Annotated in this window: 47 protein-coding genes, 6 rRNA genes and 1 riboswitch (1 of these 54 running past the window's edge); of the genes, 49 read left to right on the forward strand and 4 right to left on the reverse strand. The window is 45.7% G+C overall.

What is annotated here, in order from left to right:
• From dnaA to gyrB, 6 genes are all read left to right on the forward strand, one after another.
• Entirely contained in the window at positions 1-1,347 is a 1,347-nt protein-coding gene (dnaA, locus tag MKZ16_RS00005) for a chromosomal replication initiator protein DnaA (protein WP_036677741.1), read from the forward strand.
• A 197-nt stretch (positions 1,348-1,544) separates the two neighbouring features.
• Positions 1,545-2,687: a DNA polymerase III subunit beta gene (dnaN, locus tag MKZ16_RS00010; RefSeq protein WP_036677739.1), complete on the forward strand. Its 1,143-nt coding sequence runs from the start codon at positions 1,545-1,547 to the stop codon at positions 2,685-2,687.
• A gap of 48 nt (positions 2,688-2,735) precedes the next feature.
• A complete protein-coding gene (yaaA, locus tag MKZ16_RS00015; RefSeq protein ID WP_036677736.1) occupies positions 2,736-2,963 on the forward strand; it encodes a S4 domain-containing protein YaaA in 228 nt (75 codons plus the stop codon).
• Between the two features lie 23 nt (positions 2,964-2,986).
• Positions 2,987-4,105, forward strand: a complete 1,119-nt coding sequence (gene recF / locus MKZ16_RS00020; protein ID WP_036677733.1) for a DNA replication/repair protein RecF — start codon at positions 2,987-2,989, stop codon at positions 4,103-4,105.
• 17 nt (positions 4,106-4,122) lie between these two features.
• Positions 4,123-4,371: an extracellular matrix/biofilm biosynthesis regulator RemA family protein gene (locus MKZ16_RS00025; RefSeq protein ID WP_036677731.1), complete on the forward strand. Its 249-nt coding sequence runs from the start codon at positions 4,123-4,125 to the stop codon at positions 4,369-4,371.
• Positions 4,372-4,418: 47 nt separating this feature from the next.
• Complete coding sequence (gyrB, locus tag MKZ16_RS00030; protein WP_036677726.1) at positions 4,419-6,329, forward strand: DNA topoisomerase (ATP-hydrolyzing) subunit B; 1,911 nt, start codon at positions 4,419-4,421, stop codon at positions 6,327-6,329.
• Positions 6,330-6,409: 80 nt separating this feature from the next.
• Here the strand turns inward: gyrB and MKZ16_RS00035 are convergent, their stop codons facing one another.
• A complete protein-coding gene (locus MKZ16_RS00035; RefSeq protein WP_052096700.1) occupies positions 6,410-7,285 on the reverse strand; it encodes a YheC/YheD family protein in 876 nt (291 codons plus the stop codon).
• Between the two features lie 356 nt (positions 7,286-7,641).
• Here MKZ16_RS00035 and gyrA point away from each other — a divergent pair, with 356 nt between their 5' ends.
• From gyrA to MKZ16_RS00115, 16 genes are all read left to right on the forward strand, one after another.
• Entirely contained in the window at positions 7,642-10,206 is a 2,565-nt protein-coding gene (gene gyrA / locus MKZ16_RS00040) for a DNA gyrase subunit A (RefSeq protein WP_036677722.1), read from the forward strand.
• Positions 10,207-10,462: 256 nt separating this feature from the next.
• A complete protein-coding gene (locus tag MKZ16_RS00045) occupies positions 10,463-11,560 on the forward strand; it encodes an HD-GYP domain-containing protein (RefSeq protein WP_038567989.1) in 1,098 nt (365 codons plus the stop codon).
• 380 nt (positions 11,561-11,940) lie between these two features.
• Positions 11,941-13,498 (forward strand): 16S ribosomal RNA (locus MKZ16_RS00050).
• A 263-nt stretch (positions 13,499-13,761) separates the two neighbouring features.
• Positions 13,762-16,688: ribosomal RNA gene (locus tag MKZ16_RS00055) — 23S ribosomal RNA — on the forward strand.
• Positions 16,689-16,816: 128 nt separating this feature from the next.
• Positions 16,817-16,933: ribosomal RNA gene (rrf, locus tag MKZ16_RS00060) — 5S ribosomal RNA — on the forward strand.
• The 16S, 23S and 5S rRNA genes sit together here, the layout of an rRNA operon.
• A gap of 154 nt (positions 16,934-17,087) precedes the next feature.
• A complete protein-coding gene (locus tag MKZ16_RS00065) occupies positions 17,088-18,704 on the forward strand; it encodes an ABC transporter substrate-binding protein (RefSeq protein WP_076101044.1) in 1,617 nt (538 codons plus the stop codon).
• On the forward strand, positions 18,701-19,690 hold the full coding sequence (locus tag MKZ16_RS00070; protein WP_063829812.1) for an ABC transporter permease: 990 nt from the start codon (positions 18,701-18,703) through the stop codon (positions 19,688-19,690). The genes MKZ16_RS00065 and MKZ16_RS00070 overlap by 4 nt, the downstream gene beginning before the upstream one ends.
• A complete protein-coding gene (locus MKZ16_RS00075) occupies positions 19,687-20,553 on the forward strand; it encodes an ABC transporter permease (RefSeq protein ID WP_139329994.1) in 867 nt (288 codons plus the stop codon). Before MKZ16_RS00070 ends, MKZ16_RS00075 begins: the two co-directional genes overlap by 4 nt.
• Positions 20,553-21,317, forward strand: a complete 765-nt coding sequence (locus MKZ16_RS00080; protein ID WP_076106945.1) for an ABC transporter ATP-binding protein — start codon at positions 20,553-20,555, stop codon at positions 21,315-21,317. Before MKZ16_RS00075 ends, MKZ16_RS00080 begins: the two co-directional genes overlap by 1 nt.
• Positions 21,308-22,057, forward strand: a complete 750-nt coding sequence (locus MKZ16_RS00085; RefSeq protein WP_076106943.1) for an ATP-binding cassette domain-containing protein — start codon at positions 21,308-21,310, stop codon at positions 22,055-22,057. The genes MKZ16_RS00080 and MKZ16_RS00085 overlap by 10 nt, the downstream gene beginning before the upstream one ends.
• A 21-nt stretch (positions 22,058-22,078) precedes the next feature.
• Positions 22,079-23,137 (forward strand): aminotransferase class V-fold PLP-dependent enzyme, encoded by a 1,059-nt coding sequence (locus tag MKZ16_RS00090; RefSeq protein WP_076106941.1) that lies wholly within the window; start codon positions 22,079-22,081, stop codon positions 23,135-23,137.
• Between the two features lie 2 nt (positions 23,138-23,139).
• Positions 23,140-24,291: an amidohydrolase family protein gene (locus tag MKZ16_RS00095; RefSeq protein ID WP_076106939.1), complete on the forward strand. Its 1,152-nt coding sequence runs from the start codon at positions 23,140-23,142 to the stop codon at positions 24,289-24,291.
• A gap of 424 nt (positions 24,292-24,715) precedes the next feature.
• Positions 24,716-26,273: ribosomal RNA gene (locus tag MKZ16_RS00100) — 16S ribosomal RNA — on the forward strand.
• A gap of 232 nt (positions 26,274-26,505) precedes the next feature.
• Positions 26,506-29,432: ribosomal RNA gene (locus MKZ16_RS00105) — 23S ribosomal RNA — on the forward strand.
• Between the two features lie 129 nt (positions 29,433-29,561).
• Positions 29,562-29,678 (forward strand): 5S ribosomal RNA (gene rrf / locus MKZ16_RS00110).
• A 258-nt stretch (positions 29,679-29,936) separates the two neighbouring features.
• Positions 29,937-30,350, forward strand: a complete 414-nt coding sequence (locus MKZ16_RS00115) for a hypothetical protein (RefSeq protein WP_076105824.1) — start codon at positions 29,937-29,939, stop codon at positions 30,348-30,350.
• A 63-nt stretch (positions 30,351-30,413) separates the two neighbouring features.
• Here MKZ16_RS00115 and MKZ16_RS00120 read toward each other — a convergent pair whose 3' ends face one another.
• On the reverse strand, positions 30,414-30,938 hold the full coding sequence (locus tag MKZ16_RS00120) for a hypothetical protein (RefSeq protein ID WP_076105826.1): 525 nt from the start codon (positions 30,936-30,938) through the stop codon (positions 30,414-30,416).
• Positions 30,939-31,147: 209 nt separating this feature from the next.
• Between MKZ16_RS00120 and MKZ16_RS00125 the strand changes: the two genes are divergently transcribed.
• The 10 genes from MKZ16_RS00125 (at position 31,148) to rsmI (ending at position 38,792) form a co-directional block, all read left to right on the forward strand.
• Positions 31,148-31,333, forward strand: coding sequence for a sigma factor G inhibitor Gin (locus MKZ16_RS00125; RefSeq protein ID WP_036678851.1), 186 nt, complete (start codon positions 31,148-31,150; stop codon positions 31,331-31,333).
• A 208-nt stretch (positions 31,334-31,541) separates the two neighbouring features.
• Entirely contained in the window at positions 31,542-33,080 is a 1,539-nt protein-coding gene (locus tag MKZ16_RS00130) for an aminotransferase class I/II-fold pyridoxal phosphate-dependent enzyme (RefSeq protein ID WP_076105828.1), read from the forward strand.
• The gene (gene tmk / locus MKZ16_RS00135) at positions 33,081-33,722 is read left to right on the forward strand and encodes a dTMP kinase (RefSeq protein ID WP_076099910.1); all 642 of its coding nucleotides are present in this window, start codon (positions 33,081-33,083) and stop codon (positions 33,720-33,722) included.
• Positions 33,723-33,848: 126 nt separating this feature from the next.
• Positions 33,849-34,178: a cyclic-di-AMP receptor gene (locus tag MKZ16_RS00140; RefSeq protein WP_036678844.1), complete on the forward strand. Its 330-nt coding sequence runs from the start codon at positions 33,849-33,851 to the stop codon at positions 34,176-34,178.
• A 51-nt stretch (positions 34,179-34,229) separates the two neighbouring features.
• Positions 34,230-34,673 carry a YaaR family protein gene (locus MKZ16_RS00145; protein ID WP_036678842.1) on the forward strand — a complete coding sequence of 148 codons (444 nt, stop codon included), beginning with the start codon at positions 34,230-34,232 and terminating at the stop codon, positions 34,671-34,673.
• 17 nt (positions 34,674-34,690) lie between these two features.
• Positions 34,691-35,665, forward strand: a complete 975-nt coding sequence (gene holB / locus MKZ16_RS00150; RefSeq protein WP_076099912.1) for a DNA polymerase III subunit delta' — start codon at positions 34,691-34,693, stop codon at positions 35,663-35,665.
• 139 nt (positions 35,666-35,804) lie between these two features.
• Positions 35,805-36,605, forward strand: coding sequence for a stage 0 sporulation family protein (locus MKZ16_RS00155; protein ID WP_036678838.1), 801 nt, complete (start codon positions 35,805-35,807; stop codon positions 36,603-36,605).
• Positions 36,606-36,635: 30 nt separating this feature from the next.
• On the forward strand, positions 36,636-37,001 hold the full coding sequence (yabA, locus tag MKZ16_RS00160; protein WP_036678835.1) for a DNA replication initiation control protein YabA: 366 nt from the start codon (positions 36,636-36,638) through the stop codon (positions 36,999-37,001).
• A gap of 109 nt (positions 37,002-37,110) precedes the next feature.
• On the forward strand, positions 37,111-37,884 hold the full coding sequence (locus MKZ16_RS00165) for a tRNA1(Val) (adenine(37)-N6)-methyltransferase (protein WP_036678833.1): 774 nt from the start codon (positions 37,111-37,113) through the stop codon (positions 37,882-37,884).
• Positions 37,881-38,792: a 16S rRNA (cytidine(1402)-2'-O)-methyltransferase gene (gene rsmI / locus MKZ16_RS00170; protein ID WP_076105830.1), complete on the forward strand. Its 912-nt coding sequence runs from the start codon at positions 37,881-37,883 to the stop codon at positions 38,790-38,792. The genes MKZ16_RS00165 and rsmI overlap by 4 nt, the downstream gene beginning before the upstream one ends.
• 419 nt (positions 38,793-39,211) lie before the next feature.
• Here the strand turns inward: rsmI and MKZ16_RS00175 are convergent, their stop codons facing one another.
• Positions 39,212-39,466 carry an AbrB/MazE/SpoVT family DNA-binding domain-containing protein gene (locus MKZ16_RS00175; RefSeq protein WP_036678829.1) on the reverse strand — a complete coding sequence of 85 codons (255 nt, stop codon included), beginning with the start codon at positions 39,464-39,466 and terminating at the stop codon, positions 39,212-39,214.
• Between the two features lie 295 nt (positions 39,467-39,761).
• On the opposite strand from MKZ16_RS00175, the gene MKZ16_RS00180 reads away from it, so the two are divergent.
• From MKZ16_RS00180 to MKZ16_RS00240, 13 genes are all read left to right on the forward strand, one after another.
• The gene (locus tag MKZ16_RS00180; protein WP_038568006.1) at positions 39,762-41,045 is read left to right on the forward strand and encodes an HD domain-containing protein; all 1,284 of its coding nucleotides are present in this window, start codon (positions 39,762-39,764) and stop codon (positions 41,043-41,045) included.
• A 51-nt stretch (positions 41,046-41,096) separates the two neighbouring features.
• Complete coding sequence (locus tag MKZ16_RS00185; RefSeq protein ID WP_076105832.1) at positions 41,097-41,867, forward strand: TatD family hydrolase; 771 nt, start codon at positions 41,097-41,099, stop codon at positions 41,865-41,867.
• A gap of 198 nt (positions 41,868-42,065) precedes the next feature.
• Positions 42,066-42,295: riboswitch (cyclic di-AMP (ydaO/yuaA leader) on the forward strand.
• Between the two features lie 285 nt (positions 42,296-42,580).
• Positions 42,581-43,747 carry a 3D domain-containing protein gene (locus MKZ16_RS00190; RefSeq protein ID WP_076105834.1) on the forward strand — a complete coding sequence of 389 codons (1,167 nt, stop codon included), beginning with the start codon at positions 42,581-42,583 and terminating at the stop codon, positions 43,745-43,747.
• 176 nt (positions 43,748-43,923) lie between these two features.
• Positions 43,924-44,475, forward strand: coding sequence for a ribonuclease M5 (rnmV, locus tag MKZ16_RS00195; RefSeq protein ID WP_036678817.1), 552 nt, complete (start codon positions 43,924-43,926; stop codon positions 44,473-44,475).
• Positions 44,472-45,356: a 16S rRNA (adenine(1518)-N(6)/adenine(1519)-N(6))-dimethyltransferase RsmA gene (rsmA, locus tag MKZ16_RS00200; protein ID WP_036678815.1), complete on the forward strand. Its 885-nt coding sequence runs from the start codon at positions 44,472-44,474 to the stop codon at positions 45,354-45,356. Before rnmV ends, rsmA begins: the two co-directional genes overlap by 4 nt.
• 165 nt (positions 45,357-45,521) lie before the next feature.
• Entirely contained in the window at positions 45,522-46,424 is a 903-nt protein-coding gene (gene yabG / locus MKZ16_RS00205; RefSeq protein WP_036678813.1) for a sporulation peptidase YabG, read from the forward strand.
• A gap of 276 nt (positions 46,425-46,700) precedes the next feature.
• Positions 46,701-46,976, forward strand: a complete 276-nt coding sequence (locus MKZ16_RS00210; protein ID WP_019914493.1) for a Veg family protein — start codon at positions 46,701-46,703, stop codon at positions 46,974-46,976.
• A gap of 143 nt (positions 46,977-47,119) precedes the next feature.
• Positions 47,120-47,296, forward strand: a complete 177-nt coding sequence (locus MKZ16_RS00215) for a small, acid-soluble spore protein, alpha/beta type (RefSeq protein WP_036678812.1) — start codon at positions 47,120-47,122, stop codon at positions 47,294-47,296.
• 140 nt (positions 47,297-47,436) lie between these two features.
• A complete protein-coding gene (gene ispE, locus MKZ16_RS00220; protein WP_036678809.1) occupies positions 47,437-48,291 on the forward strand; it encodes a 4-(cytidine 5'-diphospho)-2-C-methyl-D-erythritol kinase in 855 nt (284 codons plus the stop codon).
• A 75-nt stretch (positions 48,292-48,366) separates the two neighbouring features.
• Complete coding sequence (gene purR / locus MKZ16_RS00225; protein ID WP_036678807.1) at positions 48,367-49,194, forward strand: pur operon repressor; 828 nt, start codon at positions 48,367-48,369, stop codon at positions 49,192-49,194.
• 209 nt (positions 49,195-49,403) lie between these two features.
• On the forward strand, positions 49,404-49,691 hold the full coding sequence (gene spoVG / locus MKZ16_RS00230; RefSeq protein WP_020425826.1) for a septation regulator SpoVG: 288 nt from the start codon (positions 49,404-49,406) through the stop codon (positions 49,689-49,691).
• 272 nt (positions 49,692-49,963) lie between these two features.
• Positions 49,964-51,364: a bifunctional UDP-N-acetylglucosamine diphosphorylase/glucosamine-1-phosphate N-acetyltransferase GlmU gene (gene glmU / locus MKZ16_RS00235; protein WP_339815229.1), complete on the forward strand. Its 1,401-nt coding sequence runs from the start codon at positions 49,964-49,966 to the stop codon at positions 51,362-51,364.
• A gap of 87 nt (positions 51,365-51,451) precedes the next feature.
• Positions 51,452-52,405 (forward strand): ribose-phosphate diphosphokinase, encoded by a 954-nt coding sequence (locus MKZ16_RS00240; protein ID WP_036678796.1) that lies wholly within the window; start codon positions 51,452-51,454, stop codon positions 52,403-52,405.
• Between the two features lie 88 nt (positions 52,406-52,493).
• On the opposite strand, the gene MKZ16_RS00245 is transcribed toward MKZ16_RS00240, so the two are convergent.
• Entirely contained in the window at positions 52,494-52,694 is a 201-nt protein-coding gene (locus MKZ16_RS00245) for a hypothetical protein (protein ID WP_036678792.1), read from the reverse strand.
• A 125-nt stretch (positions 52,695-52,819) separates the two neighbouring features.
• On the opposite strand from MKZ16_RS00245, the gene pth reads away from it, so the two are divergent.
• From pth to MKZ16_RS00265, 4 genes are all read left to right on the forward strand, one after another.
• Positions 52,820-53,380 carry an aminoacyl-tRNA hydrolase gene (pth, locus tag MKZ16_RS00250; protein WP_076105860.1) on the forward strand — a complete coding sequence of 187 codons (561 nt, stop codon included), beginning with the start codon at positions 52,820-52,822 and terminating at the stop codon, positions 53,378-53,380.
• 84 nt (positions 53,381-53,464) lie between these two features.
• Positions 53,465-53,695: an anti-sigma-F factor Fin family protein gene (locus tag MKZ16_RS00255; protein WP_036678789.1), complete on the forward strand. Its 231-nt coding sequence runs from the start codon at positions 53,465-53,467 to the stop codon at positions 53,693-53,695.
• Positions 53,696-53,826: 131 nt separating this feature from the next.
• On the forward strand, positions 53,827-57,351 hold the full coding sequence (mfd, locus tag MKZ16_RS00260; protein ID WP_038568019.1) for a transcription-repair coupling factor: 3,525 nt from the start codon (positions 53,827-53,829) through the stop codon (positions 57,349-57,351).
• Positions 57,338-57,671, forward strand: partial view of a peptidylprolyl isomerase gene (locus MKZ16_RS00265; protein ID WP_036678785.1) — the 5' portion only. 707 nt of this gene lie beyond the right edge of the window; 334 of the gene's 1,041 nt are visible here — the first part of the coding sequence; the start codon lies at positions 57,338-57,340; the stop codon falls past the right edge of the window. The genes mfd and MKZ16_RS00265 overlap by 14 nt, the downstream gene beginning before the upstream one ends.

The raw sequence follows: 57,671 nt of genomic DNA on the forward strand, positions 1-57,671 counted from the left end.
GTGGACAGCCATACTTCCGAATTATGGCAACAAATTTTATCGATTATTCAAACCAAATTAAGCAAGCCGAGCTTTGATACCTGGTTTAAGGCTACTAAAGCGATAACCTTCAACTCCCAGGTTCTCATTATCTCGGCACCTACAACGTTTGCTGTAGAATGGCTGGAAAGTCGTTACACCAAACTGGTAGGAGCAACCGTCTACGAAGTCACAGGGAAACAAGTGGATGTAAAATTCGTGATTGAAGAAAGCAAGCCGCCTGAGCTTGTGGTTCAGCAATCCGCTCCGACTCCCGTAGTATCAAGAGAAGAAGCACAAACGCATCTGCTTAATCCAAAGTACACTTTTGACACCTTTGTAATCGGCTCTGGGAACCGCTTTGCGCATGCAGCCTCACTGGCAGTGGCCGAAGCACCAGCCAAAGCATACAATCCCTTGTTTTTATACGGTGGAGTAGGTCTGGGCAAAACCCATTTGATGCACGCAATTGGGCACTATGTCCTGGAACATAACCCAAATAACAAGGTAATTTACATCTCGTCTGAGAAATTCACGAATGAATTTATCAATTCGATCCGTGATAACCGCGGTGAAAGCTTCCGTAACAAGTATCGTAATGTTGACATTTTGCTTATCGACGACATTCAATTCCTCGCTGGAAAAGAGTCTACACAGGAGGAGTTTTTCCATACTTTCAATGCGCTCCACGAAGAACGCAAGCAAATTATCATCTCCAGCGACCGACCACCAAAGGAAATTCCCACACTGGAAGAACGGCTGCGTTCCCGGTTCGAATGGGGCTTGATTACGGATATTCAACCACCAGATCTGGAGACCCGGATTGCGATTTTACGCAAAAAGGCTAAGGCAGAGAACCTTGATATCCCTAATGAGGCCATGATGTATATTGCCAACCAGATTGACACCAATATTCGTGAGCTTGAGGGTGCATTAATCCGGGTAGTTGCTTATTCTTCGCTTACCAACCAGGATGTAACCACTCATTTGGCAGCTGAAGCGCTCAAGGATATTATTCCTTCCAGTCGTCCCAAGATGATCACCATCGCTGATATTCAGCAAAAAGTCGGAGAATACTACAATTTGCGCCTTGAAGACTTCAAAGCACGCAAAAGAACCAAGGCCGTAGCGTTTCCACGTCAAATCGCAATGTATCTATCCCGTGAACTAACGGATTATTCACTGCCTAAGATTGGTGAGGCTTTCGGAGGACGTGACCATACGACCGTCATTCATGCGCACGATAAAATTACACAGGCATTAAAGGTCGATCAGGAGTTGTACAAAGTGGTAAATAATCTTGCGGAGAAAATTAAAAATCCTTCCTAAGAGGAACAAAGAGCCTATACACAATCTATACACATGTGGGTAGGCTTAATTTTATGCTGTTTGGTGGGGTTATCCACATATTCGTCGCCCCTACTACTAATACTATTAAATAACTATAATAATTCATCATGTAAAGACGCGTAATTAACAGACTCAAATCCATCGAAATTCCCAATTTTTCAGCTAGGAGTGAAATCATGAAAATAAGCATTCTTAAAAATGAGCTCAACGAATCCATTCAACACGTATCCAAAGCTATATCCAGCAGAACAACAATCCCTATTTTGACCGGTATTAAACTGGAAGTTAGCCATCAAGGCGTCACATTAACTGCAAGTGATACCGATATTTCTATTCAATCGTTTATTCCAGCAGAGAATGACAGCCACACCATCGTGAAGATAGATCAGCCAGGAAGTGTTGTTCTTCCCGCTAAATTTTTCGTCGAGATTATTAAGAAGCTGCCCTCCAAAGAAATCCACATGGAAGTAAAAGAAGGATTCCAAACGTACATTTCTTCCGGATCCACTGAGATTCAGATGGTAGGTTTAGACCCTGAAGAATTCCCAGTGTTGCCGAGCATTGAAGAGAATGACACGATCTCTCTACCAGGTGATTTGCTGAAAAATATGATTAAACAAACAGCCTTTTCTATTTCTACCCAAGAGACAACTCCGATATTAACGGGTATACTATGGAATCTGAGCGACAATGAGTTTAAGTTTACAGCGACTGACCGTCACCGCTTGGCAACAAGAGCTGCTAAACTTGAAGGCACGGAAAATGTCAATTTCGGAAATATTGTTATTGCCGGTAAAACCCTTAATGAGCTCAGCAAAATTATCCCTGACCAAAATATGCTGGTTGATATTGTCGTTGCGGATAATCAAGTTCTCTTCAAAATCGACAAAGTACTGTTTTATTCACGGATCCTTGATGGGATTTATCCTGATACTTCTAGAATTATTCCAACAACCTACAAAACAGAACTAACTTTAGATACAAAAAAATTAAGCGAATCGATTGATCGTGCTTATTTGCTGTCCCGGGAAGAGAAAACAAATATTGTTCGTATGCAGACGCTTGATCAAGGCGGTATTGAAATTTCTTCAAGCTCATCAGAGCTGGGTAAAGTTCGCGAGGAACTTGAAGTCATTGATTTCAAAGGTGAACCTCTCAAAATATCTTTCAACTCGAAATATATGCTTGATGTATTAAAGGTCATAGAGAGTGAGCAGCTCGTTATTGCATTTACAGGGATGATGAGTCCGATCATTTTGAAACCACTTGACCAAACCAATAGCTTGTATATCATTTTGCCTTACCGTACAACAAATTAATGCCAACATTCATGAACATGTGGATAAGTGGCTGAAAGGATAAAAACCATGAAAAAAATACTTATCCACAGTGGATACATTAAGCTGGACCAATTTCTGAAACTCGCAGATTGTGTATCCACAGGTGGAATGGCCAAAGCTTTATTGCAGGAAGGTCACGTATTGGTCAACGGAGAAGTAGAGGAACGGCGCGGCAGAAAACTTTATCCGGGTGACAAAATTGAAGTGCAGGATAACGGGACCTTTGAGGTTGAAGGCGGAGGAGTAAAAGAGTAGTACGCTAGGGGAGGAACCATTTCGTGTTTGTTAAAAATATCGGTCTGCAGCATTATCGGAATTACGGGCTGCTGCGTCTGGAGAGCCTGGGCGATGTGAATCTGATTCTGGGTCAGAACGCCCAAGGCAAAACAAACCTCATGGAGGCATTGTTCGTCCTGGCGATGACCAAAAGCCACCGTACCTCTAAGGACCGCGAACTTATCTCCTTCGATGCCCCCGGAGATGCAGCTCAGATCGTTGCCGAGGTAGAACGAAAGTATGGCGATCTCAAGCTGGAGCTCACCCTATCTGCCAAAGGTAAAAAAGCCAAGATCAATGGCTTGGAGCAGCGGCGCCTTAGTGAGTTTGTTGGATCTCTGAATGTGGTCATGTTTGCACCGGAAGATTTAGAGATTGTAAAAGGGACCCCTGGTATCAGACGGCGTTTTCTTGATATGGAGATCGGCCAAGTCCAGCCTAGTTATCTATTTCACCTACAGCAGTATCAAAAAATTCTCTTGCAAAGAGGTAATCTCTTAAAGCAATTATGGGGAAAAGAGGCTGCAGGGAAAGAGCTTTTGGAAATCTGGGATGCTCAACTTGTAGAGCATGGTGTTAAAATCGTCAAAAAAAGGAAACAATTCATAAAGAAGCTGCAAATATGGGCTGAAAGCATTCACCGGGGGATTACGAACGGCGGAGAAGAACTGAAATTGCTCTATGTCCCCTCTTTCGGCGATCGGGATGAGGAAGATGAAGCTGTCTTATTAGACAATTTTATGTTAAAGTTATCACAAACGAGAGAACAAGAAATCAGGCGCGGCATGACGCTGACGGGTCCCCATCGGGATGACCTGTCCTTTTTTATCAACGGAAGGGAAGCTCAGGTCTACGGTTCTCAAGGACAGCAGCGTACCACGGCTTTATCGCTTAAGCTGGCGGAAATCGAGCTGATCCATGAAGAAATCGGAGAATATCCTGTGCTGCTTCTTGATGATGTTTTATCCGAGCTTGATCCTTACCGCCAGACCCAGCTTATTGAAACCTTTCAAAGCAAGGTACAGACATTCATTACCGCTACCGGAATTGAGGGTCTGAATGCCGATAAATTAAAGGGCGCCAGCCTATTTCATGTTCATGATGGAAAAGTTGAGTTATAAAAGAGCGGAGGACGATCATGTATATTCATTTGGGCGGGGAGAAGATCATTAGGTCTTCGGAGTTAATTGCTATATTTGATATTTCGATTGAGAAATCTTCCAAGGTATCTAAGCAATTCGTTATTCACTCTGAGCAGGATAAGAAGCTTGAGCGGATTGGCGAAGAGGAAGCGAAATCTATTGTCGTAACTAAAAATATCGTGTATTACTCCCCCATTTCCTCCTCCACTCTTAAAAAAAGAGCCAAAATTTTGCTCGAAATATAACTTGCATTTGGTAACAAAGAGATAATCAGAAAGAAGTAGGTGAAGGCATGTCAATGAATCAACCGACATATGATGAGAGCCAGATTCAGGTACTGGAAGGGCTGGAAGCGGTTCGGAAACGTCCGGGCATGTATATTGGTTCGACTAGTTCTAAAGGTCTCCATCACTTGGTATGGGAGGTCGTCGATAATAGTATCGATGAGGCACTCGCAGGTTATTGTGACCGGATTCAAGTGATTATACATGAGGATAACGCGATCACTGTTATCGATAATGGACGTGGCATACCTGTAGGTGAGAATGTAAAGCTTAAGAAGTCGACGCTTGAAGTCGTAATGACCGTGCTGCATGCAGGCGGTAAATTCGGCGGTGGCGGATATAAAGTTTCCGGTGGTTTGCATGGTGTGGGTATCTCTGTAGTAAATGCCTTGTCTGAAAAGGTCCTTGTTAAGGTCAAACGTGACGGTCATATCTACCAACAGGAATATAGACGCGGTGCACCGCAGTATGATATCAAAATTGTTGGCGATTCAGATGAGACAGGAACGACTACAACCTTTCATCCGGATCCTGAAATATTTACGGAAACCACAGTTTTTGAATATTCGACACTGCTTACTCGTATTCGGGAGCTAGCTTTTCTTAACAAAGGAATCGAGCTTTCGCTTCATGATGAGCGGACGGATGTCACCAACGTGTTCAAATACGAGGGTGGTATCGTTGAATATGTGAAATATTTGAATGAGAAAAAAGAAGCACTACATGAGGATCCGATCTACGTGGAAGGCTCACGCGATATGATCCAAGTTGAAGTGGCTCTCCAATATAACGATTCGTATACTGAGAACATCTACTCTTTTGCGAATAATATTAATACGCATGAGGGCGGAACGCATGAATCCGGCTTTAAAAGTGCGCTGACCCGTATCATCAACGATTATGCTCGTAAAGCGGGAGTACTGAAGGATAGCAATTCGAATCTGACTGGTGATGACGTGCGTGAAGGATTGACAGCCATTATTTCTGTCAAAATTCCAGATCCACAATTCGAAGGTCAAACGAAAACTAAGCTCGGAAATAGTGAAGTGCGGGGTATCGTAGAATCACTGTTCGGAGAGAAATTACAAGAGTTCCTGGAAGAAAACCCAGCAGTATCACGTCGCGTTCTTGAGAAATCACTTTCCGCTTCACGCGCACGAGAAGCTGCCCGTAAGGCACGTGAGTTAACCCGTCGGAAGAGTGCGCTTGAAGTCAGTGCTCTGCCTGGTAAACTCGCCGACTGTTCATCCAAGGATGCCTCGATCAGCGAACTATACATCGTCGAAGGTGACTCAGCGGGTGGATCGGCTAAGCAAGGCCGGGATCGCCATTTCCAAGCGATTCTACCGTTGCGTGGTAAGATCCTAAACGTTGAAAAAGCTCGGCTTGACCGTATTTTATCTAACGCCGAGATTCGCGCCATCATTACGGCTTTGGGCACAGGGATCAGCGATGACTTTGACTTATCGAAGGCTCGCTACCATAAAGTCGTTATTATGACCGATGCCGACGTCGATGGAGCCCATATTAGAACGCTATTACTAACGTTCTTCTATCGTTACATGCGGAAGCTAGTAGACGCGGGTTATATCTATATTGCACAGCCTCCTCTCTTTAAGATTGAGCGCAATAAGGTTATCCGCTACGCAGGCAGCGAGAAGGAACGTGATGATATTATCGCTTCTTTTGGAGAAAATGCGAAGGTTAACGTCCAACGTTACAAAGGTTTGGGAGAGATGAATGCAACCCAACTTTGGGACACAACGATGGACCCAGAGACCCGTATGATGCTCCAGGTTACGATTGAAGATGCGATGCTGGCAGATAGTATTTTTGATACACTTATGGGTGACAATGTTGAACCAAGACGTGACTTTATCCATGAGCATGCCAAGAACGTTAGATACCTTGATGTGTAAAAACAATATTTAATACAACCTCCGGCTTCTATTCCTAACGGAATGAGAACGCTGGAGGTTCTTTGATTTCAAGCTTCTTTTTAGGCTCTTGTAGATTGTTTATTGCGGGTCGAATAAGGGGATTTTCTTGCTTTTACACGTCCATAGGCTACGGCATAGCGATGTATTTTACGATAGATTGATTTATCAGGAAATAATTTGAATACAGCAATGGACGGAAGAGTGTTGACTTCCAGCAGCCACATATCCAGATGTTGATCCATGGCAATATCCAGACCAATCTCTTTGATTCCTGGATAGGCAGATTGAAGCTGTGTCGCAATTTGTATACCCAAAGCTTTTAAGTGATTGATCGTAACTAGGACTTGGGAGGGCGGCATATAGTTTTTTAGTAGAGTACTTACGGAAAGGATACTGCCTCCACTGTGATAATTGGTGACGATTTTTTGAGGGGCAGCTACTCTTCCAAGCATTCCTGTTGTTTCCCATACTCCTGATGGAGTCTTTTGGGTAAGAACCCGAAGATCAAAAGGGCGGTCTTGATGACGCAGAAGGTCAATTCCTTTTTGGATCAAATAGGTCCGATTCTGAATTCGTTTCTGTAAGTTCTCATACAGCTCTTCTGGTGAGAAAAACACTTCCGCAGTCTTCCCATATCTTAAAATATACAAGATCTGTTCTTCTGGCTCTTCTTTATTAACGTTATCGAGGTCGGTACCGTGTTCAGCTTTCTGTTTGCTAGTGCTAAGAGTTACAGTACGCTGCTCAGCTCTCATTACACCGATACCATAACTTCCCCGATCAGGCTTAATATAGACCATTGTATATAACGCAAGCATTTCCTTAAGAGCATTGACATCGAATTTACGGGTATCAGGCACATATTGCAATAGAGAGTGATTTTGAAGGATGACTTTCGTTTTAGCCCATTTGCTTGGGACGCGTTGAATCTTCATTATCTTCCTCCTTATGAGTTTTGTGCAGGAATAGGTCCTTTGGGTTCCTTGTTGTAAAAAATGCAGTGGCAGCATAATCTTTGACAGCTGAAAATCAGGACAAGCTACCTAAACAATGGTATAATATAAGGATATGGGGTTATGCCTTATCGAACGATATTAGGATAATAAAACCGTGTTTCTTGTCTTTACAGTCTATGTAGTAAAGATATTTGCGGAAAGGGCAAATACCCTGATAAGCGCAAAAAGAAATCAATATTAGAAGATAAAAGGCTATCATGTTTAATTGTGCTACTTTTGTGAAAGTAATATAATTAAGGGTAGCGGTTTTTTAACTGAAGGAGGTCCAGCAACTCATGGCTGAACAAAATAACCCACAAGTCAAAGATCGGGACATTGGCGTGGAAATGCGTGAATCCTTTATGGATTACGCAATGAGCATCATTGTTAGCCGGGCTTTGCCAGATGTGCGGGACGGACTCAAGCCGGTTCACCGACGCATTTTGTTTGCGATGTCGGAGCTTGGAATGTCTGCGGATAAGCCTCATAAGAAATCTGCAAGAATCGTCGGTGAGGTTATCGGTAAGTACCACCCTCACGGTGACTCAGCTGTCTATGAAACAATGGTACGGATGGCTCAGGATTTCTCGATGCGCTATATGCTTGTAGACGGTCACGGGAACTTTGGTTCGATTGATGGTGATATGGCCGCGGCGATGCGGTACACAGAAGCCCGTCTTTCCAAGATTGCAGGCGAAATGCTTCGTGATTTGAACAAAGAGACAGTTGACTTCGCACCCAACTATGATGGTGAAGAGAATGAGCCGGTTGTATTGCCAGCCCGTTATCCGAATCTGCTCGTAAATGGGGTATCTGGTATTGCTGTAGGTATGGCTACTAATATTCCACCGCATAACCTTGGTGAAGTTATCGATGGTGTGCAGGCGATGATTAAGAATCCTGATATCACGCCAATGGAATTGATGGAGTTTATCCAAGGTCCGGATTTCCCTACGGCTGGATATATTTTGGGTCGTGAGGGCATTCGTCAGGCTTATCGTACGGGTCGTGGTTCAGTAACCATGCGTGCGAAGGCAACGATCGAAGAGAACAACGGCAAGGCTCGCATCATTGTGCATGAGCTTCCATACCAGGTTAACAAAGCAAGATTGGTTGAAAAAATCGCAGAATTAGTACGTGAGAAACGGATCGAAGGTATAACGGATCTTCGAGATGAGTCTGACCGTAACGGTATGCGTGTAGTTGTTGAGATGAGACGCGATGTTAATCCAAATGTAGTATTAAACAATCTATATAAACATACTTCTATGCAATCCACATTTGGGATTAACATGCTTGCCATCGTAAATAACGAGCCGAAAATTCTTAATCTGCGTGATGTACTTTATCATTATTTGCAGCACCAAATTGAAGTTATTCGTCGTCGTACTATATTTGATCTTAAAAAAGCTGAAGCACGCGCTCATATCTTAGAAGGTCTGCGCATTGCGCTTGATCATCTGGATGAAGTGATTGCGTTAATCCGTGCTTCGCGGACAACTGATATAGCCCGCGAAGGATTAATGAGCACCTTTAGCCTCAGTTTAGAGCAGGCTCAGGCTATCCTCGATATGCGGATGCAACGTCTGACCGGTCTGGAACGGGAAAAGATCGAGAATGAATATAACGAATTGATCGTTAAAATTGCAGAGTACCGTGAAATTCTGGCTAACGAGCATCTTGTACTGGAAATCATCAGCAACGAGCTGCAGGATATCCGTGATAGATATTCTGATGAACGCCGGACAGAGATTACGGTTGGTGAAGAAAGTATCCTGGATGAAGACCTTATTCCACGTGAAGAGGTTGTTATCACTATTACACATACAGGATATATCAAACGTCTACCTGTCAGCACCTACCGCAGTCAGAAGCGCGGAGGTCGCGGAGTCATGGGGATGGACACCAAGGACCAGGATTTTGTGGAGCATCTCTTCGTGAGTAACTCTCATAACTATCTGATGTTCTTTACCGATAAGGGTAAAGTATACCGGATTAAAGCTTATGAGATCCCAGAATTGGGCCGTACAGCCCGGGGGACGCCAATCATCAACCTGATTCAAATCGAACAAGGTGAGAAGATTAGTGCGGTAATCCAAGTGGAAGATGGCGATAGCGACAAATATTTATTCTTTGCTACCCGCGAGGGTATCGTGAAGAAGACGCCTCTTGGGGATTATAACAACATCCGTAAAGGCGGTCTTATTGCTATTAATCTTCGTGAAGAAGATTCCCTGATCGAGGTTAAGCTGACTGATGGACAGCAAAATCTCATTATCGGTACAGCTCGCGGAATGTCGATTACGTTCTCAGAGAATGATGTGCGTTCTATGGGACGTAGCGCGACTGGCGTTAAGGGTATTACGCTTGACGGTAATGACCATGTCATTGGTATGGACTGTGTCGATAAGGAGCTTGAGGTTCTGATTGTTACTACCAAGGGTTATGGTAAACGGACACCAGCCGGTGATTATCGTTCCCAGACTCGTGGTGGTAAAGGGATCAAGACCATTAATCTCACCGATAAGAATGGTCCTGTAGTGGGTCTTAAGGTCGTTAAGAAGGATGAAGACTTAATGATCATTACGACTAGCGGTACCCTGATTCGTACCAGCATGGATGGAATCTCTACTATGGGCCGTTACGCTCAAGGGGTTAAGCTGATTAACATCCGCGAGGATGACGCAGTAGCTACCCTGTGTAGAGCTGATAAGAACGAAGAGGATGAATCTGAGGAAGTGGAAGGTCTGGAAGGCTTGGAAGGGCAAGAAGGCCTGGATGGGCAAGATACAGTCGAGGAATCTGGCGATATTGATCAGCCTGAGATTCTGACTGAGGACGAAGACACTGACTTAGAATAGGTTGAATTCAAAAAAGAGCAAGGGCTTCTATTCCAGAAGTTCTTGCTCTTTTTGCTGCTTTTTGAATGACCGATGCTTCATAAAATAAAATAAATATTTTGAAAGAATAGTTTTCACTGCACTAGTGTCTTCCATTTTTCCGTACTATAATTAGCCAATAGAATCCTATAAAGTACTAATTTCTCAGAAATTATCTGTCTTATCAATGTGAGGTAATGCTGGGTGTACGGCTTATAGAAATTAAGGGGCTGAGTATATGCCAAATATATTGGTTGGAGAAGTTAAAGCAGGCTCAAAGATAATAAAGGATGTAATTACACCTTTAGGGGGGACTTTATTCACTAAGGGAAAAATATTGCTCCCTCGTGATCTAGATATTTTACAGGCTTTTTTGATTGGGCAAGTGGAAATCGAAGGTGACCAAGGTGAGGCGAGTTCGGATGGAGCCAAAACAACAGCTAAGCAAGCTTCCCCTAAAGCTGGAGCCATTATCAACGAATCGATGTTGGCCAAGACTAATTCTCCTCTACATGATGAATACGATAAACTGCTCACTCTTATTAAGAACAGCTATCGATCGGTAACGGCAGCTTCACTTCCTATTTTTGAGCTGCGCAGTCAGTTAGAGACACTAATAGGTTATTTAAAGGATTATCATGTCTTGAAGTTTACACCGCGTACTTTAAAATATGAGGATTACAACTATCATAATGCTGTGTTGTCCGCGTTGACCTCCTATAAAATCGCTCAGTGGTGTGGGTACCCACAAAAGGATTGGATGCAGATTGCTTTTGCGGGATTATTACATGATATCGGCAATGCTAAAGTAGACAGCTCACTTTTACAGAAACCGGAGTCGCTTAACAATAGTGAAATAGAAGAGGTTCGCCGACACACTACATATGGTTATCAATTATTACGCAATGTTACAGCGATTAATGAAGGGGTAAGACTTGCCGCCTTGCAGCATCATGAGAAGGTTGATGGCTCTGGTTATCCATTGAAGCTGGATGGCAGTCAGATTCATTTCTACGCTAAAGTAGTCGCAGTAGCAGATATATTCCATGCAATGACCTTAGAAAGAGCCTACAGAAGAGCACAGTCTCCTTATTTGGTACTAGAGCAGATTCTGACAGAAAGCTTCGGTAAGCTTGACCCAGTGATTGTGCAGACGTTTATACAGAAGAGCACTGATCTCTTTAATGGCACTAGAATCAAATTAAGTGATGGCCGTCATGGGGAGATTATCTTCACTGATCGCGCAAACCCTACACGTCCGATGGTTAAAATTGAAGATACGATAGTTAACTTGATGTTGGAACGTGAATTGTATATTCAAGAGATCATTGCTTAGGGGGTAGTTACAAGGGAATAAGGCTGTGCTAGCCATTATATATCGCAGTATTGAGGCTTATGGCAGCACAGTCTCTCATTTATCTATTATATTTCAAAAAAAGACTTGCAATGAATCTCTATACATGATATATTCTAAGTCCGGCCAAGAAGTACACATGCCGAGCTCGAAAAAGAAGTTGAAAAAAGAGCTTGACATTAAATAGCCGAACATGATATAGTATAAGAGTTGCTGCTGAGACATTAAACGGCGCCAACGAGAACTTGATCTTTGAAAACTGAACAACGAGTGAGTAGGAAATCACGTAAGTGAAATCCAAAATTAGAGAATTAATTTTCTCGTCAGATGTTTCAAAATGAGCATATCGCTCTTTTCAATACTAATTGGAGAGTTTGATCCTGGCTCAGGACGAACGCTGGCGGCGTGCCTAATACATGCAAGTCGAGCGGAGTTACTTTGAAAGCTTGCTTTCAAAGTAACTTAGCGGCGGACGGGTGAGTAACACGTAGGCAACCTGCCCTTCAGACTGGGATAACTACCGGAAACGGTAGCTAATACCGGATAATTTCTTTTTTCTCCTGAGAGAAGAATGAAAGACGGAGCAATCTGTCACTGAGGGATGGGCCTGCGGCGCATTAGCTAGTTGGTGGGGTAACGGCCCACCAAGGCGACGATGCGTAGCCGACCTGAGAGGGTGAACGGCCACACTGGGACTGAGACACGGCCCAGACTCCTACGGGAGGCAGCAGTAGGGAATCTTCCGCAATGGGCGAAAGCCTGACGGAGCAACGCCGCGTGAGTGATGAAGGTTTTCGGATCGTAAAGCTCTGTTGCCAGGGAAGAACGTCCGGTAGAGTAACTGCTACCGGAGTGACGGTACCTGAGAAGAAAGCCCCGGCTAACTACGTGCCAGCAGCCGCGGTAATACGTAGGGGGCAAGCGTTGTCCGGAATTATTGGGCGTAAAGCGCGCGCAGGCGGCTATTTAAGTCTGGTGTTTAAACCTTGGGCTCAACCTGAGGTCGCACTGGAAACTGGGTGGCTTGAGTACAGAAGAGGAAAGTGGAATTCCACGTGTAGCGGTGAAATGCGTAGATATGTGGAGGAACACCAGTGGCGAAGGCGACTTTCTGGGCTGTAACTGACGCTGAGGCGCGAAAGCGTGGGGAGCAAACAGGATTAGATACCCTGGTAGTCCACGCCGTAAACGATGAGTGCTAGGTGTTAGGGGTTTCGATACCCTTGGTGCCGAAGTTAACACAGTAAGCACTCCGCCTGGGGAGTACGGTCGCAAGACTGAAACTCAAAGGAATTGACGGGGACCCGCACAAGCAGTGGAGTATGTGGTTTAATTCGAAGCAACGCGAAGAACCTTACCAGGTCTTGACATCCCTCTGAATCCACTAGAGATAGTGGCGGCCTTCGGGACAGAGGAGACAGGTGGTGCATGGTTGTCGTCAGCTCGTGTCGTGAGATGTTGGGTTAAGTCCCGCAACGAGCGCAACCCTTAACTTTAGTTGCCAGCAGGTAATGCTGGGCACTCTAGAGTGACTGCCGGTGACAAACCGGAGGAAGGTGGGGATGACGTCAAATCATCATGCCCCTTATGACCTGGGCTACACACGTACTACAATGGCCGGTACAACGGGAAGCGAAGCCGCGAGGTGGAGCCAATCCCATCAAAGCCGGTCTCAGTTCGGATTGCAGGCTGCAACTCGCCTGCATGAAGTCGGAATTGCTAGTAATCGCGGATCAGCATGCCGCGGTGAATACGTTCCCGGGTCTTGTACACACCGCCCGTCACACCACGAGAGTTTACAACACCCGAAGTCGGTGGGGTAACCCGCAAGGGAGCCAGCCGCCGAAGGTGGGGTAGATGATTGGGGTGAAGTCGTAACAAGGTAGCCGTATCGGAAGGTGCGGCTGGATCACCTCCTTTCTATGGAGAATCGTCTTCTGCAATGAAGACATTCAAATCGGAAGCTAAGCTTCCAAAACTCAGGTTTAGGCCTGTTACTCACTCGTTGCTCAGTTTTGAGAGTTTAAGCTCTCAAGTAAGACTTGATCCTTGAAAACTGGATACCGAAACGAATTTGCGTTTTAGAACATCTTTTAGCAACTTGTGCAAACAAGTAAATGTTATTAGTGAGATGATTCCAAAAGAGAATATCATCGTATGATATTTTCCGACGGAAAAATCAAGGTTAAGCTAATAAGAGCACACGGAGGATGCCTAGGCGCCAGGAGCCGACGAAGGACGTGGCGAACAACGAAACTGCCTCGGGGAGCTGTAAGCAAGCTTTGATCCGGGGGTGTCCGAATGGGGAAACCCAGCTGTGGTAATTCGCAGTTACTCATACCTGAATACATAGGGTGTGTAGAGGCAGACCAGGGGAACTGAAACATCTAAGTACCCTGAGGAAGAGAAAACAATAGTGATTCCGTCAGTAGCGGCGAGCGAACGCGGAACAGCCTAAACCAAGGGGCTTGCCTCTTGGGGTTGTGGGACGTCTCACATGGAGTTACAAAGGAATATGGTAGGTGAAGAGGTCTGGAAAGGCCCGCGATAGAGGTAAAAGCCCTGTAACCTAAACTGTGTTCTCTCCGAGACGGATCCCGAGTAGTGCGGGGCACGTGAAACCCCGTATGAATCCAGCAGGACCATCTGCTAAGGCTAAATACTACCTGGCGACCGATAGTGAAACAGTACCGTGAGGGAAAGGTGAAAAGCACCCCGGAAGGGGAGTGAAATAGAACCTGAAACCGTGTGCTTACAAAAAGTCAGAGCCCGATCTATGGGTGATGGCGTGCCTTTTGTAGAATGAACCGGCGAGTTACGTTTAACATGCAAGGTTAAGCCGAGAAGGTGGAGCCGCAGCGAAAGCGAGTCTGAATAGGGCGATTGAGTATGTGGACGTAGACCCGAAACCGTGTGATCTACCCCTGTCCAGGGTGAAGGTGCGGTAACACGCACTGGAGGCCCGAACCCACGTACGTTGAAAAGTGCGGGGATGAGGTGGGGGTAGCGGAGAAATTCCAATCGAACTCGGAGATAGCTGGTTCTCCCCGAAATAGCTTTAGGGCTAGCCTCGGTATAAGAGTAGTGGAGGTAGAGCACTGATTGGGTGCGGGGTCCGCAAGGATTACCAAGCTCAGTCAAACTCCGAATGCCATATACTTATTGCCGGGAGTCAGACAGTGAGTGCTAAGATCCATTGTCAAAAGGGAAACAGCCCAGACCATCAGCTAAGGTCCCCAAGTGTGTGTTAAGTGGGAAAGGATGTGGAGTTGCACAGACAACCAGGATGTTGGCTTAGAAGCAGCCACCATTGAAAGAGTGCGTAATAGCTCACTGGTCGAGTGACTCTGCGCCGAAAATGTAACGGGGCTAAACACACCACCGAAGCTATGGCTAGATACGTATGTATCTGGGGTAGGGGAGCGTTGTGTAGGGGTTGAAGGTGTACTGAAAAGAGCGCTGGACACTACACAAGTGAGAATGCCGGTATGAGTAACGAAAAGATCAGTGAGAATCTGATCCGCCGAAAGCCCAAGGTTTCCTGAGGAAGGCTCGTCCGCTCAGGGTAAGTCGGGACCTAAGGCGAGGCCGAAAGGCGTAGTCGAAGGACAACAGTTTGAAATTACTGTACCACCGTAATCCGCTATGAGCGATGGGGTGACGCAGGAGGGTAGTGACGCGGACTGATGGATGTCCGTCTAAGCAGTGAGGCTGATGTGTAGGCAAATCCGCACATCATTAAGGCTGGGCTGTGATGGGGAGCGAAAATTATAGTAGCGAAGGTCATGATCTCACACTGCCAAGAAAAGCCTCTAGCCAGGAGAAGGTGCCCGTACCGCAAACCGACACAGGTAGGCGAGAAGAGAATTCTAAGGCGCGCGGAAGAACTCTCGTTAAGGAACTCGGCAAAATGACCCCGTAACTTCGGGAGAAGGGGTGCCCCGGTAGTGTGAATAGCACGAGGGGGCCGCAGTGAAAAGGCCCAAGCGACTGTTTAGCAAAAACACAGGTCTGTGCGAAGCCGCAAGGCGAAGTATACGGGCTGACGCCTGCCCGGTGCTGGAAGGTTAAGGGGAGTGGTTAGGGGTAACCCGAAGCTATGAACCGAAGCCCCAGTAAACGGCGGCCGTAACTATAACGGTCCTAAGGTAGCGAAATTCCTTGTCAGGTAAATTCTGACCCGCACGAATGGCGTAACGACTTGGGCGCTGTCTCAACGAGAGATCCGGTGAAATTTTAATACCTGTGAAGATGCAGGTTACCCGCGACAAGACGGAAAGACCCCATGGAGCTTTACTGCAGCTTGATATTGAATTTGGGTACGATCTGTACAGGATAGGTGGGAGCCGTAGAAATCGGAGCGCAAGCTTCGGTGGAGGCGCCGTTGGGATACCACCCTGATCGTATCTAGGTTCTAACCTAGTACCCTTACCGGGTACGGGGACCGTGTCAGGCGGGCAGTTTGACTGGGGCGGTCGCCTCCTAAAGAGTAACGGAGGCGTTCCAAGGTTCCCTCAGAATGGTTGGAAATCATTCGCAGAGTGCAAAGGCATAAGGGAGCTTGACTGCGAGACCTACAAGTCGAGCAGGGACGAAAGTCGGACTTAGTGATCCGGTGGTACCGCATGGAAGGGCCATCGCTCAACGGATAAAAGCTACCCTGGGGATAACAGGCTTATCTCCCCCAAGAGTCCACATCGACGGGGAGGTTTGGCACCTCGATGTCGGCTCATCGCATCCTGGGGCTGAAGTAGGTCCCAAGGGTTGGGCTGTTCGCCCATTAAAGCGGTACGCGAGCTGGGTTCAGAACGTCGTGAGACAGTTCGGTCCCTATCTGTCGTGGGCGCAGGAAATTTGAGAGGAGCTGTCCTTAGTACGAGAGGACCGGGATGGACGTACCGCTGGTGCACCAGTTGTTCCGCCAGGAGCATGGCTGGGTAGCTACGTACGGACGGGATAAGCGCTGAAAGCATCTAAGCGTGAAGCCCCCCTCAAGATGAGATTTCCCAATTAGTAAGACCCCTTGAAGACGACGAGGTAGATAGGTTGGAGGTGGAAGTGCAGCAATGCATGGAGCTGACCAATACTAATCGGTCGAGGGCTTATCCTATACTTAGAATGCAAATTCGTTTCGGATTCAGTTTTCAGGCATCAAGCCTGTAATACGCTTAGAAATTCATTGTCACTTCTGGTGATGAACTGAATTTCACGCGGCAGCGTCTGTTTCACAGACGCATGTTTGGTGGCGATAGCGGAGGGGTTCCACGCGTACCCATCCCGAACACGACCGTTAAGCCCTCCAGCGCCGATGGTACTTGGACCGAAGGGTCCTGGGAGAGTAGGACGTTGCCAAGCACACAAGACCACTGTTGAGTAATCGACAGTGGTCTTTTTGTTATGTATATTTACTTTAGGATTGTTGCAAATTAAATTATGTTTGACAGACTACAGTGTTTAACCCATAATACAATTCATACTAAACATATAAGAATTATAGGGGGAGCAAATTATGTCATACTTTAGTGTATCTATTAAGAAACCGATTCTGTTGGGGGCAATAGCAGTTTTGCTATTGATGTTAATTGCAGGGTGCTCGGGGTCTAATAATAAGGCTGATTCAAATAAAGAGGCACAGGAAAGTGCGAGTCCGGCAACTCAAAGTCCTCAAACTGCAGAGCCTGCAACGGGAGGGACTTTCGTCTATGGACGACCTGCTTCTGTAACTTCGCTGGATTTGCATAATCAGATTACGTCCAACAATGCTTTTGCAATCGACAAAGTCTTTGAATCATTAGTCGCTTTTGACAGCGAAGGTGAAATTGTAGATTGGCTTGCTAAGTCACATACTATCAGTGAAGATGGTCTGACGTATACATTCGAGCTTCGTGATGGTTTGAAGTTTTCCAATGGTACGGATGTGACTGCAGAAGATGCTGTTTTCTCTCTTGAGCGGCACTTGAAGGTAGGCGGCCCGCTGGCAATATCTGCAAAGGTCGACACAATCAAAGCGCAAGATAACAAAACGCTTGTTATTACACTTAAAGAGCCTTATACACCATTTATCTCGGAGCTATCTAATTTCTCAAATGGTATCCTTCCTAACAATTTCGGTGGAGTATCCGAAGAAGAATTCTTCAAGAAACCAATCGGTACGGGACCTTTTGTTGTTGAAACATGGGACACTGCAGGTGATCTGACCTTCACTAAGAATACATTCTACTGGCAAGAAGGTAAACCCTATATTGATAAGCTTGTTTATAAGCTGATTGAAGATGACAGCCAAGCGATTAACCAGCTGAAGGCTGGAGAAGTTAATGCTATTGAATCTTTGGCTCTGCAAAATGCCAATGAGATTAAAGATGGGGCTGACACTAAAGTAGTTACTAACGGTAGTTGGGTGACAGAGCAATTGTTCTTTAATACGTTGGATGAACATTTTTCTGATGTGCATGTCCGTCGCGCTCTGGCGCTGGCGCTTGATCGTGAGGGCTTGACCAAGGCGCTAACCTTTGGTTATGCACAAACAGCAAACTCATTGCTGCCAACAACGATTCCTTATAACGCAAATGATACAATCAAAGCACTGAACTTTAATATCGAAGCAGCCAAGGAGGAGCTTGCAAAATCTGCCTTCCCTAATGGCTTCACTACCAAATTACTTGTAGCATCCGGTAATAGCACAAGAGCTCAAGAGGCACAAATTATTCAGGCAGCGGGTCAAACGATCGGGATTAAGATTGAGATTGAATCGATTGAACTTGCCACTTTCCGTGAACGTTTCTTCGCATATGATTTTGCGGCAATGCTGAACAGCGGTCAGGCGGATTCCCCTGAAGCGAACTCAATTATTGCTTTCCAAACTGATCCGGAAGGCTTCAGCAAATCATATTGGACGCATTATACAAATAATGAAGTTACGAAGCTTCTATATGAGGGACAAAAAACTGCGGATGGCGATGAACGTGCACAAATCTATACTAAGCTGCTGCAGACCCTTGCTGATGAAGTTCCGTATATTCCGCTTTACTATCCAGATGTCTTAAAAGGTATTCGTTCTTCAGTTGACGGTCTCGTTGTTCTACCGAACGGCAGTGCCCGTTTCGAAGATGTCCGCATCAGCCAATGATGAATCTTAAGCAGGCGTTAAATCAACCGAAAGGAAGCAAGGGTTCTTATAACTGGCTTGTGATATCTCTTATAAAAGCATTGGCAGTGATCTTCTGTGTAATGATAGCAGTCTTTTTCATCATTCGAATCGTGCCGGGAGATCCAGCAAAAATGATTTTGGGAGAATACAGCACCCCTGAGGCGCTCAAGAGTATGCATCATACTCTTGGGCTGGACCTCCCTTTATGGGAGCAATTCATCCGATTTGTGAAGACGCTGTTTACTCGAGGAGATACTGGAAACTCCATTATTATGGGGACATCAACAAGAGAGTTGATTACACAACGGGCCCCTGTTACTTTGCTGCTCATCGTGATGGCTTGTGTGTTGGCGATTTTTGTATCTCTTCTGCTCGCTACGGTAGCCGCTACGCATAAGGATAAACTGCTGGACCATTTGATACGTATTTTTCCTACAATTACTCTAGGTATGCCAATCTTCTGGGTTGGCTTACTTTTAATTTTGCTCTTTAGTGTCCGGCTTGGCTGGTTCCCTGTTGGGGGAGTAAGTGAAGGGTGGGTCGGAACCTTGCATAGTCTTGCACTTCCAGCAATCACTGTTGCTTTTTCACAGGTTCCTACGCTTGTTCGTTCATTAAGAGCGCAGATGCTTGAAGTGTTAGAATCGGATTTTGTAGTCACCCTTAAGGCTGCGGGCATACCAAACAGGGTTATTTTATTTAAACATGTGCTGCGCAACTCTGCTCTTCCTACGCTAATGCTGCTGGGTGTGAATATTTCTTATTTAATCGGAGGCACCTTGGTCGTTGAGCAGGTATTTGGAATTAAGGGAATTGGCAGCTTATTGTTCACTTCAATTTCGAAACGGGACTTTCCGGTTATTCAAGGAATAGCACTTTACTGTGCGCTATCTGTTGTGATCATCAGTCTCTTGATTGAAATCATTTCCTGGTGGCTTGATCCCAGAACGAAAGGAAAACAATGAAAACTATAAGACTAGACTCGCGATTGTATGAAGACGGTAAGATAACAAGCGGCTTAAAGCGAATATGGAATACCCCTTCACTTTTAGTGGGAATTATTATGTTTGCAGCTCTTATTCTCTTGACTGTGTTTATACCTTATATAAGTCCTTATGACCCCTCTGAGCAAAATTTGAGTGCCTTTTTACAGCCTCCGTCAGCCGAACATTGGTTGGGAACTGATCAGTTAGGGCGTGATTTGTTTACTAGACTGATCTATGCAGCGAGGACTGATTTGAAAATCATGGTCTTGGCAGAAATCATTCCCTTTTGCACAGGTGTATTTCTAGGAATGCTGGCAGGATATTACGGCAAATGGATCGATACAGTTATTACGCTGTTGTCAGATACATTCATCGCCTTTCCTTTTTATCTGATCGTTATTATCGTTGCTTTTGCTAGTGGAGCAGGAGAACGAGGCATTTATATTACTTTTATCTTTGTAGGATGGATTGTCTTTGCCCGTGTCGTCAGAGGTCTTAGTGCTTCTTTTCGCAATCAGGAATGGGTGGCATCCGCTCAAACCTTAGGGCTACCTGGAGTGAAAATTATTTTACGTCATCTCCTGCCTAATGTACTTCCGCAAGCCGTGGTCGTCCTTATGACAGATATGATTGGATTGCTTGTTGCCATTGTTACGCTCGGGTATCTTGGTATCGGCATTACACCGCCAACTCCTGACTGGGGGACAATGATTTCAGATGGACAGCCCTTCATCACTACAGCTTGGTGGCTCTCGGCCGTTCCGGGATTTGCAGTGGTGTATACGGGGATAGCTTTGTCGCTCCTAGGTGATGGTTTGGCAGACATATGGAGGAAAAAATAATGTCTATACAACCCATTTTAGAAATAGAGGAGCTATCGCTGGCAGCTAAGTCAAATGAGAGATTAGTCAATAATGTTAGTTTTTCGCTGGGTAAAGGGGAGAGTCTGGGATTAGTAGGTGAATCGGGATCAGGAAAATCGCTTACGCTGCGTGCAATTTTAGGCTTGCTTCCAAATGGTGTTGAACAGACTGGCGGCACCATTAAAAGTGGCGTAAGCAGTGCGATGGTCTTTCAAGATCCAAGAGGTGCGCTTGATCCCCTCTGTACGGTTGTCAAACAACTGGCTGAAGTTGTGTATTACAGACAGAGAGTAAGCCGTAAGACTTCGCGGGTAATTGCACTGGAACTGCTCGAAAGGCTTGGTCTCCCCGATTCATTGAAGAAAAAGGACCGGTATCCGAGTCAGCTGTCAGGCGGTCAGTGTCAACGGGTAGTCATCGCTCTGGCACTGGCGTGCAAGCCAGGCATACTTCTCTGTGATGAACCGACAACGGCGCTGGACGTCACGGTTCAACGGCAAATTATTGAGACGATCACGAGCCTCCAGCATGAGCTCAGTTTTGCCATGGTATTTGTTACGCATAACCTAGCGATTGCAGCAAACTTGTGTTCACGGCTATGTGTAATGAAACAGGGACAGATTGTTGAGCAGGGCAATACCCTTGATATTTTGCAAAATCCGAAAGACCCTTACACACAGATGCTGATTGATTCGGTGCTTCCTTTGCCAGAGCTTGAAGGGAGTAGAGACTCATGGAATTAGCCTTGCAAATAAAAGATTTAACTGTTCATTATGGCGGCTTTACTGCACTGGATCGTATCAATCTGAATCTTGAGCAGCACACCACCCTTGGGCTGGTTGGAGAATCCGGATCAGGGAAATCAACGCTGGCGCGAGTAATTGCTGGACTGATTGCCCCAAATGAGGGGCAGATTCTGTTGGGTACCCAAGAATTAAAAAAGAAAAGAAGCCGTGAGCAGCACAAAACAATCCAGATGATTTTCCAAAATCCAGATGCTTCGCTAAATCCTAAACATTCGATTAGGCAAATTCTTTCCGAGCCCTTATTGTTTCATAAAATAGTGGGGCGTGCAGGTGTTGAACAAAGATGCAAAGAGCTTTTGAATCAAGTTCATTTAGAAGAAAAGGCGTTAGACAAATTCCCACATGAATTTTCCGGCGGCCAGCGTCAACGGATAGCGATCGCTCGTGCATTAAGTGTTGAGCCAAGCATCCTGATCGCGGATGAACCTACAAGTGCGTTGGATGTATCTGTGCAGCTTAGCGTGCTCGAACTATTCAATACGCTGAAGGCTGAGCTTAATCTCACCATGCTTTTTATTTCTCATGATCTAGGGGTAATCAATGCAATTAGTGATACGGTAGCAGTTATGCGGCAAGGAAAGCTCGTGGAGCAGAGTCCGCGGGACCAATTCTTCATCCGTCCTAAACATGAATACAGTTATGAGCTGTTGTCGGCGGTTCCGAAAATGCCAAAATAAAGTACATCAGGAGGTTTTCTTATGAACCGAGAACATAAAGGATATGTGCCACTTTCACTGGCTGAGTACAATAAGCTAACACATTTGATTTCCAAAGTCTTGTTTACTGAGCACCCTCCGGTTATCATCCCGGCTGAGGCAATTCTGGGAATCGAGGCGGTAGCCGCCGGAATAGCTGCACCTGGTCGAACCATTGTAAATATAGTAACAGGTCCCTATGGAAGTTTATTTGGAAAATGGCTTGAGCGGGGTGGAGCAACGGTTGTTGAAGTAAAGGTTCCTTTTGATGAAGTGGTCACTAGCGACCAAGTTGCTTCCGCGATTAAGGAGTTTAAACCCTGTGCCCTTTCTTTTGTTCAAGCTGAAGTGGTTACTGGAGGCTCTAATCCTGCTAAAGAAATATTTGAAATTGCAAAAGAATTCAATCTTATTACTGTGTCGGACTCCGTATCTGCGGTTGGGGGAGAGGCCCTGCTGGTGGATGAATGGTCCGTTGATTTTGCAGTTATAGGTGCGCAAAAAGCCTTAGCTGGACCCAACGGTGTTAGTGCCGTAAGTATTTCTCCACGTGGCTGGGAATTTCTTGAGTCGAATGAAAATGCTCCACGCAATTCTATTTTATCCTTGCTGGATCTGAAACCATCACTGGGAGACGCCGCGCCACTGCGGGTTGCCCCAAACATTCCTACGCTGGAGGCTAGAGCCTTGATTCAAGCTTTGACACGAATTGAAGAAGAAGGATTGGATCAAGTAATCAAACGCCATGAGCGAGCCGCAGCAGCTGCTGTAGCTGGTATTAAATCCTTGGGGCTTGAGCCTTGGCAAAAGGACAGCAGACATTATTCTACGCTGACTACAACGGTGCGGATTTCTGAAAAGCAAGAGTTGCGGATTGAGCAGCCTATAGGCATTGTGGCTCCCGGAGACGGAGAATTATTTGGCCATCTTCTGCGGATCAACCATTTTGGAACGAATGCTGAGCGGCAAAGTGTGGAGAAGGCTATATCCACGCTTGCCGAACTGTTGAAACAAGACCCTGTTCAGGCATTAGCAGCTGTTCGGCTGGCATGGGGGGAATGAAGATGATCCTTAAGCATCCAGAGCTGCAAACGTTCAATGATATTTTTATAGCAGGTATCGAAGGCAGACGTTTTGATGTCGTGATAAAGGATGGTCGTTTTTCATCCATTACTGAAGCGGAGCCGCATCAAGTGGAGTCAAATCTTGCAGGAACAGATCTGTGGCTAAGTCCGGGTATTATTGATCTTCATACGCATTTAGCTTGGACAGATTTTGACCACTCTGATCAATTGAAGCGCGATGCCAACCAGATCGAAATTATGCAGGCACAAGCTTTTGAAGCTACTCTTAGGACGGGTGTAACGACTGCCCGTGATGCAGGTGGGATTCTGCCGAGCACAGTGCAGCATCTTGTTCAGCAATATCAGCATCCATTAAGAGTGCAGACCAGTAGCGATATGATTGGAGCAGCAGATGCCCGTGGTCTCAAGCATTTAGAACAACGAATGACGGAAATCTTTGCTACAGGAGCGGGTTGGATAAAAATCATGGCCACAGGCGGGCTTGGAGCACCTACCGAGAAAGTCGTTGACCCGATCTTTTCCGAAGAAGAGTTCGCGTTCATTGTTCGTAATGCACATGCCCATGATAAGAAGGTACTGGTTCATACCTGGGGTGGAGTGACGATAGACTGGTCCATCCAGGCCGGCGTGGAATCAATAGAGCATGGGATGTTTTTAACTGAGGATCAGGCAGGAAGACTTGCTAACTCGGGGGTAGCGTTTGTGCCCACCACATCAATTTATCGTATTGCTGCAGACCCAAAAGGCGTTCTAGCGTTAAACCCGATCATTTGCGACCGAGCTGCCCGCGCTGCCGAATGTCATTCCAAGGCCATTCATTATGCAAAAAGAGAAGGCGTTCGTATTGGATTCGGTACAGATTATGCCACACCTGCACTACATGGCTATAACCTTCAAGAACTGGATACATTGATTGATTATGGCTTAACTCGGAGAGATGCGTGGCAGGCTGCGACTAAAAGTGCTGCTGATATTCTGGGGAGCGGTAACGAGCTGGGACAAATTGCAGAAGGTTTTATTGCAGATGCTGTTGTTTTCAAAGTGGATCCATACGAAGCGCACGATGCAGATGCCCTTCGAAACAATATCGTTGCCGTAATTACTGGAGCGAAGGAAGCGGAATTAATCTAGAATCGTCTAAGCTTCTTCTAAAAACAACTGTCATCTTCTGCAGTTGTTTTTTTACTTTCTAGATAATTAGATGATAAGTAGAGGTAGTTAGTATAATACGATAATACATAGATGATGTTTTATGCTTTTGATTTTATATAAAAAAACTCTTGCAATGAATCTCTATACATGATATATTCTAAGTCCGGCCAAGAAATACACATGCCGAGCTCGAAAAAGAAGTTGAAAAAAGAGCTTGACATTAAATAGCCGAACATGATATAGTATAAGAGTTGCTGCTGAGACATTAAACGGCGCCAACGAGAACTTGATCTTTGAAAACTGAACAACGAGTGAGTAGGAAATCACGTAAGTGAAATCCAAAATTAGAGAATTAATTTTCTCGTCAGATGTTTCAAAATGAGCATATCGCTCTTTTCAATACTAATTGGAGAGTTTGATCCTGGCTCAGGACGAACGCTGGCGGCGTGCCTAATACATGCAAGTCGAGCGGAGTTATTTTGAAAGCTTGCTTTCAAAATAACTTAGCGGCGGACGGGTGAGTAACACGTAGGCAACCTGCCCTTCAGACTGGGATAACTACCGGAAACGGTAGCTAATACCGGATAATTTCTTTTTTCTCCTGAGAGAAGAATGAAAGACGGAGCAATCTGTCACTGAGGGATGGGCCTGCGGCGCATTAGCTAGTTGGTGGGGTAACGGCCCACCAAGGCGACGATGCGTAGCCGACCTGAGAGGGTGAACGGCCACACTGGGACTGAGACACGGCCCAGACTCCTACGGGAGGCAGCAGTAGGGAATCTTCCGCAATGGGCGAAAGCCTGACGGAGCAACGCCGCGTGAGTGATGAAGGTTTTCGGATCGTAAAGCTCTGTTGCCAGGGAAGAACGTCCGGTAGAGTAACTGCTACCGGAGTGACGGTACCTGAGAAGAAAGCCCCGGCTAACTACGTGCCAGCAGCCGCGGTAATACGTAGGGGGCAAGCGTTGTCCGGAATTATTGGGCGTAAAGCGCGCGCAGGCGGCTATTTAAGTCTGGTGTTTAAACCTTGGGCTCAACCTGAGGTCGCACTGGAAACTGGGTGGCTTGAGTACAGAAGAGGAAAGTGGAATTCCACGTGTAGCGGTGAAATGCGTAGATATGTGGAGGAACACCAGTGGCGAAGGCGACTTTCTGGGCTGTAACTGACGCTGAGGCGCGAAAGCGTGGGGAGCAAACAGGATTAGATACCCTGGTAGTCCACGCCGTAAACGATGAGTGCTAGGTGTTAGGGGTTTCGATACCCTTGGTGCCGAAGTTAACACAGTAAGCACTCCGCCTGGGGAGTACGGTCGCAAGACTGAAACTCAAAGGAATTGACGGGGACCCGCACAAGCAGTGGAGTATGTGGTTTAATTCGAAGCAACGCGAAGAACCTTACCAGGTCTTGACATCCCTCTGAATCTGCTAGAGATAGCAGCGGCCTTCGGGACAGAGGAGACAGGTGGTGCATGGTTGTCGTCAGCTCGTGTCGTGAGATGTTGGGTTAAGTCCCGCAACGAGCGCAACCCTTAACTTTAGTTGCCAGCAGGTAATGCTGGGCACTCTAGAGTGACTGCCGGTGACAAACCGGAGGAAGGTGGGGATGACGTCAAATCATCATGCCCCTTATGACCTGGGCTACACACGTACTACAATGGCCGGTACAACGGGAAGCGAAGCCGCGAGGTGGAGCCAATCCCATCAAAGCCGGTCTCAGTTCGGATTGCAGGCTGCAACTCGCCTGCATGAAGTCGGAATTGCTAGTAATCGCGGATCAGCATGCCGCGGTGAATACGTTCCCGGGTCTTGTACACACCGCCCGTCACACCACGAGAGTTTACAACACCCGAAGTCGGTGGGGTAACCCGCAAGGGAGCCAGCCGCCGAAGGTGGGGTAGATGATTGGGGTGAAGTCGTAACAAGGTAGCCGTATCGGAAGGTGCGGCTGGATCACCTCCTTTCTATGGAGAATCGTTCTCTGCAATGAGAACATTCAAATCGGAAGCTAAGCTTCCAAAACTCAGGTTTAGGCCTGTTACTCACTCGTTGCTCAGTTTTGAGAGTTTAAGCTCTCAAGTAAGACTTGATCCTTGAAAACTGGATACCGAAACGAATTTGCGTTTTAGAACATCTTTTAGCAACTTGTGCAAACAAGTAAATGTTATTAGTGAGATTTTTCTTCGGAAGAATCAAGGTTAAGCTAATAAGAGCACACGGAGGATGCCTAGGCGCCAGGAGCCGACGAAGGACGTGGCGAACAACGAAACTGCCTCGGGGAGCTGTAAGCAAGCTTTGATCCGGGGGTGTCCGAATGGGGAAACCCAGCTGTGGTAATTCGCAGTTACTCATACCTGAATACATAGGGTGTGTAGAGGCAGACCAGGGGAACTGAAACATCTAAGTACCCTGAGGAAGAGAAAACAATAGTGATTCCGTCAGTAGCGGCGAGCGAACGCGGAACAGCCTAAACCTAAGAGCTTGCTCTTAGGGGTTGTGGGACGTCTCACATGGAGTTACAAAGGAATATGGTAGGTGAAGAGGTCTGGAAAGGCCCGCGATAGAGGTAAAAGCCCTGTAACCTAAACTGTGTTCTCTCCGAGACGGATCCCGAGTAGTGCGGGGCACGTGAAACCCCGTATGAATCCAGCAGGACCATCTGCTAAGGCTAAATACTACCTGGCGACCGATAGTGAAACAGTACCGTGAGGGAAAGGTGAAAAGCACCCCGGAAGGGGAGTGAAATAGAACCTGAAACCGTGTGCTTACAAAAAGTCAGAGCCCGATCTATGGGTGATGGCGTGCCTTTTGTAGAATGAACCGGCGAGTTACGTTTAACATGCAAGGTTAAGCCGAGAAGGTGGAGCCGCAGCGAAAGCGAGTCTGAATAGGGCGATTGAGTATGTGGACGTAGACCCGAAACCGTGTGATCTACCCCTGTCCAGGGTGAAGGTGCGGTAACACGCACTGGAGGCCCGAACCCACGTACGTTGAAAAGTGCGGGGATGAGGTGGGGGTAGCGGAGAAATTCCAATCGAACTCGGAGATAGCTGGTTCTCCCCGAAATAGCTTTAGGGCTAGCCTCGGTATAAGAGTAGTGGAGGTAGAGCACTGATTGGGTGCGGGGTCCGCAAGGATTACCAAGCTCAGTCAAACTCCGAATGCCATATACTTATTGCCGGGAGTCAGACAGTGAGTGCTAAGATCCATTGTCAAAAGGGAAACAGCCCAGACCATCAGCTAAGGTCCCCAAGTGTGTGTTAAGTGGGAAAGGATGTGGAGTTGCACAGACAACCAGGATGTTGGCTTAGAAGCAGCCACCATTGAAAGAGTGCGTAATAGCTCACTGGTCGAGTGACTCTGCGCCGAAAATGTAACGGGGCTAAACACACCACCGAAGCTATGGCTAGATACGTATGTATCTGGGGTAGGGGAGCGTTGTGTAGGGGTTGAAGGTGTACTGAAAAGAGCGCTGGACACTACACAAGTGAGAATGCCGGTATGAGTAACGAAAAGATCAGTGAGAATCTGATCCGCCGAAAGCCCAAGGTTTCCTGAGGAAGGCTCGTCCGCTCAGGGTAAGTCGGGACCTAAGGCGAGGCCGAAAGGCGTAGTCGAAGGACAACAGTTTGAAATTACTGTACCACCGTAATCCGCTATGAGCGATGGGGTGACGCAGGAGGGTAGTGACGCGGACTGATGGATGTCCGTCTAAGCAGTGAGGCTGATGTGTAGGCAAATCCGCACATCGATAAGGCTGGGCTGTGATGGGGAGCGAAAATTATAGTAGCGAAGGTCATGATCTCACACTGCCAAGAAAAGCCTCTAGCCAGGAGAAGGTGCCCGTACCGCAAACCGACACAGGTAGGCGAGAAGAGAATTCTAAGGCGCGCGGAAGAACTCTCGTTAAGGAACTCGGCAAAATGACCCCGTAACTTCGGGAGAAGGGGTGCCCCGGTAGTGTGAATAGCACGAGGGGGCCGCAGTGAAAAGGCCCAAGCGACTGTTTAGCAAAAACACAGGTCTGTGCGAAGCCGCAAGGCGAAGTATACGGGCTGACGCCTGCCCGGTGCTGGAAGGTTAAGGGGAGTGGTTAGGGGTAACCCGAAGCTATGAACCGAAGCCCCAGTAAACGGCGGCCGTAACTATAACGGTCCTAAGGTAGCGAAATTCCTTGTCAGGTAAATTCTGACCCGCACGAATGGCGTAACGACTTGGGCGCTGTCTCAACGAGAGATCCGGTGAAATTTTAATACCTGTGAAGATGCAGGTTACCCGCGACAAGACGGAAAGACCCCATGGAGCTTTACTGCAGCTTGATATTGAATTTGGGTACGATCTGTACAGGATAGGTGGGAGCCGTAGAAATCGGAGCGCAAGCTTCGGTGGAGGCGCCGTTGGGATACCACCCTGATCGTATCTAGGTTCTAACCTAGTACCCTTACCGGGTACGGGGACCGTGTCAGGCGGGCAGTTTGACTGGGGCGGTCGCCTCCTAAAGAGTAACGGAGGCGTTCCAAGGTTCCCTCAGAATGGTTGGAAATCATTCGCAGAGTGCAAAGGCATAAGGGAGCTTGACTGCGAGACCTACAAGTCGAGCAGGGACGAAAGTCGGACTTAGTGATCCGGTGGTACCGCATGGAAGGGCCATCGCTCAACGGATAAAAGCTACCCTGGGGATAACAGGCTTATCTCCCCCAAGAGTCCACATCGACGGGGAGGTTTGGCACCTCGATGTCGGCTCATCGCATCCTGGGGCTGAAGTAGGTCCCAAGGGTTGGGCTGTTCGCCCATTAAAGCGGTACGCGAGCTGGGTTCAGAACGTCGTGAGACAGTTCGGTCCCTATCTGTCGTGGGCGCAGGAAATTTGAGAGGAGCTGTCCTTAGTACGAGAGGACCGGGATGGACGTACCGCTGGTGCACCAGTTGTTCCGCCAGGAGCATGGCTGGGTAGCTACGTACGGACGGGATAAGCGCTGAAAGCATCTAAGCGTGAAGCCCCCCTCAAGATGAGATTTCCCAATTAGTAAGACCCCTTGAAGACGACGAGGTAGATAGGTTGGAGGTGGAAGTGCAGCAATGCATGGAGCTGACCAATACTAATCGGTCGAGGGCTTATCCTATACTTAGAATGCAGATTCGTTTCGGATTCAGTTTTCAGGCGATTAAGCCTGTAATACGCTTAGAAATTCATTGTCACTTCTGGTGATGAACCGAATTTCACGCGGCAGCGTCTGTTTCACAGACGCATGTTTGGTGGCGATAGCGGAGGGGTTCCACGCGTACCCATCCCGAACACGACCGTTAAGCCCTCCAGCGCCGATGGTACTTGGACCGAAGGGTCCTGGGAGAGTAGGACGTTGCCAAGCACATTAAGCCATTGTTGATTTATCAGCAGTGGCTTTTTTGTTTTTTTTTGGACAAGAGTGATATTTGAAGGGATTACAACAACTGAAGGGGCTGTAATTGAGTGACATTTTTGTTACCGACGCTGAGGTCGATACAAGTATAATAGATAAGTGCAAATAATAAGCAACATCTCTAATACGAAGGAACTACTCATAAATTCTAACTTTGAATTTTCTTGTGTCTTTAGATGCATTGTGGAGGTAAGGAGGATTTAAGGCATGAAACAAACAAGAATTATTAAGATATTAATTTTTTCGTGTATAGTAGCTTTAATACTGGCAGGCTGCGGTACGAAAGCGCCCAGCTGGGATGCTTTTGAGGGTGCGCTAAACGAGAAGAATTTCCCTGTACCCCAAGAGGCGTACTCACCAGACCAGACTACGACAAACGTTGCTATGGATTATGTACGTTATTCTTTACCTGGATTAAAGGAGAAGAACGGTATCCCAGGGGAGTATATGGATACTATTAAGGCCTGGGGATGGGTTGAACAGGAAGAGGAGAGTACCGATTCATCTGGTGTTTTTCAGAAGGATGGAGTAACGGTTCATTTAACAGTGCATGATGATTATTTTATAGTTATGATCCCTAAAGAAAAGAAGGCCTTAATTAAAGGTCTTAAGACAAAATAAATAATCGCCGTCCTTTATGGATGGCGATTATTTATTTATATGCGAATACAGGTTAACCGTACTCTATTGAGAGTAATAGGAGGCATCGGTTGGATTAAACTTCAGCATGCCTTCCTTGTTGCGTTGATTTATTTTGAACAGTGTATAGAGACGGGGTAGTAAAAGCCACAAGTGGCAAATAATCAGGGATACTGTAAATGCCGGTGGTGACCAAAAAATAAAGAGAGCTGCAATACAAAGACCAATATAAAAATTATGTAACTGTACTTTACGGAAAATGCGGTAACTAATGTGTTGATCTGGCATGAAGCCAAGCCACGGGATTTTAAATGAGATGGACCATCTTTTTGAAATAGGATGCCCGGAAATTAGAAGTACTGAGCGTGAAATAACATATTGAACCCAGAACATAACCGGAGCAGCTATAATTAAGTAGAGAATACTCCACCAAGAAAGAAAGACTGTCTCGAGCACAAGGACCAAAAGAGGGAGCAAGATATAAACACGCAGCAGAGGTGCCGTTAGATTAATTTTTTTGATTAATTTATATTGATAGAATGTAGCAGCGCCTTTGGTGTTGGATTCCATATAAAATAGACTAACCTCCTCACAGATTCATATGTTCTTAATATCGGCGAATGAAAGCATTTTATTAAACTATGGGCGAATATTCACCGATATGGGGGCAGCGGAATATATATAATACACGAAACGAAGGATATGAAAAAACTATGAAAAGGTTTAAAATGATAGAAGGTGTATCATACTGTTCTTAAAAGAGTCAAGGTGGGATGGTTATGGAACAGCAAACCGGGCAAGCTTGTATCATTTGTGGACAGGAAAAAGAAGAAGGTATTGTGATTGTCTCGCATTTTATTTGTGAGGATTGTGAGGCAGAAATGATCCGAACCGAGGCAGAAGATGCTAAGTACCGTTTTTTTATTGGCCAGATGAAGAAGATCGGATTGCAAAAGAACGCTTAAGTAGAGTAACTCTGTTAATTGATGCGGATAAGAGAGCGGTCTGGATGAAAGATATAAGGGCTGCATTAGAGATATTCATATACGGCTTCCTCGTTGTTTAAGCGGGGGGAGCCGTTTTGCTGTTCAGTCAGATGCTTTTATGAGGAAACATAGGAGTTTTTGAATATTTACGTTAAAATAGAAGGAACCCTATGGGGAGGAATTTAATATGAATAAATTACAACGATGTAGGGCGCCTGTATACGAAATGCTGGAGCAATATAGAATTGTGGGTAATATATCTTATCATGTGCCGGGACATAAGAATGGAGCGGCATATGACGGCGTAGAAGGCGCTGGGTATCTAGATGAGGTTATGAAGTACGATGTTACGGAGATTACCGGCACGGATGATCTTCATCATCCTGAGGGGGTCATTAAGGAAGCACAGGAGTTGGCTGCTGATTGCTTTGGAGCAGAGGAGAGCTTTTTTCTAGTTGGCGGAAGTACGGCGGGCAACCTGGCGCTGATTCTAACGGCTTGCCCCGAGTCTGGAATGATTCTGATCCTTCAACGAAATGTGCATAAATCAGTGATTCATGGTCTTATGTTAGCTGGAGTGCGGGCTGTTTTCGTCGAGCCGCTGATTGATCCACTCAGCGGCTTGGCAGTAGCGCCGGCGGCAGAAGCTGTTGAGGCTGCACTTGCAGCCTATCCTGAAGCCGCCGCTGTATTTGTCACCATGCCCAATTACTACGGCATGGGCAGTGACCTCGCGCCCCTCGCGCGTATCTGCCACGACAGCGGAGTACCGCTGCTTGTCGATGAAGCGCATGGGGCGCATTACGGGCAGCACCCGGCACTGCCTGCCGGGGCGCTTGCTTGTGGCGCGGATGGCGTAGTGCAGTCCACGCACAAGATGCTCACTGCAATGACCATGGGCGCTATGCTGCATGTTCAAGGGCAGCGGCTCGACCGTGCCCTGCTCTCGCAGCGGCTCGCCATGGTGCAGAGCTCCAGCCCATCATATCCTATGATGGCGTCGCTTGATCTTGCCCGGCGGCTGCTGCACAGCCGGGGCAGCGATGCTTTCACGGCGGGGCTGGCCGCCGTGGATGTCCTGCGGCGCGGCCTTGCCGAGCTGCCGCGCTATGGATTGGTGCAGCCGGCAGAGCAGCTGCACGACGGTACGCCGCTGCATAAGGCGGCGTACGAGATGCAGGACCCCTTCAAAGTCGTCATTTATGACGCCACCGGGGTCCTAGGCGGTTTCGAGCTGCAGCGCAGGCTCGAAGCTAAGGGCTGTGTGCCGGAGATGAGTGACGACCGGCACGTAGTGCTGCTGTTCAGCCTCGGTTCGAAGGCTGAAGATGCAGTAAGGTTATTGCAGGCGCTGCGGGAAATAGATTCGGAGGATACATCCGAATCACCGCACACCGCGGGCATTTCAGAATCTCGAAATATTTCCACGTGGAACAATTTGAATGTTTTACAAATCTCAGCACCTGTTCCCTTCTCTTTGAAGCCGGTATCAGTCAATGAGGTAGAAAGTATTAATCTTGAACACAGCGTGGGGAGAGTAGCTGCAGAAATGGTAATTCCCTATCCACCAGGCATTCCATTATTATATCCGGGTGAGGTCATCACAGATCAGATACAGCAAAGACTGACTGGTTTAGCTTATGGAGGCGCGAAGTTCCAGGCTTGTGCTGATCCGGTCTTGCAGCGTATTAAGGTATACAACATTCAGAAGGGCGGAGAAGTATAAGTGGGCAAAGAAGGTTTCTTCATAACATTAGAAGGGGGCGAAGGCTCCGGAAAAACAACGGTACTGGGCAGAGTAGCAGCATATTTGCAGAATCGGTCCATGCCCTATCGAATTACACGTGAACCTGGAGGCATAGAAATCGCCGAAAAAATTCGCTCTATTATTCTGGATCCTGCCCATACTGCAATGGATGCACGTACAGAGGCATTGCTGTACGCTGCATCAAGAAGCCAACATCTCGCTGAAGTAGTAGAGCCGGCTCTTAGAGAAGGGCTTACAGTCCTCTGTGACCGCTTTGTAGACAGTAGTCTCGTTTATCAAGGACATGCAAGAGGATTAGGTATGGAAGAGGTGTGGAGTATTAACCGCTTTGCTATTGGAAATCGCATGCCCGATCTAACCTTTTATCTGGATGTAGAACCTGAGATTGGATTATCACGGATTGCGGCCAATCAAGATCGCGAAGTCAATCGTCTGGATATGGAGAGTCTTGCCTTTCATCAGAAGGTTCGTGAAGGATATCATTTATTAATTAAGGCGAATCCGGAGAGAATAGTAGTTCTTGATGCAAACCGCCCTATTCATCTGGTAGAACAAGATATCGTGAGAACTCTTGAAGAGAGAGTATTAAAGGGTTTTTAGGGTGTTTTGTCTAATATAATAAGAGAAGTGGCATATAACTAAGCGTTTGCTTATGAAGTGAGGTTACTACTAAGAACACATTAAGTAGTAATACTCCATAAAACTTTTTTGGGAGGGAATGCGAAGATGAAGTTGATCATTGCAATTATCCAGGATAAAGACAGTAACCGGTTATCCAGTGAGCTAGTAAAAGCCAATTTCCGTGCTACCAAACTCGCAAGTACAGGTGGATTTCTGCGGGCGGGAAATACGACATTTATGATTGGGGTAGAAGACAGTCAGATCGAAGCTGTACTAAACGTTATCCGTAACAGCTGTAAAGTGCGTGAACAACTAGTCACTCCAGTAACTCCGATGAGTGGCACGACGGATTCCTATTTACCGCTCCCTGTTGAAGTACAGGTCGGTGGCGCTACTGTATTCGTGCTTCCTGTAGATCGTTTCGAACATTATTAAGTATAATATAAATGAGCAAGTCATTTACAAAAAAGGGGCGGTAGATAACCTTTGAAGATCAATCCGGGATATAGGCCCTTAAAGAGTGAGCTTCCAAATGCAGAAGGGGCTAATAAGCCTGTTCAGCAGAAATCGTTCTCTGACGTTTTTCAGCAGCAAGGTGAACAGAAAACCAAAGATGAACTAAACCGCCAGATCAAAGAAATACAGTCACAAGGCGACCGTTTATCTAAGTCTATGACCATTCGTGAACTCACCATTTACCGGATGATGATCAAAAGGTTTCTGGAAGAAACCGCTCGTAGAGGCGTTATACTGAAAGAGACACGTGGATGGGATAGACGTGGGCGGGGCAAGCGTTACAAGCTGCTTGAGGAAATTGATGCGGCTTTGCTATCTATGGCAGACGATCTGCTGAATAGTGAGCAGGGCCGAATAGATCTGTTGGGACGTGTTGGAGAAATTCGCGGGTTGTTAATCAACCTTTCTTTTTAAAGTTTTGGGAGGAAATTATGCCTTTTCATGATATAGTAGGCCAGGAGCATGCTAAACGGCTACTCCAAAATGCCTTGCGCAAGGACGCTGTGAGCCATGCTTATTTATTTACAGGACCAGCAGGCAGTGGACAAATGAAGACGGCGCTGATGTTTGCCCAAGCAATTTTTTGCACTGAAAGCAAGGATGACGCCTGTGGCGAATGTCTAGAGTGCCGAAAGGTTGAGCATGGAAACCATCCTGATTTGTCATTGCTGCAGCCCGACGGTGCAAGCATAAAAATAGATCAGATCCGTGAGCTGCAGCGTGTCTTTTCCTATCGATCTGAGGGTGTGAATCCAAAGGTTTATATTATAGATGGGGCAGACAAAATGACGGTACAAGCTGCCAATAGTTTGTTGAAGTTTCTGGAAGAACCGCCAGCTCCGGCAGTAGGAATCCTAATATCTGATAATAGTCGTTCTTTATTGCCGACGATTCAGTCACGGACTCAGCGGATTCCATTTAGTCCGTTAAATCCGGATATTATGCTTCAAGCGCTAGCAAGTGAGGGTGTGCCGATCCCCTTAGCTCGATGTGCAGTATCACTCAGTTCGGGACTTGATGGTTGCAGGGAACTTTTGGAACAGAATTGGTTTGCAGAAATGAGAAATCTAGTGTTACAATTAGCTAAGGAGTCCTTAAGCAAGGGCAGCTCCACGGTAGCAACTGCCGGGCAGAAGCTGTTCAAGACTGGGCTCGCTGAACATTTGGATATCCTTTTCAGCATGTTCCATCTATGGTTTAAAGATATGCTCTACTTCCTGTACCGCAAGCATGAAAGTATCGTTTTTATAGATCAGTTAGACTTTATTTCCAGGCATGCCCGTGGGCGCAGTGCGGAACAATGGGTGGCTTATATGGGATATGCAGCAGAGAGTACTAAGAAGCTGCGTTCCAATGCCAATGCCCAGTTGTGTCTGGAGCAGTTCTTAATCCGACTGGAAAGTTAAAGGATTAGCAATGATATATCCTCCGGATGTCGCTTTACCTGGAAGTATCGTTTTAACAGACGAGGAAGGACAAGCATGGATCATCAGGGAGCGGACATGCCCATAGGTTCCTTTTACCGGCAAACAAGGGGGTTAATTTTTGTACAGCGTAGTAGGTGTCCGTTTTAAAAAAGCGGGTAAAATATATTATTTTGATCCACTTGATTTTCCGATTGAACGAGATCAATGTGTTATTGTTGAGACAGCACGTGGGGTGGAATACGGTAAGGTTGTCGTAGGCAAAAAAGAGGTGGAGGAGTCCGATGTTGTACTACCCCTCAAAAAAGTGATGCGTATTGCCGGAGAAACCGACGCACGCGTAGTTGAGGAGAACAAAAGCGCCGCTAAGGAGGCTTTTACCACCTGTTTAAATAAAATACGCGACCACGGTCTCAAAATGAAGCTCGTAGATGTAGAGTTTACTTTTGACCGTAATAAGATTATATTTTACTTTACGGCCGAAGGACGCGTTGATTTTAGAGAATTGGTTAAGGATCTGGCAAGTATTTTTCGGACCCGCATTGAGCTTCGGCAAATTGGGGTACGTGATGAAGCAAAGATGCTAGGTGGACTTGGACCTTGTGGACGAGTGCTTTGCTGCTCCTCTTGGTTAGGGGATTTTGAACCCGTATCCATAAAAATGGCCAAGGATCAGAACCTTTCACTTAATCCGACCAAGATTTCCGGACTTTGTGGACGTCTGATGTGTTGTTTGAAATTTGAGCATGACAATTATGAGAGTGTAAAGGAAGAAATGCCAGCGGTCGGCAAGATTGTCGTGACCTCATTGGGGGATGGCAAAGTAGTAGGAATCAATGCCGGAAACCGTACGGTTCATGTACAGTTGTTTGAAGTGGGCAAAGTTAAGGAACTTCCAATGGATGATGTTGTCGTCAAGTAAACCATATAAGGTTACTTTCGGGGTGGAAACTTGGAGAAGAAAAATATATTTGCACACATGCAGGATATGGAAGCGCAGATGGAAACGATGCGCGCCAATCTTGGAGAATGGAAACAGACGGTAAAAGAACTGATGGAAGCTAACCAGAGGTTAACTCTGGAGAATGAACAGCTTCGCAAAATTTTAAAGCGGGATGCACCTTTGGATCCTACCGTAGATTCTGCGGAGGCGGAAGCTCTTTTAGCTACCGGAGAGGGAACAGAAGAGGTTGTCGGGGAAGGTTATGACAACTTGGCTCGACTTTACCACGAAGGCTTTCACATCTGTAATGTTTATTTTGGACATTTACGCACGGAAGGTGACTGTCTGTTCTGTCTTTCTTTTCTTAATAAATGAGGATATCCAGCCGTAGGAGATTAATCCTACGGTTTTTTTTGAATTTTGGCCAATAGGCATATGCATTTGAAGCAAGTTTTTTTCAACAAAACCTTTAGGAGATTATTACATGACGAATTCTTTTAATGATATATCTGTCCCCTTGTTACCGACGGAGCGGGTGGATGATTTACTAACGCATGACCTGCGCATTATTCAAAGTGATGAAGTATTTAGCTTTTCTATGGATGCTGTATTGCTTGCTCGTTTCGCCAGTGTTCCGCCACGTGGAAGAGTCCTCGATCTTTGTACGGGAAATGGTGTAATACCGATTTTAATGACTACCCGGACAAAAGCTTCTATAGAAGGTATTGAAATACAACCTCGTTTAGCTGATATGGCTCGTCGTAGTGTGGCTCTCAATGGCCTTCAGGATCAGGTTGTAATTCATGAAGGTGATTTACGCGAGTTATATACTACCGCAGGACATGGTGTGTATGATGCAATAACGGTGAACCCTCCTTATATGCCGCTTAATGGCAGTGATCTGAAGCTGAACAACCATCAGGCTATGGCTCGTCATGAGATAGGTTGTACTCTGGAGGAGGTTATTCAGGCTTGTGTGCGATTGGTTCGGACGGGCGGAAAGGTAAGTATGGTTCATAAACCACAACGGTTGGTTGATATTATCAGTCTTATGAGACAATATAGACTCGAGCCAAAGATTATTCGGTTTGTACATCCACGTGCCCATCTAGAGGCTAATATGGTATTAATCGAAGCTGCACGTGATGGAAAGCCTGAGGTTCGTTTACAACCACCGCTCATCGTATATAATGAGGACAATCAATACTGTCCAGAGATTATGGACATCTACTATGGTGCTAAAGAGGGTAAATCATGACGATATCATGCCAAAGCAGTTTTCAAAACAAGACCAATACCAGTACTCAGGAGACAACAGGGTCGCTTTTTCTGGTGGCTACACCTATCGGTAATCTGGAGGATATGACCTATCGTGCAGTCCGCACTTTACAGGAATGTGATATTATTGCCGCGGAAGATACGAGACAGACCCGGAAATTACTCAGCCACTTTGAGATTTCACCTTCGATGTTGTTTAGTTATCATGAGCATAATAAGGCCGCCAGTGGACCTGAGCTTGTACGCTATATAATAGAAGGAAAAAATTTGGCACTCGTCAGCGATGCCGGTTTACCAGCGATTTCTGACCCTGGAGCGGATCTTGTAGCCCTTGCTATAAGTCATGGAATTCCGGTGATTCCTATCCCTGGAGCTAACGCAGCGTTGTCAGCTTTGATCGCTTCTGGTCTATCTACGAATACGTTCACTTTTATCGGCTTTCTTCCCCGAGAGCGTAAGGACATCCGAGCAGTATTAAGTCCACTTCGTTCGGCTCAAGGAACTTTGTTGTTCTACGAATCTCCCCATCGCGTAGTTAAGACACTTGCTCATCTTCAAGAAGCATTCGGCAATCGCCAGATTGTGTTGGCACGTGAATTAACAAAAAGATATGAGGAGTTTCTACGCGGTTCAATTGAGGAATGTACACTTTGGCTTACTGAACATCCTCCGCTAGGCGAATATGTTATTGTCGTAGAAGGGGAGAGCAAGGAAGATGCTGAAATCGCAGAATCGGCGTGGTGGCGTCAGTTAAGCATTGAAGAACATGTAGCTCATTACGAAGCACTGGATGTGCCACGTAAAGAGGCTATGAAAAAAGCGGCATCAGACCGGGGTGTAGCCAAACGGGATATTTATAATGCGTTGCTTGATAGAGCAGAAGAGTAAGTGTTGTAGACGAACTCTTAGAATAACTAAGGATTCTTGGAAACGGCCCGAGCTTGAATGATTTATCTGTGGGTTAAATGTACTTTGTACAGTTATTTTTGAATTTTTTCATGTATTTGTTCGTTTAGTTGTACTTCATACAGTTATAAAGGTGGAAATGATTGATTTCACGGAGATATAGGGTATATAAGTGTACAAAATACAATTAATTCGTTTAATGGTAAAAAGTATTTAAAATAACTGTAAGAAATACAACTAAGTATTACTAGTTCCGTCTTGAAGCACATTGCCCTTAGGGAGGGGATAACCAGGAGGGCAAACCCAGACATAAAAAATACCTCCCGCGGTCACGGGAGGTCAAGGAGATATGAAAAGGTTAGAATTAACAATTTGATTAGTTCTATTATATACTATTTAATTTAGTTTGTCACAGGGGTAGGAATGGAAGAAATGCATTCATGACAAACTATTTTTCCTTTAAAGTAAGTTACGTTCTCAGCGTTGCCACAGAAAATGCAGGCAGGCTCATACTTTTTAAGCATAATCCGTTCGCCATCAACGTAAATTTCCAGTGCGTCCTTTTCGCCAATGCCAAGTGTACGGCGTAATTCAATAGGAATAACAACCCGTCCAAGTTCGTCTACTTTTCTTACAATTCCTGTTGATTTCATCATAACAATCGTTACTCCTCTCAATGTTCCAAAAACGTCATTATTCGACATTGTTCACTGTTTTATGATACTTATAATACCAACGATTCCCAAATCAGTCAACCTTTTTTCATAGGCTGAATAAGAAAATTTCCATAAGAACTTTGAATGTCCCTATAAAAATTAAGAATTGCCCTGAAAGCATTTTGTCGATTTACCAAGACCAAAAATGATACTTTTCGACAAAGTACGACATAATTACTTATTATATACTGATATTAGTTAAAATCATATTAAATTATTAGAAGGAGTTGATCTCATGAAGCAGCCGCTCACGGAAGAAAAGGTTTTCAAGGATCCCGTTCATAATTATATTCATGTACAGGACACGATTATTTGGCGACTAATTAATACAAAAGAATTTCAGCGTTTACGCCGGATTCGCCAGTTAGGTACCTCATATCTCACTTTTCATGGTGCAGAGCATAGTCGATTTTCTCATTCTTTAGGAGTATATGAAATTACACGAAGAATCATTTCGCAATTTGAGCGCAGCGGGTATAAGGATTGGATTCCGGAAGAAAGTTTGCTTACTTTGTGTGCGGCTTTGCTGCATGATTTAGGGCATGGCCCATTTTCCCATTCTATAGAAGAAGCTTTTGAAATGAACCATGAGGATTGGACCTGCCGGATTATTTTGGAGGACACGGAGATTACCGAAATATTGCGTGATGTGGAGGAAGATTTTCCTCGTAAAGTAGCTTCAGTTATCTCTAAGACTTATGAGCATGAAATTGTTGTCAATTTGGTTTCCAGTCCGCTGGATGCTGATCGTATGGATTATTTGCTGCGTGATGCGTACTATACAGGTGTAAACTATGGAACCATCGACATTGATCGGATTTTGAGAATGCTTCGTCCTTATAATGGGCGGATTGTAGTAAAAGAATCAGGTATGCATGCCATTGAAGATTATTTAATGTCACGTTATCAAATGTACTGGCAGGTATATTTTCATCCGGTGACGCGCAGCTCTGAAATTATTTTGCGTCAAATCTTCCGTAGAGCTAAAGAATTGTTCCAAGAGGGGTACAAATTTCGCTTTATGATCGCTCCGCTGGAAGATCTCTTTCGAGGAGAAGTAACAGTGAAGCAATATTTAATGCTTGATGAGGCACTGGTACAGACTGCTTTTATGCAATGGACACTTGAAGAAGATGAGTTATTAAGCGACTTGTGTACCCGTTTTATTCATCGTAAACTGTATAAATATGTAGAGATCGAGAATTTGGATACAGATATGATTACGGAAATCCGCAGCAGTTTTGCGGGAGTGGGACTTAACCCAGAATATGACCTAGAGATTGATTATCCGACAGATTTGCCTTATGATGTGTTCCGTCCAGGAGCAGCCTTCGACAATAATCAAATTTTACTGCTTGATCGGAATGAGCAATTGCGGGAAATTTCAGAGGTATCGGATATTGTGCGCTCAATAAGCGGAATTCATCGTGGCAGATATCATCTATATTTCCCACAGGATAAGCTGAAAAAAGCCCTTACACGCTTGCCCTCTTCTGTAGCAGAGATTTTTGCAAAATAATACAAATATTTATGGAACTATTGATAAAAACAACAAGGAGTGAGCTTTAAAATGTATCTGTTCGACACACATACACATCTAGATGCGCCTCAATTCGACGAGGATCGCGAGGAAGTTATTGCTCGTGCAGTAGAGGCCGGAGTCAGCAAGATGATCAATATTGGATTTAACCGGGAAACGATCCCTTCAACGATAAAGCTGGCTGAATCTTATGATTATATTTATGCAGCGGTGGGCTGGCATCCACAGGATGCGATTGATATGAAAGAGGGAGACCTCGATTGGATCGCCTCTCTTTGCAGCCATGAAAAAGTGGTGGCCATCGGAGAGATTGGATTGGATTATTATTGGGATACCTCTCCCAAGGATGTGCAGCAGGAGGTCTTCCGCAAACAAATCGGACTAGCCCGTGAACTAAAAATGCCAATCTGTATACATGACCGTGATGCTCATGAAGATGTTGTACGGATTTTACGGGAGGAAAAAGCAAATGAAATTGGTGGCGTGATGCATTCGTTCTCAGGCAGCTGGGAAACAGCAAAAATGTGTCTAGACCTTGGATTTCATTTGTCATTTGGAGGACCGATAACGTTCAAAAATGCCAGAGTGCCTAAAGAGGTGCTTGCACAGACGCCATTGGACCGATTATTGATCGAAACAGACGCTCCATATTTGACTCCACACCCCTTCCGTGGCAAGCGAAATGAGAGTGCTCATGTGAAGTTAGTAGCAGAGGCTGCGGCTGAAATTAAAGGGTTAACATGGGAAGAATTGGCTAAAATTACGTATGCGAACGCACTGGAACGATTTGGGATTGTCTGAAAACAGGAGTAAAACGGGTGAAAAATAGAGAATAGACGATATATTAAACTTTTTTAATATAAAAACGGCTGATTATTACAATATTTTAACCATATATTTGCTTAAACGTGGTTGAATCGTCCTTTACAACATGCATCAAAACAGGATATCATCTTTTCAGTGATGTGAGCTGTTGTTATTGTGACAGCCATTGATTCATGGATCGTCTCGCTGAGTCTCCGTATGGAGAACGGGGGAACCAATATTGAACTGCCGCATGCCTGTATCTTGAATACGACTAGGAATTGCCGCAGAACAATATTTGATTTCTTCACGTGGTCTTTGGGGTGAATTTAAGGGCAACCGCCGTGAGCGGGTGACCTGAAATAGGGCGTCTCTCTTTCGTCCGAACCCGACAGCTAACCCCGTAAGCGCAAGTAAGAGAGGCAACCTCGTGCACAAACATTCCCGCGTATTCTGACATCGGAGAAGCCACGAAAGAGTCCTCAAGAGAACTCTTTTTAGGCTTCTTTATTTTTGAATAAACTGAATGTTGCCCGCATACTGTTATATAACAGGTGTGGGAGTAGCTGTGCCGAGCAGGCGATCCATGAGCAGGAGACGCTAAGTTAATACGTGCGTATCCTGTGACAATCTCAAATAGTTTCGTCAAAGAAATTCAGTCCTCATGATATACAAATTGACGACGAGGCTATGTAAGGAGGATGGAGAGAATGGGCTTATTCCAACCAGAGGTATCCCATGATTCGCAGTCATCCAGCAGGTCTTTCGCATTACGGTGGGAGCAAGTAAATACTCGCGTACTTTTACTTGCAGGTGTGATTTCAATCGCAATCGCGCTGTTAATTCTGCTGTACGTACACGGTCAAAGTAACAAACAATTAGTTTTAGTAATAGACGGGCAAACACAGACACTTGAAACGCGAGAAGCACTTCTTGGTGATGTGTTGGAGAAAGAGCAAATTTCGCTGCAGCCGCATGATGAATTATCTTTAGGTCTGAGTGATGAAATAAAAGACGGTGACCGTGTCGTTATCAATCGTGCGCAGAAATTTAGCCTTACTGCGGACGGAGCAACAAAAACGTTATATACGACCGAAGACACTATCGGTCAGGCGATTGACAAACTGGGTATCAACCTAGAAGGCTATGATAAGATTTTTCCTTCGTTAGACACCACCATCTCTGCTGACATGGAGATTAAGATCGTTCGTATCAACAAGCAAACGGTACAGCGAACAACTAACTTACCTTTCCGTGTTATTAAGACAGCAGATCCCTCCCTTACTGTGGGAACAGTTAGAGTGGCACAGGCAGGCAAACCAGGCGTCATGGTTCAGCATATTGAAAAGATCTATCAAGACGGAGAACTGGCCTCTATGCGCATGATCGGCAAGGAAGTACAAACGGTAACAAAAGATAAGATCATTGCCGTTGGTACTAAAGCACTTCCTAAGCCTACTGTAGTTGCTAAAGCTACAACAACTTCCAAATCAAGCACTACCTCCAAAACGACTAAAGTTAGCGCTAAGACTAAGAACGTCACAAGCAAGGCTGGCGTAGACTTTGAGTACAAGAAGATGATTAAGAACGTCTCCATGACAGCTTATTCGTCAGAAGAGCCAGGAATAGGTACTAAAACTGCCTCCGGAACACGCGTAACGGAAGGTCGTACAATTGCAGTAGATCCGAATGTAATTCCTATTGGCTGGTGGGTTTATATCGATGGGCTTGGATTCCGCCGTGCAGAGGATACTGGCGGTGCCATTAAAGGCAATAAAGTGGATGTCTATTATGATTCACTGAGCCATGCTCGTAATTTCGGCCGTAAATCACGTACCGTATATGTGATTGGACCTGTGAAACCAGAGCTTAACTAGAACTGAAGCTTTTGCAAAAAATCCTTTGATAAGCTATAGTGATGATAACCGTTAAGGAACGCTGGATGATCATTTCGTTGATCGCAGAGCAACCGCTCATCACTTATACATTCTTTAACCAAAAGAAGAGGAGCGAATCCTCTTCTTTTTGCTTTTTTTGGAAGGAGTCAAGAAATATGATTAAGGAATTAATCGTCGTTGAAGGCAAAAGCGATACCGTAGCCATTAAGCGTGCTGTGGAAGCAGATACGATTGAGACAGGCGGCTCTGCTGTAAACCGGACTGTAATTGCGAAGATTGCGCTAGCTATGGAACGCAGAGGGGTTATTATTCTTACGGACCCGGACCATGCTGGGGAGCGAATTCGTAAAATCGTTTCAGCGAAGGTGCCGGGCTGCAAGCATGCTTTTATTCCGGAGAAGGACGCAACTCGAAAAGGGGATATCGGTGTAGAGAATGCATCGCCAGAGGCGATTCGTCATGCGCTGCGTAATGTACATACCTCTTTTGAAGGAGCACCTGCTTTGATTGGTATTGATGACCTTATGGCCGCTGGAATGCTTGTACACCCTCGGGCTGCTGAAAGACGTATGGCGCTTGGTAATTTGCTTGGAATCGGATATTGTAACGGCAAACAGCTGTACAAGCGGCTGGCGATGTTTGGGATTACGCGGGAGGAATTTGCCGGGGCTCTCGCCCAAATTGATCAGGGAGGCATTACTTCATGAGTGGTAGAGAGGAAATTTCGACTCCAAAACGGACCAAAGAGATTATTCAACGTTATGGATTCAAGTTTAAGAAAAGCCTGGGACAGAATTTTTTGATTGATCAAAATATTTTGGACAAGATTGTAGACGCTGCTGGACTAGATAGCGATTCTGGGGCGCTGGAGATCGGGCCGGGAATTGGAGCGCTGACGGAACGTCTGGCACTAACAGCCGGTGCTGTAACTGCCGTAGAGATAGACCGTAGACTGATTCCAATATTAAAAGACGTACTTTCCCCTTATCCCCATGTTAAGGTTCGTAACGATGATGTCCTCAATGTGAACTTGCAGGAAATGTTCAAGGAAGATTTCACCACTGTGAACAAGGTCAGTGTGGTTGCTAACCTGCCTTATTATGTGACTACTCCGATTCTGATGAAGCTGCTTGAAGAGAAGCTTCCCCTTGATAACATCGTTGTAATGATTCAGAAGGAGGTTGCGGAGCGTATGGCTGCATCTCCAGGTGGAAAGGAATACGGAAGTCTTAGCATTGCCGTGCAGTACTACAGCGAGCCTGAGCTCGTCTGTATCGTGCCGCGTACGGTATTCATCCCTCAACCTAATGTGGAGTCTGCTGTTATCCGTCTGAAGGTTAGAGAGCATCCTCCGGTAAAGGTGGAGAGTGAGAAGCATTTCTTTGAAGTGGTTCACGCTTCTTTCACACAGCGCCGCAAGACGATTGCTAACAATCTGAAGGCTCGTTACTTCCCTGAACAAGGACGTGAGCAGCTGGAGGCTTTACTCGCAGAAGCGGGTATTGAACCGACCCGTCGCGGAGAAACACTCAGTCTTGAAGAATACGCCCGCTTAAGCGGTGTTTTGCTAGCCGCTGGAATTGAATAAGCAAGAAGAAACGGTTGTTGTCTTAAAGGACGACAACCGTTTCTCGTAGAAATATAAGGATGTTATTGTGGTGGAGAATTATACATTCTTATATATTAAAAATATGGCGAGTTATGAACCAACTGAGGCCTTTGCCCATACGATGGGGTAGAGGTGGTGGTTGTAATGAATTTAGGAGACTTGGTCGTTCGCAAATCTTATGGCGGTGATTTAACATTTCGTGTAGATAATATTGTGCAGGATAGAGCCGTCATTAAAGGCACAGATTTCCGCCTGTTGGCGGATTCTCCTCTGGATGACCTGGTTCAAGTGCCTCCTACCCGAATAACGGAACGGGGACAGCAAGCACAGATCAAAGCGAAGGAATCACTGACACAGCTGCGGAAGGACCGTCAGGAGCAAAGTCAGCGGAGCGGGGGAACCCTAACAGAGGGGACATGGGCTCCACCCTCCAAGGAAGCTCCTTATTTTGAAGTGCCAGGTAAAGTACTGCATCTGGATGGCGATCCGGCATATTTGAATAAGAGCCTTAGCTTATACGAGCAACTGCGGATTCCCGCTGAAGGGCATCATGTTCATGAATCTGCAATGGCTGATACGTTATACCGGCTGTTGCCCCGTGTACGCCCAGACATTGTAGTGATCACTGGTCATGATGGGGTACTGAAGCAACAGCATACTTACGATCTATATAGTCTGAATAGCTACAAAAATTCGCAAAACTTTATAGCTGCTATTAGGGTAGCTAGGGAGTATGAGCGAAATTTTGATGCGTTGACTATTGTTGCTGGTGCTTGTCAATCTCATTTCGAGGCATTACTTGGAGCTGGGGCTAATTTTGCCAGTTCACCTGGTCGAATTTTGATCCATGCTCTGGATCCCGTTTATGTAGCAGCAAAATCATCCTTTACTTCCATCAGGGATACTGTAAATCTTAGTGATGTTCTGAATAATACCATCAGCGGTAATCAGGGTATTGGTGGTGTTGAGACCCGTGGCAGCTTCCGTATCGGAATGCCGCGGCTGCAGAATCTGTCGGCGCTAAAAGTGACACCATCAGCCATTTAAGCGGCAGAGATAGGTCTATGGTTTCAGGAATATAGGTAATTTGAATGGGCTGAATAGAATATCCGAAAGAAAGGGTGAGCGCTGAGCTTAACCCTTTCTTTTTTTCTTTGTGATGCCTATATTACAGATAACAAGGATATTAGTCCGGCGCTGATTTCTCGCAAAAAAATTCCGTTGACAACGAAATATGCATCAACTATAATTAATTATTTATTTGCTTTGACATTGTCCTGAAAAAGTTGTATAATGGACAAGAAAAGAGGTGGTCGTCAGGTAATGGCTAATAACGCGCTGTTGGAAATCAAACGCAGTCTTGAAGCTCACGTCGGTCATAAGATCACATTGCGTGCAAACGGAGGTCGTCGTAAAACCGTTGAACGCACAGGTGTCCTGGAAGAAACGTACCCTTCTGTATTTATTGTCAAACTGGATCAGGAGCAGCAAACTTTTAAGCGAGTCTCCTATAGCTATGCCGATATACTTACTGAATCTGTGGAAATCACAGTTTGTGAAGACGATGGGCAGATGCGGATTATGTATATTAAAGCTTAATGTTTCACGAACAGTCTCCTTTGGAGGCTGTTTTTTGTTTGCGTTTTTTGGGACAAATATTTGGTGCATGATCCGTGTTCTAAGCAAGCATACTAATTGGGCAACGGGTTAATCATTTATTTTCATAAGGGAGGAATTCCGTAATGAGCCGCAGAAAACGAGGCATGATGTCGGAGGAACTGAAGACAGAGTTAGCCAAGGAGCTGGGTTTTTATGAAACCGTAGAACGTGAGGGCTGGGGTGGAATTACAACTCAAGACGCTGGCAACATGGTGAAAAAAGCGATACAGCTTGCTGAACAGGCCGCGCGGAAATCTTAAATTTTAGGCTATAAAGTGAATATTACTGAAAAAGGGTGCGTCTAAAAGGCGACACCCTTTTAATATTGGACTTCATTAGAAGTTTCTCATATAATATGTTAAGTTGTTTTTACGGGAAAAGCTGAAGGTGGGTGAACGCCTTGAAAATGTATGAAAAGGCACCAGCTAAAATTAATTTGATGCTGGATGTGCTGCACAAACGTGCTGACGGTTTTCATGAGGTGGAAATGATTATGACCATGGTAGATCTAGCAGACCGCTTAGAGCTGTCTGAGCTGCCAAGGGATACTATTATAATATCAAGTCAGGCTGGTTATATTCCCCTGGACGAGAAAAATTTAGCTTTCCAGGCGGCAAGGCTTATTAAAGACCGTTATAACGTGAAGAGTGGTGTACATATCCATCTGGATAAAAGAATTCCGGTTGCGGCTGGCCTAGCTGGCGGCAGCAGTGATGCCGCAGCTACGCTACGCGGTCTAAACCGTCTGTGGCGTCTCGGTATTCCTGCGCAGGAGCTACAGGAGCTTGGCGCTGAGCTGGGTTCAGATGTGCCTTTCTGCGTCACAGGCGGCACAGCCTTAGCTACAGGACGAGGCGAAAAGCTTACGCCAATCAACAACCCGCCACAATGTTGGGTTGTGTTGGCGAAACCACCGATCAATGTATCGACTGCAGAAGTGTATGGACGCGTTCGGAGCAATAATATAGCTGTGCATCCTTCTGCTCGAAAGATGCAGCAAGCGATTGAAGCAGGAGACTTTGGGGGCGTATGCAACCATCTAGGCAACGTGCTTGAAGATGTTACCCTAAGGCTGCATCCAGAGGTTCAGCAGCTCAAGGAAGCGATGATAAAGCTCGGAGCAGATGGGGTGTTGATGTCAGGCAGCGGACCTACCGTATTCGGTTTAGTGTCCAAGCAGTCTAAAGTAGCAAGGATTTACAACGGACTGCGAGGGTTCTGCAAGGAAGTCTACGCAGTGAGATCACTGAATTAGTCTGCTTCTCTTGTGTAAACCCGTACAAAAGTGATATATTTTTCTAAAATATTCGGTTTTGGCGAGGAGCATTCCGTGAAGAAATTAAAAAGAAGCCAACGTTTGGTAGACATGACTCAGTTTTTACTTGAGCGGCCGCATGAACTACTGCCGCTGTCTATATTTGCCGATCGCTATGGAGCGGCTAAGTCCTCCATCAGTGAAGATTTGGCAATCATAAAAGAAGTATTTGAAGGTGAAGGCATCGGAGAGCTGCAGACTTTAGCTGGTGCAGCGGGTGGAGTTCGTTATATCCCAGTTATGCCTAAAGATATGGCGCTAACCTTTGTGCAGCGCTTATGTGTGCAGCTAGAGCAGACTGACCGGATATTGCCTGGCGGTTATTTGTATATGTCGGATCTACTTGGGTTGCCGTCTTTGATGGAACAGGCGGGTAAGATCATCGCAACGGCCTTTTACGGATCGGAAATCGATGTGGTGATGACCGTTGAAACGAAAGGCATTCCACTAGCCTATGCAACAGCAGCACAGCTAGGCTTGCCGGTAGTGCTTGTGCGACGTGACCATCAGGTTACAGAGGGATCAGCAGTAAGTATTAACTACGTATCAGGATCTCATAAAAGCATACACACAATGTCTCTCTCCAGACGGGCACTCAAGGAGAAATCGCGAGTACTTATCGTAGATGACTTCATGAAGGCGGGAGGGACTGTACGTGGTATGGTCGATCTGCTCGGTGAATTTAATGCCGAGGTTGCTGGGGTAGGCGTTTTAGTGGAATCAGGCGCTGTAGAGACGGAAGAACGTCTGTTGCACGATTACGTGTCCTTGGTAAAACTAAGTGAAGTAGACTCCAAAGAGCGGAGAATTTCGGCGCATCCGGGCAACTACTTTTCCTCTTGATTAGCCATTCTCTTACATTTTCAAAAAGCGTGGAAATTGTCGAAAACGTAAGGAATATTAAGAAAACTACTCGATGTATGTCGAAAACAACATATCCCAAAAAATATATTTCTTTTTTAGGTATTTTATGGAATGAAAAAGAAGGAATTCGCTTTGCTGTGTGGAATTATACACCAAGTCTCTGATGGAAAAAGGTGGTGAACACACACATGCAAATTACGGATGTCAGACTCCGCCGCGTTAACTCTGAGGGGAGAATGAAAGCAATCGCATCCATTACCATCGATAACGAGTTTGTTGTTCATGACATTCGCGTCATCGATGGCAATAATGGGATGTTTGTTGCAATGCCCAGCAAGCGTACACCGGACGGCGAATTCCGCGATATCGCGCACCCGATCTCTTCGGGAACACGCGAGAAGATTCAATCCGCGGTTCTGGCCGAGTACGATCGCGCCGCTACGGAAGAAGAAGAAGTTATTGAAGAGGGAGCTTAGGCTTCCTCGGAAGACTGCTACCTTTTGGGTGGCGTAGGATCCGCCGTTTTTGATAAGATCACACCGACATACACTTCATGAATTAGCAGCCTGATCTTGCAAGAAAAGCTATTGCTGGTGAAGGATTTGACGACATCTTCGAAAGGCAGCGATAAATGCTTTTCTAACTTGGGGTTTATAGAAAAGAGAACCATGACTTCATGGTTCTCTTTTCTTTTTGCCCGGAATGAGATATATTCAGTAGTGAGTTCAAGAGTAGGAGGTTGGCATTCTTGAAAAGAATGGCTGTAGTACTTGCCGCAGGTCAAGGCAAGCGAATGAAATCTAAATTATATAAGGTGCTGCACCCCGTTTGCGGTAAGCCGATGGTAGGGCACGTGCTTGATACAGTAAAAGCGACCGGATGCCAGCGCACCGTTGTTGTTGTTGGGCATGGCGCAGAGAAAGTTAAGGCCTATGTAGGTGATGGAGCAGAATACGTTCTGCAGGAAACTCAGCTCGGCACTGGCCATGCTGTCAAACAAGCAAAGGATTTACTTGCTGGCGAAGAAGGAACAACTATAGTTATTTGTGGAGACACACCACTCGTAACCACGGAGACCCTGGAAGGACTCATGGCGCTTCATGAACAGCGTAATGCGGCTGCAACCGTATTGACAGCAGTTATGGAAAAGCCTACAGGCTACGGAAGAATTATTCGTGGTGAAGATGGCGGCGTTCTGAAGATTGTAGAGCAGAAGGATTGCACTACGGAAGAAGATGCGGTTCAGGAAATCAATACAGGCACTTATTGTTTTGATAATGCTAAATTATTTGCTGCACTCGAAAAGGTAACGAACAGTAATAACCAGCAGGAGTATTATTTGACTGATGTGATTGGGATTCTTCGTTCACAAGGGGATACCGTACTAGGATATCAGACCCATGACGCAGCTGAGTCTATCGGCGTTAATGATCGTTTAGCTTTGTCTGAAGCGGAAGCCTTTATGCGTCAACGTATTAATCGTAAACACATGCTCGGTGGTGTAACCATCATTGATCCAGCCTCCACTTATATCGGATCAGATGTAGTTATCGGATCAGATACAACGCTTTATCCAGGAACCATCCTGAAAGGGAAGACTGTAATCGGCGACAATTGTGTGATCGGACCGGCTAGTGAAATCGAAGACTGTCAGATCATGGATGAAGCAACGATTAAGCAGTCCGTATTGAATCAAGCTCAAGTCGGCGCACGGACAACCGTTGGGCCTTTTGCCTATTTGCGTCCAGGCTCTGTGCTTGGAGAAGAAGTTAAGGTTGGAGATTTCGTCGAGATCAAGAATGCTACTATTGGTGACGGTTCAAAGGTGTCACATCTTAGTTATATCGGCGACGCATCTGTAGGTAAGAATGTAAACGTCGGGTGCGGTGCGATTACCGTTAACTACGACGGGTATAATAAATTCAAGACAACAATCGCAGACGATGCCTTTATTGGCAGTAATGTTAACCTTATTGCTCCAGTCACTGTGGGCAAAGGGGCTTTTGTTGTAGCAGGTTCGACAATTACACGTTCCGTTTCCGAGAACGATCTGGCTGTAGCTAGAGTAAGACAAGAGAACAAACCGGGATATGCAGAGAAGATCCGTTCCCGTGCTAAAGCGAAGAAAGACCACTCGAGTCCATCGTAAAGCGTTGCTAAGAAGCGCCGGACGGACTTATATTTCCGCGCCGGCGCCTTTGGAAAGCTAAATTCCGTCACGGAGGGTTTATATTTTATGACTTATTGTGATTCCAAGTTAAAGATTTTCACCTGTAACTCCAATCCTAAGCTAGCTAGTCAAATTGCTGATTACATCGGGATTCCGATGGGTGAATCACACACCACAAGTTTCAGCGATGGAGAAATTCAGGTCAAGCTGTCAGAAAGCGTTCGGGGATGTCATGTTTATATTGTTCAATCCACTTGTGGCCCTGTAAATGATAACCTGATGGAGCTTTTGGTTATGGTAGATGCGCTTAAACGTGCCTCTGCAAAAAGCATCAACGTGGTTATCCCTTACTACGGATATGCCCGTCAAGATCGTAAAGCCCGTTCCCGTGACCCCATTACCGCTAAGCTGGTAGCCAATCTAATTGAAAAGGCTGGCGCTCACCGTGTAATTACGATGGATCTTCATGCCATGCAGATTCAAGGATTCTTCGATATTCCAGTGGATCATTTGCTTGGTGTACCGATTCTGGCTCAGTATTTCCGTTCCAAACAAATCGAGAACCCAGTTGTCGTATCGCCGGATCATGGCGGTGTAGTACGTGCAAGAAAGCTTGCTGATTTCCTAAACGCTCCGCTGGCTATTATAGACAAGCGTCGTCCAGAACCTAACGTCAGCGAAGTTATGAACATCATCGGTAATATCGAAGGCAAAACAGCCATCCTGATTGATGATATCATCGATACCGCTGGAACTATCGTACTTGGTGCTAATGCTTTGATGGAAGGCGGCGTGAAGGAAGTATACGCATGCTGTACACACCCAGTATTGTCTGGTCCTGCACACGAGCGTCTGGAGAATTCTCCAATCAAAGAAATTATCGTGACGGATACCATTCCAATTCGCAGCGCGAATCCAACCTCTAAGCTCAAGGTGTTATCCGTGGCTCCACTTATGGGTGAGGCAATTATCCGCGTTCATGAAGAGTTATCGATTAGTAAATTGTTCGAGATTGAATAAATATAACGAATGAATAGTACAAAAGGGTTACACCTCCGTTCTCGGAGATGTAACCCTTATCGGCGTGCTACAGGTAGAACTACTGGATTCAATATCCGGGGCGGGAGACAAAGGTGAATAAACTGCGGTTATAGAGTGTCCCTTGTAGCTCCACGAAAGCTTCGTCTACCGCTGTTAATACACCGATATCAATATGCACGTCGCCCTTATATATTTCCACGGGCACAGCATATTGGATGTGGTACTGAAAATGGCGTTGATGTGTCAATAATTCGCCTTTGTGCGGCATGGGTTATCACCTGTCTTCGGAGTATAATTTCGCTCTGGTTGCACAGAGATATGTAGATTAGATCTATTGTACCAAAAACGGACTCCTCTTGCCGGAGAGCCCGAATGGAAAGGAAAGGTTCGATAATGAAATGGATTGTCGGATTGGGAAATCCCGGAACACAGTACGCGAAAACAAGGCATAATGTTGGCTTTATGGCTTTGGATGAGCTTGCCGCCCAGAACGGAATTGCCTTCAACCAGAGCAAATGTAAATCCGTCATCGGTGAAGGGGTCATTGGTGGCGTCAAAACCGTATTGATTAAGCCCATGACCTTTATGAACTTGTCCGGTGAGGCCGTTCGCGCTTATATGGATTATTACAAAGTTCAACTTGAAGATATGATCGTCGTTTATGATGATTTGGATACAGAAATCGGAAAAATCCGTTTGCGTTATCAAGGAAGCGCTGGTGGACATAATGGAATTAAATCCATCATACAGCATGTAGGAACACAGAATTTCAATCGGGTACGAATGGGTATTTCTCGTCCTGAGCCAGGTTTTGCTATTGTCGATTATGTACTTTCTTCTTTTCCTAAGAAGGAAAACGATCCGCTTAAGCAAATGATCGTTAATACTTGTGATGCACTTGAATACAGCTTACAGCATTCATTCGAGCAGACGATGGCTAAGTTCAATGGTTAATCTGTAAACCCTGTTGTTTTTAAGGCTAAAGATGAAGCTGCCCGGACATACTGAAGGTATATAGTACCTTCAGGAGGCATATAGATGGCAATAAACTATGTTTGTAGGCACTGTAAGACATCTCTAGGCAGTATTAATAGAAGTGATGTTACAGAAATGCAGTTGGGCCTTCATTCCTTGACCCCTGCGGAGCGCAGAGATATAATAGCGTATAATTCAGAAGGTGAAATCACGGTAAAGGTTACTTGCGACTATTGCAAGGAGGCTTTAGAGAACAATCCGGAGCTTAGCCTGCTGACAAGTCCGCTTCAGTAAGGTGGAAGCGCCTGTCTCTATCGTCATCCGCAAGCCTTGGCGTTACAGCTGAGGCTTCTTTTCGATTCCAATCATAATAGGTGACGGTGGTTATGCCACCGTTAGCCTGTTTAGTAAGAGAGGTGCGCCTGTTGTTACAAGGTCTTATAGAAGCTTTTTCCAAGGATCCCGATTTCCAGTCTATCACCCATGGTGTTGCTGCAGGTATGAAAGAGCAGCTCATATCGGGGCTTACAGGTTCTGCTAGACAGATTATGCTTGCAGCATTACATGAAGAGACAACTCGTCCCTTACTTGTAGTGACTCATAATATGTTTTCGGCCCAGAAGATGGCCGATGATTTGCAGGAAGCGCTTTCTCCTGACCGGGTTCTGCTCTATCCCGCCAATGAACTAGTGGCTGCAGAAGCGGCTGTATCAAGCCCAGAGACACTGGCTCAGCGTATAGATGTGCTGACCAAATGTGCTCAGGGCTTCCGTGGTATTGTTGTAGTTCCTTACTCAGGAGTGCGTAGATTGCTGCCAGCCCCAGAGGTTATGGCAGAGGCACAAGTCACCGTTTCCCAAGATGGAACGCTTGCTCTGGATGAATTTTTGATGTCCATGATTGAAATGGGCTATGAAAGAGTAGAGCGGGTTGAAAATCGTGGTGAACTGAGCGTACGGGGTGGAATAATTGATTTTTATCCAATGACATCTCCTTTGGCTTATCGGGTTGAGTTATTTGACGATGAGGTTGATTCCATAAGAACTTTTGATCCAGTGGATCAGCGTTCTATTGATAAGGTACGTAGTGTGAAGATTACACCGGCTAAAGAGATTATAGCTAGTAGATTGCGCCAGGAATCTGCTTCTGCTGAAGCCTCAGCTATGATGGAGCGACAGTTGGAGAAGATGGCGGATCGCCAGGCGAAGCTCAGGCTGCGGGAAGAAATTGGCCGTGAGCTGGAAATGCTGCGGGAAGGTACTTATTTCCCGGAGATCTATAAATATATCAGTCTTTTATATCCTGAACGCTCTCATTTATTTGATTACATGGCCCAGGATACCATTCTTATTCTAGATGAGCCGACAAGACTGCTCGAAACGGCGAGACAGCTTGAACGAGATGAATCGGAATGGAACCTGCATTTGCTGCAAAACGGCAAATCTTTACCGGATCTAGATCTCTCTGTCGATACGGATGTTGTTATGTATCAGCGCCCGTTCCAAAGTCTGTTTATGTCAATCTTTTTACGTCAGGTTCCGCATATTCAGCCTCAGAACATTCTTGGATTTATCAGTCGTGGAATGCAGGATTTCCATGGCCAGATGAATGTGCTGAAATCGGAGATGGAGCGTTGGCAGAAGTCCGGTGTTAAGGTAATGATGCTTGCGAGCAGTGAGGAACGGATTGAACGAGTGCGCAGAGTTCTTTATGATTACGGCATTAACGAGCCGATGATTGTACAAGGAAATCTGGGTTCTGGTTTTGAGCTGCCCTCTATTCATCTAGCAGTTATAACTGAGGGGGAAATGTTCTCTCAGAAGCAGCGGAAGGCACGGAAGATTTCCAAAGGAATAGATAATGCTGAACGGATCAAGAGTTACACAGAGCTGAAAATCGGTGATTATGTCGTCCACCAGAACCATGGTATCGGAAAATATATGGGAATCGGCACGCTTGAGGTCAGCGGTATTCACCGTGATTACATGCATATTCTGTATGCTGGCGGCGATAAGCTCTCAGTTCCGATTGAGCAGATTGACCTGATTCAGAAATATGTCGGTTCCGAAGATAAAGAGCCGAAAGTATATAAGCTAGGCGGCAATGAATGGACACGAGTCACCAATAAGGTTCGTTCCTCCGTTCAGAATATTGCTGATGATTTGATAAAACTATATGCTGAGCGCCAAAGTGCCGCAGGATATGGTTTTGAAAAGGATACACAGGAACAGCATGAATTTGAAGAAATGTTCCCTTACGAAGAGACCCGAGATCAGCTTCGGGCTATCGAAGAGATTAAGAAGGATATGGAACAAAACCGGCCAATGGACCGATTGCTTTGCGGTGATGTTGGATATGGTAAGACTGAAGTGGCTATTCGGGCGGCTTTTAAATCAGCGATTGAAGGTAAACAGGTGGCGGTGCTAGTCCCGACAACGATTTTGGCTCAACAGCATTATGAGACCTTCCGGGAACGTTTCGCTAATTACCCGCTTAATATTCAGGTCTTAAGTCGTTTCCGCAGCCGTAAAGAGCAGAACGAGACGATTAAAGGCGTTAGGGCAGGAACTGTCGACGTAGTTATCGGTACACATCGTCTGTTATCTCAGGACCTTGTATTCAAGGATCTGGGGCTATTAATTGTGGATGAAGAACAGCGTTTCGGCGTAACTCATAAAGAAAAGCTGAAAAAGCTGAAAACGAATGTAGACGTTCTTACGCTGACTGCAACTCCAATTCCTCGTACGCTACATATGTCGATGCTCGGAGTGCGGGATCTGTCTGTCATTGAGACCCCGCCAGAGAACAGATTCCCTGTACAGACGTATGTAGTGGAGCATAGCCAGACCCTTACGCGGGAAGCTGTAGAGCGGGAATTAGCCCGCGGTGGTCAAGTCTATTATCTCTATAATCGTGTGCAGGGCATTCAAGAAATGGCTGCTCAAATCTCTATGCTTGTTCCTGAGGCTAGAGTTGGCATCGGACATGGTCAAATGTCGGAATCTGAGTTGGAGAAGACCATTCTCGATTTCCTTGACGGAGAATACGATGTGCTCGTCAGCACAAGTATTATTGAGACGGGCGTAGATATTCCGAACGTTAATACACTTATTGTGCATGATGCGGATAAAATGGGCTTGTCTCAGCTCTATCAGCTGCGTGGACGTGTAGGCCGGTCCAATCGGATCGCTTACGCTTATTTCACGTATCAACGGGACAAGGTTCTGACAGAGGTTGCAGAGAAACGTCTGCAGTCTATTAAGGAATTTACGGAGCTGGGCTCTGGTTTCAAAATAGCGATGCGAGATCTGTCTATTCGCGGTGCAGGCAACTTGCTGGGTGCAGAGCAGCATGGCTTTATCGCATCCGTGGGGTTTGATCTGTACTCACAAATGCTGGCGGAGGAAATTCGTAAGCGTAAGGTTACTGTGCTTGGGGAGGAAGATACATCCCTGAAAGAAGGCAATACAGTCATTGATTTGTCGATTGACGCGTATCTGCCGTCAGAGTATATTTACGACAGTATCCAAAAAATTGAAATTTATAAAAAAGTTGCGGCAGTAACCTCCTTCGATGATGCTTCCGAGCTTGAAGATGAGCTCTTGGATCGGTTCGGTGAGTTACCTGAAGCCGTGGTGAATCTACTATCGGTTGCTCGTTTGAAAGTGTATGGAAAAATGTATGGCATTGATTCCATGATTAGACGCGGAGATGATGTTACCTTGAATTTCTATGAGGGAAGTCTCGGCGCTTTAGACACAGCGAAACTCGCCAAAGTTGGAAATAGCTTCGAAAGACGTGTACAATTTGATAGGGATGCGAAAGCCAGTATCCGGGTCAAATCGAAAGATTTAAGTGATAAACAGCTGCTTGACTTGCTTGAACAGTTTCTTAAGGAAGCTAAACAGTCTTTTAAATCGAAGGGAGAACTACACAATGTCGTTAAATAAAACAAAATCATGGAAAGTGCTGCTCGTTTCATTGGCAGCGGCAGTTTCCTTTTCTATGCTAGCAGCATGTGGAAATAGTGCTGATGATAATCAAGCTGTAGCCACTTATAAAGGTGGAACGATTACACAAAAGGAATTTGCAATGGATCAAAAAATCATGAAATTCCTATCTCCACAACAAGCGCAATATTTAGAGATTGATGCGTTTAAGGAGTCCATTCTGAAGCAAGAAGTGGGCTTTGAATATTTGGCTTCCCAAGCAACGGATGAAGCGAAAAAGCAAGCGGAGAAAGAAGCCGATACTCAAATTGCAAGCATTA

Origin of the sequence: Paenibacillus sp. FSL R5-0928 (genome assembly GCF_037970385.1) — a bacterium.
GTDB classification, from domain to species: domain Bacteria; phylum Bacillota; class Bacilli; order Paenibacillales; family Paenibacillaceae; genus Paenibacillus_AQ; species Paenibacillus_AQ odorifer.

Excerpts from the sequence above, each read along its gene's own strand:
- MKZ16_RS00035 (WP_052096700.1), bottom strand. The coding sequence starts at position 7,285 with ATGAAGATTCAACGCGTCCCAAGCAAATGGGCTAAAACGAAAGTCATC.
- MKZ16_RS00190 (WP_076105834.1), top strand. The coding sequence starts at position 42,581 with ATGGGCTTATTCCAACCAGAGGTATCCCATGATTCGCAGTCATCCAGC.
- MKZ16_RS00175 (WP_036678829.1), bottom strand. The coding sequence starts at position 39,466 with ATGATGAAATCAACAGGAATTGTAAGAAAAGTAGACGAACTTGGACGG.
- MKZ16_RS00255 (WP_036678789.1), top strand. The coding sequence starts at position 53,465 with ATGGCAATAAACTATGTTTGTAGGCACTGTAAGACATCTCTAGGCAGT.
- MKZ16_RS00125 (WP_036678851.1), top strand. The coding sequence starts at position 31,148 with ATGGAACAGCAAACCGGGCAAGCTTGTATCATTTGTGGACAGGAAAAA.
- MKZ16_RS00045 (WP_038567989.1), top strand. The coding sequence starts at position 10,463 with ATGCCAAATATATTGGTTGGAGAAGTTAAAGCAGGCTCAAAGATAATA.
- MKZ16_RS00245 (WP_036678792.1), bottom strand. The coding sequence starts at position 52,694 with ATGCCGCACAAAGGCGAATTATTGACACATCAACGCCATTTTCAGTAC.
- MKZ16_RS00165 (WP_036678833.1), top strand. The coding sequence starts at position 37,111 with ATGACGAATTCTTTTAATGATATATCTGTCCCCTTGTTACCGACGGAG.
- rsmA (WP_036678815.1), top strand. The coding sequence starts at position 44,472 with ATGAGTGGTAGAGAGGAAATTTCGACTCCAAAACGGACCAAAGAGATT.
- MKZ16_RS00210 (WP_019914493.1), top strand. The coding sequence starts at position 46,701 with ATGGCTAATAACGCGCTGTTGGAAATCAAACGCAGTCTTGAAGCTCAC.
- MKZ16_RS00240 (WP_036678796.1), top strand. The coding sequence starts at position 51,452 with ATGACTTATTGTGATTCCAAGTTAAAGATTTTCACCTGTAACTCCAAT.
- MKZ16_RS00065 (WP_076101044.1), top strand. The coding sequence starts at position 17,088 with ATGTCATACTTTAGTGTATCTATTAAGAAACCGATTCTGTTGGGGGCA.
- yaaA (WP_036677736.1), top strand. The coding sequence starts at position 2,736 with ATGAAAAAAATACTTATCCACAGTGGATACATTAAGCTGGACCAATTT.
- MKZ16_RS00070 (WP_063829812.1), top strand. The coding sequence starts at position 18,701 with ATGATGAATCTTAAGCAGGCGTTAAATCAACCGAAAGGAAGCAAGGGT.
- MKZ16_RS00140 (WP_036678844.1), top strand. The coding sequence starts at position 33,849 with ATGAAGTTGATCATTGCAATTATCCAGGATAAAGACAGTAACCGGTTA.
- spoVG (WP_020425826.1), top strand. The coding sequence starts at position 49,404 with ATGCAAATTACGGATGTCAGACTCCGCCGCGTTAACTCTGAGGGGAGA.
- MKZ16_RS00215 (WP_036678812.1), top strand. The coding sequence starts at position 47,120 with ATGAGCCGCAGAAAACGAGGCATGATGTCGGAGGAACTGAAGACAGAG.
- yabG (WP_036678813.1), top strand. The coding sequence starts at position 45,522 with ATGAATTTAGGAGACTTGGTCGTTCGCAAATCTTATGGCGGTGATTTA.
- gyrB (WP_036677726.1), top strand. The coding sequence starts at position 4,419 with ATGTCAATGAATCAACCGACATATGATGAGAGCCAGATTCAGGTACTG.
- MKZ16_RS00085 (WP_076106943.1), top strand. The coding sequence starts at position 21,308 with ATGGAATTAGCCTTGCAAATAAAAGATTTAACTGTTCATTATGGCGGC.
- MKZ16_RS00120 (WP_076105826.1), bottom strand. The coding sequence starts at position 30,938 with ATGGAATCCAACACCAAAGGCGCTGCTACATTCTATCAATATAAATTA.
- pth (WP_076105860.1), top strand. The coding sequence starts at position 52,820 with ATGAAATGGATTGTCGGATTGGGAAATCCCGGAACACAGTACGCGAAA.
- gyrA (WP_036677722.1), top strand. The coding sequence starts at position 7,642 with ATGGCTGAACAAAATAACCCACAAGTCAAAGATCGGGACATTGGCGTG.
- MKZ16_RS00185 (WP_076105832.1), top strand. The coding sequence starts at position 41,097 with ATGTATCTGTTCGACACACATACACATCTAGATGCGCCTCAATTCGAC.
- MKZ16_RS00080 (WP_076106945.1), top strand. The coding sequence starts at position 20,553 with ATGTCTATACAACCCATTTTAGAAATAGAGGAGCTATCGCTGGCAGCT.
- MKZ16_RS00075 (WP_139329994.1), top strand. The coding sequence starts at position 19,687 with ATGAAAACTATAAGACTAGACTCGCGATTGTATGAAGACGGTAAGATA.
- rsmI (WP_076105830.1), top strand. The coding sequence starts at position 37,881 with ATGACGATATCATGCCAAAGCAGTTTTCAAAACAAGACCAATACCAGT.
- dnaN (WP_036677739.1), top strand. The coding sequence starts at position 1,545 with ATGAAAATAAGCATTCTTAAAAATGAGCTCAACGAATCCATTCAACAC.
- MKZ16_RS00090 (WP_076106941.1), top strand. The coding sequence starts at position 22,079 with ATGAACCGAGAACATAAAGGATATGTGCCACTTTCACTGGCTGAGTAC.
- MKZ16_RS00025 (WP_036677731.1), top strand. The coding sequence starts at position 4,123 with ATGTATATTCATTTGGGCGGGGAGAAGATCATTAGGTCTTCGGAGTTA.
- holB (WP_076099912.1), top strand. The coding sequence starts at position 34,691 with ATGCCTTTTCATGATATAGTAGGCCAGGAGCATGCTAAACGGCTACTC.
- MKZ16_RS00130 (WP_076105828.1), top strand. The coding sequence starts at position 31,542 with ATGAATAAATTACAACGATGTAGGGCGCCTGTATACGAAATGCTGGAG.
- MKZ16_RS00180 (WP_038568006.1), top strand. The coding sequence starts at position 39,762 with ATGAAGCAGCCGCTCACGGAAGAAAAGGTTTTCAAGGATCCCGTTCAT.
- MKZ16_RS00115 (WP_076105824.1), top strand. The coding sequence starts at position 29,937 with ATGAAACAAACAAGAATTATTAAGATATTAATTTTTTCGTGTATAGTA.
- MKZ16_RS00095 (WP_076106939.1), top strand. The coding sequence starts at position 23,140 with ATGATCCTTAAGCATCCAGAGCTGCAAACGTTCAATGATATTTTTATA.
- rnmV (WP_036678817.1), top strand. The coding sequence starts at position 43,924 with ATGATTAAGGAATTAATCGTCGTTGAAGGCAAAAGCGATACCGTAGCC.